The sequence below is a fragment of the Roseobacter sp. genome (genome assembly GCF_045106495.1).
Taxonomy (GTDB): Bacteria; Pseudomonadota; Alphaproteobacteria; order Rhodobacterales; family Rhodobacteraceae; genus Roseobacter.
The window spans coordinates 115344-172752 of record NZ_JBGCEQ010000020.1; the positions used below are offsets into that span (position 1 = coordinate 115344).

57 protein-coding genes and 1 pseudogene (2 of these 58 only partly in view) are annotated in these 57409 nt (G+C 56.6%); 30 read left to right on the forward strand and 28 right to left on the reverse strand.

Annotated elements, in window-relative coordinates:
• The 8 genes and pseudogenes from AB8B75_RS13815 to AB8B75_RS13850 form a co-directional block, all read right to left on the reverse strand.
• On the reverse strand, positions 1-64 hold the 5' portion of the coding sequence (locus tag AB8B75_RS13815) for an NAD(P)/FAD-dependent oxidoreductase (protein WP_405363074.1). 719 nt of this gene lie to the left of the window's left edge; 64 of the gene's 783 nt are visible here — the first part of the coding sequence; the start codon lies at positions 62-64; its stop codon lies beyond the left edge, outside the window.
• 168 nt (positions 65-232) lie between these two features.
• Positions 233-367 (reverse strand): FAD-dependent oxidoreductase, encoded by a 135-nt coding sequence (locus tag AB8B75_RS13820; RefSeq protein WP_405363075.1) that lies wholly within the window; start codon positions 365-367, stop codon positions 233-235.
• A 188-nt stretch (positions 368-555) separates the two neighbouring features.
• Positions 556-918 (reverse strand): hypothetical protein, encoded by a 363-nt coding sequence (locus tag AB8B75_RS13825; RefSeq protein ID WP_405363077.1) that lies wholly within the window; start codon positions 916-918, stop codon positions 556-558.
• A gap of 60 nt (positions 919-978) precedes the next feature.
• Positions 979-1113: a hypothetical protein gene (locus AB8B75_RS13830; protein WP_405363078.1), complete on the reverse strand. Its 135-nt coding sequence runs from the start codon at positions 1111-1113 to the stop codon at positions 979-981.
• Positions 1114-1116: 3 nt separating this feature from the next.
• A complete protein-coding gene (locus AB8B75_RS13835; protein ID WP_405363079.1) occupies positions 1117-1500 on the reverse strand; it encodes a hypothetical protein in 384 nt (127 codons plus the stop codon).
• A 24-nt stretch (positions 1501-1524) separates the two neighbouring features.
• On the reverse strand, positions 1525-1656 hold the full coding sequence (locus AB8B75_RS13840; RefSeq protein WP_405363080.1) for a hypothetical protein: 132 nt from the start codon (positions 1654-1656) through the stop codon (positions 1525-1527).
• Positions 1657-1708: 52 nt separating this feature from the next.
• Positions 1709-1852 carry a hypothetical protein gene (locus AB8B75_RS13845; RefSeq protein ID WP_405363081.1) on the reverse strand — a complete coding sequence of 48 codons (144 nt, stop codon included), beginning with the start codon at positions 1850-1852 and terminating at the stop codon, positions 1709-1711.
• A gap of 82 nt (positions 1853-1934) precedes the next feature.
• Positions 1935-2759 (reverse strand): annotated as a pseudogene (locus AB8B75_RS13850) (NAD(P)/FAD-dependent oxidoreductase).
• Between the two features lie 551 nt (positions 2760-3310).
• On the opposite strand from AB8B75_RS13850, the gene AB8B75_RS13855 reads away from it, so the two are divergent.
• Genes AB8B75_RS13855 through AB8B75_RS13880 form a run of 6 tightly spaced genes read left to right on the forward strand, consistent with a single transcriptional unit; the run spans position 3311 to position 11179 of the window.
• The gene (locus AB8B75_RS13855; RefSeq protein WP_405363082.1) at positions 3311-5410 is read left to right on the forward strand and encodes a hydantoinase/oxoprolinase family protein; all 2100 of its coding nucleotides are present in this window, start codon (positions 3311-3313) and stop codon (positions 5408-5410) included.
• Positions 5407-7056: a hydantoinase B/oxoprolinase family protein gene (locus tag AB8B75_RS13860; RefSeq protein WP_405363084.1), complete on the forward strand. Its 1650-nt coding sequence runs from the start codon at positions 5407-5409 to the stop codon at positions 7054-7056. The genes AB8B75_RS13855 and AB8B75_RS13860 overlap by 4 nt, the downstream gene beginning before the upstream one ends.
• A complete protein-coding gene (locus AB8B75_RS13865) occupies positions 7053-8135 on the forward strand; it encodes a pyridoxal phosphate-dependent aminotransferase (protein WP_405363085.1) in 1083 nt (360 codons plus the stop codon). Before AB8B75_RS13860 ends, AB8B75_RS13865 begins: the two co-directional genes overlap by 4 nt.
• A complete protein-coding gene (locus AB8B75_RS13870; protein ID WP_405363086.1) occupies positions 8132-8875 on the forward strand; it encodes an Asp/Glu racemase in 744 nt (247 codons plus the stop codon). The genes AB8B75_RS13865 and AB8B75_RS13870 overlap by 4 nt, the downstream gene beginning before the upstream one ends.
• Complete coding sequence (locus AB8B75_RS13875; protein WP_405363087.1) at positions 8872-10218, forward strand: MmgE/PrpD family protein; 1347 nt, start codon at positions 8872-8874, stop codon at positions 10216-10218. The genes AB8B75_RS13870 and AB8B75_RS13875 overlap by 4 nt, the downstream gene beginning before the upstream one ends.
• On the forward strand, positions 10211-11179 hold the full coding sequence (locus AB8B75_RS13880; RefSeq protein ID WP_405363088.1) for a D-2-hydroxyacid dehydrogenase: 969 nt from the start codon (positions 10211-10213) through the stop codon (positions 11177-11179). The genes AB8B75_RS13875 and AB8B75_RS13880 overlap by 8 nt, the downstream gene beginning before the upstream one ends.
• A gap of 324 nt (positions 11180-11503) precedes the next feature.
• Here AB8B75_RS13880 and AB8B75_RS13885 read toward each other — a convergent pair whose 3' ends face one another.
• From AB8B75_RS13885 to AB8B75_RS13895, 3 genes are all read right to left on the reverse strand, one after another.
• A complete protein-coding gene (locus tag AB8B75_RS13885; RefSeq protein ID WP_405363090.1) occupies positions 11504-12997 on the reverse strand; it encodes an amidohydrolase family protein in 1494 nt (497 codons plus the stop codon).
• 852 nt (positions 12998-13849) lie between these two features.
• Positions 13850-14845: a carbohydrate kinase family protein gene (locus AB8B75_RS13890; RefSeq protein WP_405363091.1), complete on the reverse strand. Its 996-nt coding sequence runs from the start codon at positions 14843-14845 to the stop codon at positions 13850-13852.
• A 1-nt stretch (position 14846) separates the two neighbouring features.
• Positions 14847-15959, reverse strand: coding sequence for an SIS domain-containing protein (locus tag AB8B75_RS13895; protein ID WP_405363093.1), 1113 nt, complete (start codon positions 15957-15959; stop codon positions 14847-14849).
• Between the two features lie 118 nt (positions 15960-16077).
• Here AB8B75_RS13895 and AB8B75_RS13900 point away from each other — a divergent pair, with 118 nt between their 5' ends.
• The 5 genes from AB8B75_RS13900 to AB8B75_RS13920 all read left to right on the forward strand — a co-directional run bounded on the left by AB8B75_RS13900 (position 16078) and on the right by AB8B75_RS13920 (position 20920).
• Positions 16078-16878: a DeoR/GlpR family DNA-binding transcription regulator gene (locus AB8B75_RS13900; protein WP_405363094.1), complete on the forward strand. Its 801-nt coding sequence runs from the start codon at positions 16078-16080 to the stop codon at positions 16876-16878.
• 175 nt (positions 16879-17053) lie between these two features.
• The gene (locus AB8B75_RS13905; protein WP_405363095.1) at positions 17054-18100 is read left to right on the forward strand and encodes a PotD/PotF family extracellular solute-binding protein; all 1047 of its coding nucleotides are present in this window, start codon (positions 17054-17056) and stop codon (positions 18098-18100) included.
• Positions 18097-19176, forward strand: a complete 1080-nt coding sequence (locus AB8B75_RS13910) for an ABC transporter ATP-binding protein (RefSeq protein WP_405363097.1) — start codon at positions 18097-18099, stop codon at positions 19174-19176. The genes AB8B75_RS13905 and AB8B75_RS13910 overlap by 4 nt, the downstream gene beginning before the upstream one ends.
• The gene (locus tag AB8B75_RS13915; protein ID WP_405363099.1) at positions 19176-20108 is read left to right on the forward strand and encodes an ABC transporter permease; all 933 of its coding nucleotides are present in this window, start codon (positions 19176-19178) and stop codon (positions 20106-20108) included. Before AB8B75_RS13910 ends, AB8B75_RS13915 begins: the two co-directional genes overlap by 1 nt.
• Positions 20105-20920: an ABC transporter permease gene (locus AB8B75_RS13920; protein ID WP_405363101.1), complete on the forward strand. Its 816-nt coding sequence runs from the start codon at positions 20105-20107 to the stop codon at positions 20918-20920. The genes AB8B75_RS13915 and AB8B75_RS13920 overlap by 4 nt, the downstream gene beginning before the upstream one ends.
• A gap of 74 nt (positions 20921-20994) precedes the next feature.
• Here AB8B75_RS13920 and AB8B75_RS13925 read toward each other — a convergent pair whose 3' ends face one another.
• The 8 genes from AB8B75_RS13925 to AB8B75_RS13960 all read right to left on the reverse strand — a co-directional run bounded on the left by AB8B75_RS13925 (position 20995) and on the right by AB8B75_RS13960 (position 28388).
• On the reverse strand, positions 20995-21861 hold the full coding sequence (locus AB8B75_RS13925) for a polysaccharide deacetylase family protein (protein WP_405363103.1): 867 nt from the start codon (positions 21859-21861) through the stop codon (positions 20995-20997).
• Positions 21858-23369, reverse strand: a complete 1512-nt coding sequence (locus AB8B75_RS13930) for an amidohydrolase family protein (RefSeq protein ID WP_405363105.1) — start codon at positions 23367-23369, stop codon at positions 21858-21860. The genes AB8B75_RS13925 and AB8B75_RS13930 overlap by 4 nt, the downstream gene beginning before the upstream one ends.
• Positions 23366-24088, reverse strand: coding sequence for an aspartate/glutamate racemase family protein (locus AB8B75_RS13935; protein ID WP_405363107.1), 723 nt, complete (start codon positions 24086-24088; stop codon positions 23366-23368). Before AB8B75_RS13935 ends, AB8B75_RS13930 begins: the two co-directional genes overlap by 4 nt.
• Complete coding sequence (locus AB8B75_RS13940) at positions 24085-25365, reverse strand: TRAP transporter large permease (protein ID WP_405363109.1); 1281 nt, start codon at positions 25363-25365, stop codon at positions 24085-24087. The genes AB8B75_RS13935 and AB8B75_RS13940 overlap by 4 nt, the downstream gene beginning before the upstream one ends.
• On the reverse strand, positions 25352-25882 hold the full coding sequence (locus AB8B75_RS13945) for a TRAP transporter small permease (RefSeq protein ID WP_405363111.1): 531 nt from the start codon (positions 25880-25882) through the stop codon (positions 25352-25354). Before AB8B75_RS13945 ends, AB8B75_RS13940 begins: the two co-directional genes overlap by 14 nt.
• A gap of 76 nt (positions 25883-25958) precedes the next feature.
• On the reverse strand, positions 25959-27002 hold the full coding sequence (dctP, locus tag AB8B75_RS13950; protein ID WP_405363113.1) for a TRAP transporter substrate-binding protein DctP: 1044 nt from the start codon (positions 27000-27002) through the stop codon (positions 25959-25961).
• A gap of 39 nt (positions 27003-27041) precedes the next feature.
• The gene (locus AB8B75_RS13955) at positions 27042-27902 is read right to left on the reverse strand and encodes a tripartite tricarboxylate transporter permease (RefSeq protein WP_405363114.1); all 861 of its coding nucleotides are present in this window, start codon (positions 27900-27902) and stop codon (positions 27042-27044) included.
• On the reverse strand, positions 27903-28388 hold the full coding sequence (locus AB8B75_RS13960; protein ID WP_405363116.1) for a tripartite tricarboxylate transporter TctB family protein: 486 nt from the start codon (positions 28386-28388) through the stop codon (positions 27903-27905).
• A 265-nt stretch (positions 28389-28653) separates the two neighbouring features.
• On the opposite strand from AB8B75_RS13960, the gene AB8B75_RS13965 reads away from it, so the two are divergent.
• Positions 28654-29379, forward strand: coding sequence for an aspartate/glutamate racemase family protein (locus AB8B75_RS13965; RefSeq protein WP_405363118.1), 726 nt, complete (start codon positions 28654-28656; stop codon positions 29377-29379).
• Positions 29360-30046: a GntR family transcriptional regulator gene (locus AB8B75_RS13970; protein WP_405363119.1), complete on the forward strand. Its 687-nt coding sequence runs from the start codon at positions 29360-29362 to the stop codon at positions 30044-30046. The genes AB8B75_RS13965 and AB8B75_RS13970 overlap by 20 nt, the downstream gene beginning before the upstream one ends.
• Positions 30047-30327: 281 nt before the next feature.
• On the opposite strand, the gene AB8B75_RS13975 is transcribed toward AB8B75_RS13970, so the two are convergent.
• From AB8B75_RS13975 to AB8B75_RS13990, 4 genes are all read right to left on the reverse strand, one after another.
• Positions 30328-31695 carry an amidohydrolase family protein gene (locus AB8B75_RS13975; protein ID WP_405363120.1) on the reverse strand — a complete coding sequence of 456 codons (1368 nt, stop codon included), beginning with the start codon at positions 31693-31695 and terminating at the stop codon, positions 30328-30330.
• A gap of 196 nt (positions 31696-31891) precedes the next feature.
• The gene (locus tag AB8B75_RS13980; RefSeq protein ID WP_405363232.1) at positions 31892-32662 is read right to left on the reverse strand and encodes an amino acid ABC transporter ATP-binding protein; all 771 of its coding nucleotides are present in this window, start codon (positions 32660-32662) and stop codon (positions 31892-31894) included.
• Positions 32662-33315: an amino acid ABC transporter permease gene (locus AB8B75_RS13985; protein WP_405363121.1), complete on the reverse strand. Its 654-nt coding sequence runs from the start codon at positions 33313-33315 to the stop codon at positions 32662-32664. The genes AB8B75_RS13980 and AB8B75_RS13985 overlap by 1 nt, the downstream gene beginning before the upstream one ends.
• 65 nt (positions 33316-33380) lie before the next feature.
• Positions 33381-34232: a transporter substrate-binding domain-containing protein gene (locus AB8B75_RS13990; RefSeq protein WP_405363123.1), complete on the reverse strand. Its 852-nt coding sequence runs from the start codon at positions 34230-34232 to the stop codon at positions 33381-33383.
• A 565-nt stretch (positions 34233-34797) separates the two neighbouring features.
• Here AB8B75_RS13990 and AB8B75_RS13995 point away from each other — a divergent pair.
• The 14 genes from AB8B75_RS13995 (at position 34798) to AB8B75_RS14060 (ending at position 49237) form a co-directional block, all read left to right on the forward strand.
• Positions 34798-35478, forward strand: a complete 681-nt coding sequence (locus tag AB8B75_RS13995) for a GntR family transcriptional regulator (RefSeq protein WP_405363124.1) — start codon at positions 34798-34800, stop codon at positions 35476-35478.
• Between the two features lie 146 nt (positions 35479-35624).
• On the forward strand, positions 35625-36677 hold the full coding sequence (locus AB8B75_RS14000) for an extracellular solute-binding protein (RefSeq protein WP_405363125.1): 1053 nt from the start codon (positions 35625-35627) through the stop codon (positions 36675-36677).
• A 33-nt stretch (positions 36678-36710) separates the two neighbouring features.
• The gene (locus tag AB8B75_RS14005; RefSeq protein ID WP_405363127.1) at positions 36711-37772 is read left to right on the forward strand and encodes an ABC transporter ATP-binding protein; all 1062 of its coding nucleotides are present in this window, start codon (positions 36711-36713) and stop codon (positions 37770-37772) included.
• A complete protein-coding gene (locus tag AB8B75_RS14010) occupies positions 37769-38599 on the forward strand; it encodes an ABC transporter permease (protein ID WP_405363129.1) in 831 nt (276 codons plus the stop codon). Before AB8B75_RS14005 ends, AB8B75_RS14010 begins: the two co-directional genes overlap by 4 nt.
• The gene (locus tag AB8B75_RS14015; RefSeq protein ID WP_405363130.1) at positions 38596-39396 is read left to right on the forward strand and encodes an ABC transporter permease; all 801 of its coding nucleotides are present in this window, start codon (positions 38596-38598) and stop codon (positions 39394-39396) included. Before AB8B75_RS14010 ends, AB8B75_RS14015 begins: the two co-directional genes overlap by 4 nt.
• Complete coding sequence (locus AB8B75_RS14020) at positions 39393-40274, forward strand: polysaccharide deacetylase family protein (protein ID WP_405363131.1); 882 nt, start codon at positions 39393-39395, stop codon at positions 40272-40274. Before AB8B75_RS14015 ends, AB8B75_RS14020 begins: the two co-directional genes overlap by 4 nt.
• Complete coding sequence (locus tag AB8B75_RS14025) at positions 40271-41608, forward strand: amidase (RefSeq protein WP_405363133.1); 1338 nt, start codon at positions 40271-40273, stop codon at positions 41606-41608. Before AB8B75_RS14020 ends, AB8B75_RS14025 begins: the two co-directional genes overlap by 4 nt.
• A gap of 1 nt (position 41609) precedes the next feature.
• Entirely contained in the window at positions 41610-42353 is a 744-nt protein-coding gene (locus tag AB8B75_RS14030; protein ID WP_405363135.1) for an aspartate/glutamate racemase family protein, read from the forward strand.
• A complete protein-coding gene (gene hydA, locus AB8B75_RS14035; RefSeq protein WP_405363233.1) occupies positions 42260-43750 on the forward strand; it encodes a dihydropyrimidinase in 1491 nt (496 codons plus the stop codon). Before AB8B75_RS14030 ends, hydA begins: the two co-directional genes overlap by 94 nt.
• 405 nt (positions 43751-44155) lie before the next feature.
• The gene (locus AB8B75_RS14040) at positions 44156-45079 is read left to right on the forward strand and encodes a polysaccharide deacetylase family protein (RefSeq protein WP_405363136.1); all 924 of its coding nucleotides are present in this window, start codon (positions 44156-44158) and stop codon (positions 45077-45079) included.
• The gene (locus AB8B75_RS14045; protein ID WP_405363137.1) at positions 45076-46113 is read left to right on the forward strand and encodes a TRAP transporter substrate-binding protein; all 1038 of its coding nucleotides are present in this window, start codon (positions 45076-45078) and stop codon (positions 46111-46113) included. Before AB8B75_RS14040 ends, AB8B75_RS14045 begins: the two co-directional genes overlap by 4 nt.
• Positions 46114-46161: 48 nt before the next feature.
• Complete coding sequence (locus AB8B75_RS14050) at positions 46162-46686, forward strand: TRAP transporter small permease subunit (RefSeq protein ID WP_405363139.1); 525 nt, start codon at positions 46162-46164, stop codon at positions 46684-46686.
• Positions 46683-47984, forward strand: a complete 1302-nt coding sequence (locus AB8B75_RS14055) for a TRAP transporter large permease (RefSeq protein ID WP_405363141.1) — start codon at positions 46683-46685, stop codon at positions 47982-47984. Before AB8B75_RS14050 ends, AB8B75_RS14055 begins: the two co-directional genes overlap by 4 nt.
• Complete coding sequence (locus tag AB8B75_RS14060) at positions 47981-49237, forward strand: Zn-dependent hydrolase (RefSeq protein WP_405363142.1); 1257 nt, start codon at positions 47981-47983, stop codon at positions 49235-49237. Before AB8B75_RS14055 ends, AB8B75_RS14060 begins: the two co-directional genes overlap by 4 nt.
• Before the next feature lie 82 nt (positions 49238-49319).
• On the opposite strand, the gene AB8B75_RS14065 is transcribed toward AB8B75_RS14060, so the two are convergent.
• From AB8B75_RS14065 to AB8B75_RS14085, 5 genes are all read right to left on the reverse strand, one after another.
• Positions 49320-49985 (reverse strand): aspartate/glutamate racemase family protein, encoded by a 666-nt coding sequence (locus AB8B75_RS14065; RefSeq protein ID WP_405363144.1) that lies wholly within the window; start codon positions 49983-49985, stop codon positions 49320-49322.
• On the reverse strand, positions 49985-51271 hold the full coding sequence (locus AB8B75_RS14070; RefSeq protein ID WP_405363146.1) for a TRAP transporter large permease: 1287 nt from the start codon (positions 51269-51271) through the stop codon (positions 49985-49987). Before AB8B75_RS14070 ends, AB8B75_RS14065 begins: the two co-directional genes overlap by 1 nt.
• On the reverse strand, positions 51271-51792 hold the full coding sequence (locus tag AB8B75_RS14075) for a TRAP transporter small permease (protein ID WP_405363148.1): 522 nt from the start codon (positions 51790-51792) through the stop codon (positions 51271-51273). Before AB8B75_RS14075 ends, AB8B75_RS14070 begins: the two co-directional genes overlap by 1 nt.
• Before the next feature lie 21 nt (positions 51793-51813).
• Positions 51814-52794, reverse strand: a complete 981-nt coding sequence (locus tag AB8B75_RS14080) for a TRAP transporter substrate-binding protein (RefSeq protein ID WP_405363150.1) — start codon at positions 52792-52794, stop codon at positions 51814-51816.
• A gap of 217 nt (positions 52795-53011) precedes the next feature.
• The gene (locus AB8B75_RS14085; RefSeq protein WP_405363151.1) at positions 53012-53905 is read right to left on the reverse strand and encodes a MurR/RpiR family transcriptional regulator; all 894 of its coding nucleotides are present in this window, start codon (positions 53903-53905) and stop codon (positions 53012-53014) included.
• 690 nt (positions 53906-54595) lie between these two features.
• Here AB8B75_RS14085 and AB8B75_RS14090 point away from each other — a divergent pair.
• The 3 genes from AB8B75_RS14090 to AB8B75_RS14100 form a co-directional block, all read left to right on the forward strand.
• On the forward strand, positions 54596-56179 hold the full coding sequence (locus AB8B75_RS14090) for an ABC transporter substrate-binding protein (RefSeq protein WP_405363153.1): 1584 nt from the start codon (positions 54596-54598) through the stop codon (positions 56177-56179).
• 81 nt (positions 56180-56260) lie between these two features.
• A complete protein-coding gene (locus tag AB8B75_RS14095; RefSeq protein WP_405363155.1) occupies positions 56261-57247 on the forward strand; it encodes an ABC transporter permease in 987 nt (328 codons plus the stop codon).
• Between the two features lie 3 nt (positions 57248-57250).
• Positions 57251-57409 carry the 5' portion of an ABC transporter permease gene (locus AB8B75_RS14100; protein WP_405363156.1) on the forward strand. Its footprint extends 672 nt past the window's final position, so the window shows 159 of its 831 coding nt (coding positions 1-159); the start codon lies at positions 57251-57253; its stop codon lies off the right edge, out of view.

A 57409-nucleotide genomic window follows, 5' to 3' on the forward strand; every position in this document is an offset into this window, starting at 1 on the left:
CTTCTGCTCCCGCCAGAACCATCGGCCGATCCAGTAAGCGGCCAACACCCATAATCGACTTCATCCAGTCGACTTAGTCATTATCATATGCGACGCGGAACCCGCCCATTTCGTGCCAGCCGATACTTTGCCCGGTTTCTTTTTCCACAGCCTTGTAGGTAGCAATTCAAGTTTTGTTGATCCAACCTGACAAACGGCTGCTCACCGCATGGGCAATCTGACCTGCCGCGTGCTAGGTGGACCCAGACGTCAGTTCAGCTTTCTCTAACAGAATGGTATCGGTCCAGCCATACTCAGCCAGTTGGTAAAGCGCCGCGACCCCCATCATCCCGCCACCAATCACGGCGCATTGAACGGTGCGAGTCATATCTTCCAGTCTTTCAGAGCGGCACGGGCGCCGAACCGTTTGCAAGCAATCTCAACCTCGAACCCCTCCACGACGTCGCCAGCGCGCAAACGATCATGTGAGGCGTTCAGCATCGCCAGCGCAGCCGTGCACCCCTAGGTATAATTCCAGGCCGCAGAGGTGATCTGCACTGTAACCTGACCGTCAAACTAGATCGGTTCGTAATGGATCAGGATCGCGTCTGGGGTTTCAAACAGCATTGTCGCGATCTGGCGTTGCGGCACATGAGCCTGCAACGCAGCCTTCCCAATGAAATCCGTGTCACAGGCGCAGAACCGATCCAATCCCGCCTCCTGCGGCGTGGTGCCTTGGGTCAACTCATGGCCCAAGGCGCGAAAGCCTGCCTCAATCCGCAGACTACCGGTGGCAAACAAGCCCGCATGGCTTGCCCCGGCGGCTTCCAGTGTCTCATAAGCGACCATGGCCATCTCGGCCGGGATATAAAGTGCATATCCAGTTTGGCCGGGAAAGCTAAGCCGCTCTGCAAAACCACGCCCCAACCCGATTTCCACCGGCGCACATCCAAAGGGAGTCAGCTCAGGAATTGGTGCGGTACTCGCCTTTTACAAAACCTAACAGGCCCGCTTGCCTGCCAACCCGAAAATCGCCCAACCGCTGGCCACATCCGTGAACTCGACCCGCATGCCGCCCCTTTTGTGGCGCATGTGCATCAGATCGCGCACCACTTCACTTGCGTCCGTTATCATCAGCTAGGTCTCGGGGTCGTGGCGCTGAACGGTCACGTCCGATTCAATGCCACCACGGGTGTTTATTATCTGAGAATAGACGATGCGCCCGGGAGCAACATCCATCTGATTGGCGCAAATACGGTTAAAAAAACTCGCGCCCGGCCCCTGCACCATGATCTTACCGAAAGCAGATTGGTCGATCAGGGCTGCCCCGTCGCGACACGCGGCCACATCGACCCCGACCTGATCGCGCCAGGCAGTTGCTGTAAACTTCAACGGGAGATGCGCGGCCTCTGCGCCGAAATGAACAGCGCGTTCCCAACCCGCCATACTGACAAAATGAGCACCACCGTCCCGCAGCGCCGCATAAACCGGCGAGCGCCGTGGCCCTCGCGCCATGTCCATCGTGAGGCCGGGATAGGAGATGTCCTAGTGCCGCCCTAACACTTCAGGAATACGCGCCTGCGGTAAGCACAGCACGTTCATCTCGGGGCCAAAACGGCGAATGTCGGCCTCGTTAAGTTCCATCGTTGGATAACCCGCAATGACCCATTCAGCCAACGCCCGTCCAGCCTCCTTGCCAACGCGATCCTACTGGAATTCATGCCTCCCATCACGTACATCCCGGCACATCCGGGCTTCCGCCCAGCAAGAACTGGCTGTCGAGCGTGCAGCTTTCCGGGCCATTGAGCAACATCCGAACTTCGGCAATTTCAAGTGCCGGACTGCGCTGCAACGCGTTCTCCATCATCGGCATGAAATGGTCCCAGTCCTTGTCCAGCAAATCGAAGCTGAAATCGGCGGGCAGACGATTGAGCGGAAGGCCCTTGGCGTTGAGTTCAAACGAGCCGACAAGCAGCCCTTCGACATCGTCGCGCGCATATAAAAAAGGTGTCCTGATAGTTCAGGGTAGGCAGATGAGCGCCACGCCCTAGCGCCTGCACTTGGGGCATTCGTTTGGTCAGAATGTAGTAAGGCTCACAGGCGTAGGGAGACATATGCGCACCTGCCATTTCCGCCACCTCTCGCGACCAGAGTCCACAGGCGACTACCAACCCATTAGCCTCAATCACATTATCGCCCACCGCGACCCCGCTGGTCCGCTCGGCTGTTTTGCGCAGGCCTGTCACTCGGGTGTCCTCGAAAAAGGAAACTCCGCGCGCCTTGGCGCCTTTCGAAAGGGCTAGCGCCACGTCAGACGGATTTACGCGCCCGTCGGCAGGTGACCAAAATGCCCCGATCACGTCGTCTGTGCGGATCAGGGGCCATAGGTCTCCTGGCTGCTAGCCATCTACTAAGTCTGCCTCCAATCCAAAGGCGCGACCTAGGCTGACCTGTCGTTTGAGCGTTGTCAGGCGGTCTTCATGGGTGGCGATGGACAGGCTACCAGTCTGAACGAACCCCTTTTGTTGCCCGGTTTCGGATTCCAGTTCCTGATAAAGGTCGATTGAGTAACTGATGAGTTTGGTCAGCGTTGCCGAAGGACGTAGGCGTCGCACCAGTCCGGCGGCTTGCCATGTCGTTCCGCTGGTCAGTTTCGAGCGTTCCAGAACGACGATGTCTTTGCGGCCCTCGCGCGCCAGATGATAGGCGACAGAGCATACGTCGAAAACACGACGGGGCGTGATGGGAAACCAGGTCTGAAGATTGATAAACAATTCCAATATTCTTCAGCGTCAGAAGCGCAAAACCGAGCGGAAAGGGAATCTCTTTCCGAAGATTGCGCAGGTGCAGACGCTTACACAATTATCGAAGACCCAAACAGTGGAGAAGTTGGAACCCCAAACTTCCTTGTGAGATTGGGCAACGTCCCGGACTCTGACGATCTTTAGTTCTCAATTCCTAGCAGTAGGTAGAAGACCTGACGGCGACAAGGGCTCAAAATGTTGGTGTTGGAAAACCTAGTAGCTTCTGTTCCGGTTTTGTTGTGGCGATAAGCTTCGCGAGAAATACCGACTCTGCAATGCTACGTTTCCGCTCGAACAACAAATACACATTTCAATTGACAGCGGATCATCTGCTCGGGCAGCGTGGCGCATAGGACCATTTTGATCGAAAGCGACGGACTGTTGGCACCACGCATCAGAATTGACTTGGGTCGTCGGGCCACCGGGTGCGACCTCGTTACGTAGCTTGATGGCGTTTATTTCGCTTTGATCTTGCCGCTCCGGATTTTCGGAAAACTTCTCACATATATAGCTAGTGGCTCCTCCGCATGCGTGACAAAAACGGACTTCGTCTGGCCATCGATATCGGCGGAACGTTCACCGACACCGTCCTGATGGGGGCTCAGGGGCAAATTCTTGCCACGACCAAGACGTCAACCACTCCCAATAACCCAACTGTCGGGGCGCTTGAAGGCGCGCGCCGCGTGCTTGTTGAAGCCGGCGCGACTTGGTCGCACATCAACGGCTTTATCCACGGCACCACATTGGCCACGAATGCGCTGATCGAGAGGCGCGGGGCGACGGTGGCGACCGTTACCAATGACGGATTTCGCGACATTCTCGAAATTGCCTACGAGCGCCGCTACAGCCAGTATGACATCAACTTGGTTAAACCGGATCTGATCGTCCCGCGCGAGCGCGCTTTTACCATACGTGGACGTATTGATGCGCACGGGCAGGAATTGGAGCCGTTTGACCAGACCTCTGTGGACCGATTGATCGCCGAACTGTCAGACTGTGGTGCCGCGGCAGTGGCGATATGCCTGTTGCATGCCTACGCGAATCCCGCACATGAGTTAAAGTTGAGAACCCTTGTGAAGGCAGCTCTTCCGGAGCTAGATATCTCGCTTTCACATGAAGTCAGCCCCGAAGCGCGGGAATTCGACCGGCTTTCGACCACCATTGCCAACGCCTATATCCAGCCGCTGATGGCCCGCTATCTAGCCGATTTTCAGGCACTCTTTGTCAGAGAAGGACTGACCTGCCCCATCCTGATGATGACCGCCGGCGGTGGGATGACCACCTTGGAAACTGCGGCGCTTCTCCCGATCCGGCTGGTGGAATCTGGTCCGGCCGGTGGTGCCATTCTGGCCGCACGCATCGCTGCTGAGACTGGTCAGACACACGTGCTTTCCTTCGATATGGGCGGCACCACAGCCAAGCTTTGCCTGATCGACCACTTCCGCCCACAAAAAGCCCGCAAGTTTGAAATTGCTCGGGCAGCGCGCTTTATCAAAGGCTCGGGCATGCCCGTTCGCATTCCGGTAATCGAGATGATCGAGATCGGTGCGGGTGGTGGCTCAATCGCTCATGTAGATCGATTGGAGCGTTTGCAGGTTGGTCCGGAAAGCGCAGGTTCTGAACCCGGGCCTGCAGCCTTTGCCAAAGGCGGGACAGAGCCCACCGTGACCGACGCCGATGTGGTACAAGGGCTGATCGAACCCGGGCGCTTTGCGGAAGGGCGGCTTCAAATCGATATGTTAGCCGCGAAAAAGGCGCTTACCTCCGGAGTTGGAAAGCCCTTGAACCTGGATGCAGCGGAAGCTGCATTTGGCATTAGTGAAATCGTCGACGAGAACATGGCCGGCGCGGGTCGGATGCATGCCGTGGAATCAGGCAAGGATCTGAGTACGCGGGTGATGATTGCTTTTGGCGGCAATGGCCCCCTGCATGCCACACGGGTCGCAAGACGTGCACAAATCGACCACATCCTGATCCCCCGTAATCCCGGCGTCGGCTCGGCCGTGGGTTTCCTTTATGCGCCGGTCTCCTTTGAGATCATCCGCTCGCGGTACGCGACCCTGGAATCCTTGGATGTGGCTGGGCTAAACAACTTCTTGGACGAGATGATCATTGAGGCCCAGAGTGTAGTACGCGCGGGTGCACCTGATGGGCGACTGATCCAACGGCGCAAGGCTTTCATGCGCTATCATGGACAAGGTCACGAGATCGAAGTGCCGCTACCTGATCGCGCTATACAGGAGGCGGATATTCTGGACCTGCGACATGCCTTCGAAGAAGAATACAGAAGCCAATTCAGTCGCGCAGTACCAGGGATGAAAATTGAAGTTCTGAATTGGGCACTGGAGGTGTCCACCGAACCGCAAGCACTGGAACACTATCCGGACGCCCGGAACACACGGCGCGCGCAGCACAATGCACAGCGGCGCATTCTGTGCGAAGTGACCGGAACATGGCGCGCCGCAAACATCTTTGATCGCGCGGCGCTCGTACCCGGCGACGTGCTCGACGGCCCTGCCCTGATCATTGAGCCGCAAACCACCACATTTGTCAGCGCCGATTTCTCGGCTCATGTGGACGTCGGCAATAACATCTGGCTGACTCGCAACGGGGAGAGACGCCCATGAGGACAACCGACACCCGCATTCAGGTCATGTGGAACCGGCTTTTGGCCGTGGTCGAAGAACAAGGTCAAGCGTTGATCCGTGCTGCGTTCAGCCCGATTGTACGGGAATGCGGCGATATTTCTGCTGGCATCTTTGATGTGCGGGGCCGCATGCTGGCCCAAGCGGTGACCGGCACGCCCGGCCATATCAACACGATGGCTGAGGCGGTCAAAACTCTTTGCGCACGCTTTGCTCTGGGAGACATGAAACCCGGCGACATTTACCTGACCAACGATCCATGGATCGCCTCGGGGCATCTGAATGACTTCCTCTTGATGATGCCGGTATTCTTCAAAGACCATGTGATTGGCTTTACATCCTGCACTTCGCATCTGGTTGATCTTGGTGGGCTTGGCATGGGTCCGGAAGGCGCGGATGTCTTTGACGAAGGGCTACTGATCCCGCCATGCAAATTGATGGATAGCGGCGCGCTCAACACGCTTTTGGTGGACATCATCAAAGCCAATTCTCGTGAACCGATTGCCAATGAGGGTGACATCTATGCGCTGCTCGCCTGTTGTGAAACGGGGGCTCGGCGGCTTGCTGACATGATGGCCGAATTTAATATCGACCATCTGGACGACCTGTCACACTATATCATCGACACTTCGTATCGCGGGACCGTTCAGGCAATTGCTGAACTGCCCAAGGGGACATGGCACAATGTGCTAAAGGTGGATGGGTATGAGAGAGAAATCGACCTGCACGCGGCTCTCACAATTGCCGAGGATCACGTCGCGATTGATTTCGAGGGCACGTCGGGCTTGTCCAACAAAGGCATTAATGTCCCGCTGAACTATGCCACTGCTTACACCGTCTTTGCGCTGCGCTGCATCATTGGGCCAGACATTCCCAACAATGCCGGATCACTCGCGCCCTTTCGCGTCACTGGGCCAAAGAACTGCATCCTGAATGCACAACGTCCTGCTCCGGTGGCCATGCGCCACACGCTTGGACAGATGACTCCTGATCTGGTCTATGGGTGCCTGTCTCAGGCGCTGCCGGATCTCGTGCCCGCGGAAGGCGCCTCGTGTATGTACGATCTACCACTGCGTCATGCACCCGAGGCAGTTGCAAATGGTCAAACACAATTCGCGTTGGAACTGGTTTTCAGCGGCGGCACGGGCGCGCGACCTGCTTTGGACGGGCTATCGGCCGTGGCATTTCCATCGGGTGTCTGGGGAAGTCAGGTCGAAACCACCGAAGCGGTCGCGCCAGTCTTGATCACGCGGCGCGAGCTCAAGCCCGACAGCGGAGGCCCCGGACGCATGCGTGGCGGGTTGGGCCAGCACATCGAAGTATGCTCTTCGGTAGACCAGGATTTCATAATGTTTCTCTCGGTTGAGAGGGTGCTGAACCCTGCGCACGGGCGGTTTGGCGGGAAGTCAGGTGCCGTCGGGCGCATTCGTATCGGACATGACGGCCTCGACCTGCCCGGCAAGGGCGAGGTTCGGGTTAAGGCAGGCGAAAAACTGGTTTTTGAGACCCCCGGCGGGGGCGGCTTTGGAGAACCGCGAGAGCGTGCCCGCGAGGATGTGCTGCGTGATCTGAAAGAAGGCCTGATCAGCCAAAAAGCCGCACGGGACCTTTATGGGTTTAAACCATGATCCGCTCCGTTTCGCACGTCGCCACCATGTCGCCCTATGCGCTGGCCCAATTGAACGCGCCTGAAGGCAAGCTCCTGATTTCGTTGGCTCAGAACGAAAGCTTGCGCCCGCCCAGCCCCTACGCGATCAAAGCCGCCGCCAAAGCGCTTGAGGAAGCGCATCTCTATCCCGATCCCGAATGGAAGAAATTGCGTGCGATCCTGTCAGATATCCACAAGGTTCCTGAGGAGAGCATACTGTGCGGTTCTGGGTCGATGCAGCTCATTCGTGTCCTAGCGCAAGCCTATAGCGATGAACAGAACGCGGTACTAGCACCCGCCCACGCTTACCCATTCTTCCAAACCGCTGCGCAAATGGCCCGGGCGCGTTTCGACATAGCCGCCGAAGAGAACGGGCAGGTTTCCATTGATGCCCTGGCTCGGGCGATCCGCCCTGACACGCGGATCGTTTTTGTCGCCAATCCAGGAAATCCTACCGGGACACGTATCCCGCGGGCGGAGCTTGTCCGCCTGCGAGAATGCCTGCCGCAGGATGTCCTGTTGGTGATCGATGAAGCATACGGCGAGTTCGCGGATCATCTAAGTGAGTCCATGTTCGACCTTGTTCAACGCGGCGACACCGTTGTTCTGCGCACCTTTTCCAAAGCCTATGGTCTGGCCGGGATGCGGGTGGGATGGGGCGTGTTCCCCTGTAAGATCGCGGCAGAAGTACGCAAGGTGATGACCCCCAACAATATCTCGCTCGCCGGTCAGGCTGCGGCAACGGCGGCGCTGACAGATCAGACTTACATGCGCCAGACGTGCGATCTCACTGTGGCCTCGCGAGATGGTTTTCGCGACAGGTTGCTCGAGGCCGGGTTCGATGTGCCCGAGAGTTACACTAATTTCGTATTGATCCGGATGCCAAACGCGGAGGCGGCGCGCCGCGTTGATCAAGCCCTGCGCGACAACGGCCTTTTCCTGCGCCCGCAAGGCGGTGCCGGCCTTGGCAATTGTCTACGTGCCACCATCGGAAACACGAATGACCTCGATACAGCAGCCAGGCTTTTAGAACGCTGGATCAGAAAGGAAAAACCATGACACCCTCGCGCGGACGCGCCCGCTTCGGCATTCTGGTGCCCTTTACCAATACCAACCTCGAACCTGACATGGCACTGTTGCAAGCCCAAGGCATCTCGATGCATTTTTCCCGGCTTGGTGGGTATGATCAGGACGAGATTCCCGATGCAGACCAAATGCATGGGTTGGGGGCCGCCGAACTGGATGAACCCTTGCGGCTTTTGCTGGGTGTCAGGCCGGATGTGATACTGTATGGTTGCACTTCGGCCACGCTCACCCATGGCCCGGCATTTGATCAGGATCTTGCGGCGCGGATCAAAGCGGAAAGTGGAGCCGAAACCGTGACGGCAGCTGGGGCTTTGGTCCATGCACTGCACATTTTGGGCATACACCGCATCGCCTTTGCATCCCCTTACGTGCCCGCGATCAACGATATGGCCGTTGGATTTCTGGAGCAATCCGGCGTTCAAACCGTAAGGCGATCTGAGGTATTAGAAACCTTGGACAATTACCAACAGGGAGAGCTGGACCCACAAGCTGTGTTTAACTTAGGAGTTGCCGCCGATCACCGGCAGGCGGATGCAATTGTTCTGTCCTGCACCGATATGCGCAGCGTTGAAACCATCGCCCGCCTTGAAGAAGCCGTCGGCAAGCCGGTGATCAGCTCAAACCAGGCGATGGCGTTTCAGGCTTTGCAACTTGCTGGCATCGGTGATCCTCTGCCGGGATATGGGCAACTTTTGGAAAGAGAACGGCTATGACTTTCGACCGGATCGCCGAATTTGTCTTAACCGCGCGGGACATTCCCGAAAGCGCGATGGAAATGGCCGCTTTGTTGTTGATGGATACAGTCGGCGTAGCCGCGGGGGCCGCGGGCATGGAAGCGGGACGAATCGCACGCGATCATGCCTTTAACTTCCACGCCGCCGGTGCCTCCGAACACGCAGCCCAGATGATATTTGACGGACGCCCGGCTTCAATCCCCGGTGCCGCCTTCGCTGCCGCTACAGGGATCGATAATCTCGATGCCCATGACGGCTACAACCCCACCAAGGGCCATATCGGTTGCGCCGTTGTCCCTGCCCTCTTCGCTTTCGCCGAAGCTCGCCCGGAGATGTCGGCGCGCGACGCAATATGTGCATTGGTCATGGCCTATGAAATTTCGGCGCGCGCAGGTATTGCCTTGCATGCTTCCGTAGCTGACTATCACACCTCAGGCGCTTGGAATGCGCTTGGCGTGGCGGCACTGGGCTGCCGTTTGCGCGCCGCAAGTCCCGACGCACTGCGTCAAGCGTTGGGCATTGCCGAGTATCACGGCCCGCGCAGCCAGATGATGCGCGAAATCGCCAACCCGACCATGCTGCATGACGGTTCGGGCATGGGGGCGTTGATCGGGTCCATGGCGGTGATGATGGCGCAAGCCGGGTTCACTGGCGCGCCGGCACTCACGGTTGAAGCAGACGATGCCGGCGCGCATTGGTCCGATCTGGACCACGTCTGGACGATTGAGCAGAACTACATCAAACCCTATCCAATATGCCGTTGGGCACATGCAGCACTAGATGCTTTGTCGGAACTCAAAGCCGCACACGGTTTTTCCCCTCAGGAAATTGCCACAATCGACGTACATGTATTCGCGCAGTCTGCAGCGCTTTTCTCAGGTATGCCCACAACCACGTCGCAGGCACAATATTCCCTGCATTTCGCGCTGGCCGCGCTGCTGGTGCATGGTCAGATTGGCCCCGTGCAAATCACCGGAGCTGGTCTGAGTGATCGCGAAGTCGCCGCTTTGCTACCGCGCATCGCGGTACAAGAAGAAGCCCGTCACAGCGAACGCTTTCCCGAGGGACGGTGGTCCGACGTCACCGTGACGCTGAAAGATGGCAGACAGCTTGCCTCAGGCGACGTGAATGCCCGCGGCGGGCCCGAAGCGCCGATGGGCAACGACGAGGTGGAGGCGAAGTTTCGCATGATGGCCGCCGCGCTTTCCGAGCAGCGCATCACGGCGCTGTGGCAAATGCACACTCGTCTCTTGTTGCCGGAAACGACGTTCGAAGACATTGCACAGCTCGTTCGTGCGCCAGTGGAAAACACCCATGGCTGACACCCCGCGCATCGTTTTGCATAACGATAATACTGCACCGCTGGCGCAATTCCTGCTTGCTGCTTTCCCAAAAGCGGATTTTCGCGAATGTAATAGCTATTCAGCACTTCCTGCCATCATCGAAAGCTACCAGCCTGAGATCGTCTATTCCGTTCGATTTGCAGGCACGCCAAGTTTTCCGCGTGCGGCACTGTTTGGCCACTCCGGTCCGCGTTGGATCGCCAATGGCGGCGCGGGAACCGACCATTTTGGAGATTGGGATACGGAAAAGGTCACTGTGACCAATGCAGCAGGTGTGGCTGCAGAAATGATGGCAGAATACGTCATGGGCGGTTTTTTACATTTTACTTTGGATGTACCGGGGCTCCAAATGGACAAGGCCGCGCGGGTTTGGAACGCGCGCACCGTTCGGCCGTTGTACGGTCAAACGCTTTTGATCATCGGGCTAGGACATACTGGCCAAGCGGTTGCGGCACGTGCCAAAGCTTTCGGGATGACTGTGCTGGGAACCCGCGCCCGCCCGCAAAGTATGGAACATGTCGATGAAGTACACGGCGCGAGCGATCTGCCCAATCTTCTTGCACGCGCGAATTTCATTGCCGTTTCGACACCGCTGACCCCGGCGACTCGCGGCTTGATCGGCACCGATGAGATCGCTGCAATGAAACCGGGCGTCATCATCGCAGATGTCTCACGCGGCGGTGTGGTGGATCAAACGGCCTTACATGCTGCGCTACAAACCAAGCATGTTGCTGCAGCGGCACTTGATGTATTCAAAATCGAGCCATTGCCTCCAACGGATCCGCTTTGGGATTTGGAAAACGTGATCATCTCGCCCCATTGTTCATCAGTTCATGAAGGCTGGGAAAAGGCGTCCTTCGATCTCTTCATCGAAAACCTTGGCCGCTGGATACGAGGTTCCGAACTGGTCAACGTTGTGGACCCGGTACGTGGATACTGATCCAATCGTTACGAAGTTTCGTTTGTAAGAGATCAAATTACTTTGTAGTCTTTGCGTCACGCGACAATCCAAAACCCACCTCAGTTTAGGCACTATGAACAACTGGATTGGCAGTGATCCAACTTTTTGTGGCGAGCCACAGCGAACCGGCAGTTGGAAAATGAATAGCTCCAACAAGATGATACGGCGGGTTGAAGGTGATCCAACGCGCCAACTCATTGTCTTTTGAGGGAGACTAAGATCGTCAACACTTTGCGCTTCGACTGTTGAGAACTTCTCCTGCTTGCGTTTGTCTTCACGCTAACGGTTTTTGCGAATCTCGCATTACAGCCAATCACGGTAGAAATCCCGCACCGGCTCAATGAGATTCTTTGCAAGACGTTTCAGAGATGCTTCAGCTTCGGTGTCGGGTCTATTGAGCGCACGCGAGATATCCTCAAAAACACTCTCCCGGTCGACACGCGGGAAATGGCCTTCGTGATAGACGGTTTCGCCTGCTACGATTACAGTCTCGACCGCTCCAGTTTTCGCACGCCGCAACAGAACATCCACCAATGGCATTGAAGGATCCTGCCAGGGCCGGGTAACGGCATCCCAGTCAAGCAGGACCACGTCGGCCGACAGACCTGGTGCGAGGCGTCCGATGCGACCGGCGAAAGGCGTCGTTGCGGCACCATGTTCGGTCGCCATACGGAGAATTTGAGAAGCCGATGGACTCGGTGCGCCATGTCCCGCAGCACGATGCAGGCTCAACGCAAGCCGCATCTCCTGCAACATGTCCCGATCATCATTGATTCCCGCTTCATCAATGCCAAGCGCCACCGGCACACCGCTGGCAATGAACGCATTGAGGTCAGCCACGCCGCTCTTCAACCTCAGATTCGACGAACAATTGTGGCACAGGCAGGCGCCGCGCTCGGCAAGAAGAGACAGATCTTCGTTGGTCATCCATACCCCATGCCCGATCGTTAATTGAGGTCCCACGAGCCCAAAGCGATCGACGTGCTCCAGCGCGGACCCTCCTGTTCTGCGAAAAGCGTACTCCTTCTGATAGGGAGTTTCGAGCAAGTGCATGTGAAGGGGCGCACCGGTTTCCGACGCCATTTGCGCCGCGCTTTCCAGCGCATAGTCTGACAACCAATGCAGGTTTGAAGGCGCGATTTGAATGCCGATCAGGTCATTGTCACACCAGTGTTCCTGCAGCCTATGAAAGACAGCAATCTGCTCGGCGAGCGGCAGGCCGAACCCAGCGAGATAGGCCGCAGTAGGCGCGCGTAAGGCCTGTGGTAACGCGGCGACAAAAACCTCGTCAGCATCGTAGATCATCCGGTTCTGATCGCGCAGCGCGAAGGAATAGGAGGCGCGCATGCCAACCTCGGCGTAAGCGTTTATGATGGCGTTGCTTCGCTGCAAGACGGCTTCGCTATCCCCGGGTGCCCTACTTTGAAGATGCTGAACTGTTGTGACCCCTGAAGCGATCATCTCGAAGGCCGAAAACAGGGTGTCAAGGCGCGGGTCGACATCTCGCATCGCGAGCCGTTCTGGAAACCAGAGTTCCAGAGGCTGATCCCGCGCACCAAGCTGAAAAGGTGTAAGGCCGACGTGGTGATGGCCGTTGATCAGCCCCGGAATGGCCACACGTCCATGACCGCCGACGATTTGCACATCGCGGTTTACTTGCGACAAATCGTTTCTGTCTCCAATTGCGACTATCCGTCCACAATCGACCAGAATTGCGGCATCGTTCGCGATCTCGGGCGATCCGTCCGCTGCGAAGCCACACACAATCTGATCGGCCACAATAAGCTTTTTATTCACATGTTGACCTCCTGATTACTCCGTCGAAAGACCCGTCTCAACTTATTAGTCCTTGCCAGGAAGATGCGGATTTGAGCCGACACATTAGGAACTGATGCTAACGCCTCAAACAGGGTGGAAGGTCACTAAGCGCCCTTCGGCACCTTCGCCATTGATCCTTCAAGTTGAAGCACACAATGCTGTCTTCACCCTCAAGAGTCCATCAATCAACGCGGCAAAAACACACGTCGCAACCTGGGTCGCTGTAACGGCTTCCGATAGGATGTGGCCGTCTACCAAAATAGCACCAAACGCGTCGTCCGTAGTCTATCGATTTTGGAAGCAATTCAAGTTCCAACGCCAACTGTCTTCACTAGACCTGCCGCAAAGTCTTGGGCTTTTTTAGTCAAAGTCCAAGAAGTTCGATGGTGAAAGTCTCAAGAAATTTTGCAGAGTTATTCTCGCTACGGGCCACACCGGACCACTCCTGCCCTGAACCCAATGCGCTCACTAAGTGCATTCCCTGCAGTGCAGGAATGCAACGCGCGCCGGTCGTAAACAGTAGGTTCAGAAAAAGTAACGTAGACTTCGGTAACAGTACTTTAGTGCAGACCAGATGGCCTACTCGTTTTAATCGACCCACCCACCCCTTCATTTTAGTCTTTTAAGGCTCCATTACTTCGGACCTGCTTGCTTGATCTGTCGGATTGAAGGCCAGCACGCCAGCGTCCGCAAAAGGAGGCCGTTAAAACGGCACATTCTCCACTCTGTACAGGCTTCTATCATACGACAAGGCGAAGTCCGACTGGTGTAACTTGCCAATGGCTGGAAGGTCGCCGCCTTAGGCCATCATAGGCATCACATTGCCTTCTACTAAAAATCAGATCGCATGGATGCCTTGTCCACAGGGAGAGGTCCGTCCGCGCCAAATGTGCGAACGATGCGCGAGGCCGAAATTGCGCCAAACCGTGCCGCCGCAACGGGATCGCCCATCTCTACCAATCCAGCAAGAAAACCACCGGAAAAACTATCTCCTGCACCGGTCGGGTCAACAGCATCGACGTTTTCGGCTGGAACCTCAACCGCTGTGCAGCCGCCGCGATCCCAAACGAGGACACCTTTCGGACCCAGCTTCACGGCAACGGCTCCTTGTGTCCACTGGGACAGTTCCGCAAGCGCGTGCGCGGGTGCGGCACCTGGTACAAGGGCCGCAAGCTCTACCTTACTTGGCAAAAACGCATCAAGCAGGTTTAGGATCGGGCTGATCTCGTCAAGGCTTCGGGCAGCAAGTTGCCAACCGGGATCGGCGGTGATTATCGGACCCGACCCGAAGTGTTCAAGCATTGCCAGCATGACATCGGGTTGGCTAGGAGCAAGATGAACACCGCGCACGCCGTTCCATGACTTCGGGATCTGCTCTGTCGTGAGAGGATGGCGGTCACGGAACTCAGAGTAGCCAATCTCCCCCTCGACATGTCGGCTTACGAGATGCCTACGCCACCGCGCGATCTCGTCCAAACTCAGCAGCTCTGTGGGAAATCCTGCCTCGCCAAGCGCTTCTGGCGGGCTGGTTAGCCCCTCGTCACGTTCTCCTGCCTCATCATAGATGAACCAACTACACGCCGCGAGCCGCTCAGGAAACCAGGCAACGCCGCTCAGATCCACGCCAGCGGCTTCGAGCCGCGAAAGCGTAGATCGCGGATAGCTCTCCACTGCCGCGCTCACGAGACCGACCTTGTCACACCACATTAAAGCGCCGACAGCAGAGTAAGCTCCATTGCCACCCGCCTGAGCCAGCGCCACCCTGCCTTCGGCGTTGACGACATTGTCGACTGTGAGCCCCCCGACCGTGACGAGCTCGGGGATCATTTCAGACGCCCAAACGCGGCGCACCAAGCCCGATGGCGTCGCGCTCGACAGCTAAATGGTAACCGTACAGGTGCAAAGGAATGCTGTAGATAATGGCCTTCACCTCTTCAGCAACATCCGGCAGATGCCAGGCGGTATCCGCAGCCTCTGCAATCTCAATCTCGCCCTCCGGGACAAGTGCCACACAAATACCGTCGCAAGCTTGGCTCATGATCGCGGTCTCGAGCGCGCGCGCATGACTTGCTCTATCAGCAGCAACAAGGAACAAGATGTCCCCCGCCTTTTGAGTACGGTAGTGATGGTATTCTTCCAGCGGGAATGCGTAGGCATGTATCGGCGCAAGCTCGCGCAGTTTGGCGGATCCAAATTCTGCAGACGCATGATAGGGTCCTGCGCCGGTCAAAAGCACGAGTTCCGCTCTGGCGAAAAGTTTTGCCGCCTCTTGTGCTGGTGTGTAGAACGCGTTTGAAACCTGATCCGCCTGATCCGGCAGCGCATCAAGTGCAGAGCGCAAGCCTGCGGCGTCCTTGCCACGCGCCTCCGCGATCGATGCGACAAGCGCGAGTTTGAGCGCCATCGCAGCCGTAGAAGACTGCGTAGGCCACCCGCCACGCGTTGCCTGAATATGAAGCGCACCGGGAAACTCTTCCATCAACGGTGATCCGAGCGTGTTCGACAGACCAATGGTGTAAGCACCGCGTTCAGCAGCGCCCTTCAACCCGTCAATAACAGGTTCGGTCTTGCCGGAAGAACTGAGTCCGATCACCACTGTGTCTGCGTCAATCACATCAAGCCCATAAGTCGCGAAGTCGAAAGCCTCGCAAGGTTCCGCGACGCAGCCAAGATGGTGCTCCATCGCGTGACGCACGCCGATACCTGAGATCCAGCTGTCGCCGCACCCCACCATTACAATCCGTCGGATGTCTCGCGTGGCCAGATCGGACGCAATCTGCACCAATGGCGCAACATTAGCGGCAAGTGTCGCGCGGATGGCCGCGCCCTGCGACATCATCTCTTTTTCTGTCAAAACCACCCGTCGAAACCGCTCTGGATCTCCTGGAGCATCGGAAGAAGACTCTCTGCGGATCTCTCTGATGCGCTGTTCTTTGTCCACGACAGTTCCATCCTTCCGGTTTTGGCGAAAAAATTTACGCCATTTAGCTGAGCCCTCGCCTGCCCTTTCGATATCTGTTATTCATAATCAAAACGCAAGTCGAATGAAAAGGGAAGTCGTGACCGAAACCTCAAACAGCCAGCATATTATTCCGCGTCATGAGGAAATTCTTGAAATTCTGACCAAAAACCGTGTCGTCGAAGTCGCGCAACTCTCCGACCAGCTCGGCGTCTCTGCGGTCACAATCCGCTCCGATCTAGATACGTTGGACCGCCGCCTTCTCTTGCGACGCATTCGCGGTGGCGCTACTTCTGTGCAACCAGCCCGCTTCGTTCGACCGCTAGACCTTCCAAGTCAGAGCTTTGGTGCCGAAAAGGGGCGCATCGGCGCAATGGCTGCACGCATGGTCCGCGATGGGGAAACGATCATTCTCGATGCCGGCACGACGACCAAGGCGATGGCCATCGCAATGCCGAAGGAGTTACGCGATGTTGTCGTGATCACCAGCAGCTTGGAAGTCGCCATTTCCCTCGAAGAACATCCCGGCGTCACAGTAATGCTGACCGGCGGCACCGTGAAGAAAACTGGTCGCAATCCTCTATCACGCTCTTTGATCCCGCCCTTTGCCGGGCTGTTGCTGGCACAGATCAATGCCGATTGCGCCTATTTGTGCTGCGCTGGCGTCGACGCGAACCACGGTTTTACCAACGCCCACTTCGAAGAAGTGGAAGTCAAACGCGCTATGCTGACTGCTTCGCGACGCGCCGTGATGCTCGGTGATCACGGGAAGATCGGCCATGTCGCCGTGGCCAAGATCGCTTCCATCGATGAAGTTGCAACACTGGTAACGGACAAAGGTGCCACGCTTTCCGACATCCAAAAACTGAAGGCCGAAGGAGTTGATGTAATATCGGCCTGATTTTCGAAGAGCCGCATTTTTCAGCGCCCACGCTTTCTCATTGAGCATTTCAGATCGCACCATGAGCTTTCGGAAAATTTTCTTTCACTATTTTTCGAAAGTCACGATATGTGTTAAGATCAAAATGAAATATCGCAATTTGCCCGACTGGGACGGGTTTTTTAGGGGAAAACTGATGAAGATTGACAGACGAACAGTGCTCGGTGGCCTTGCGGCAACGACAATGCTTTCGACTCCGGCCGTCTTGCGCGCGCAGAGCCGCGAGTTGGTCATGGTTGGCTACGGGAACGAATCTGACGCACCGCTCATTGCGGCGGGCGAGGAACTTGGCAAGCGCAATCCGGGCATCACGTTACGCGTGATCGGCGGGCTGTCCGCCGAGGCGCTGGCGCAGATCAAGGCCGCGCGCGGCAATTCGCCTTATGATCTCGCGGTCATGGGATCACCCGCCATTATCAATGCATTAGCCGAAGACGTTTTGGTCCCGCTTGATTTTTCGAAAATCCCGAATTCCGGCAACGTTGATCCGCGCTTTATGCCTTATGGCTATGAGACTGGTCAGCCGATCTGGTTCGAAGGCATCGGCATTGCTTATGATACGTCTAAGATTGAAACGCCGCCAACAACTTGGGAAGAGTTGTGGTCGGGAGACTTCAACGGGCGCATTGGGATGTGCCGCCCGCAATCGAACCTCGGTCTTGGCGTCCTCGCCGCGACGTGCGAAGCTTTTGGAATGCCCCAGGACGATATGTCATTCGCCCTCAAGAAGTGGGAAGAGCTCGATCCTCTGGTTGGCCGCAGCCCGCCGCTGCTACAGCAGATGATCGAACGTGGCGAAGTGGATCTCGCACCTCTTTGGCACGTCAATTCGGCACTGGCGGCGAACTCGGGATTGCCGATCGGCTATGCCAAGATCAAGGGCCCGGGGCCGCTGATGCTTCCTACCAACATTGTGCAATTCGTGAACACGGCAGAGGGAACCTCGGATCTGGTGCACGAGTTCGCCGACATCCTGCTGACCGAAAGCATTCAGACGATGGCAGGCAGTGCGCCGATCTATTTCGGCACCGTGGTCGAAGGCATTCCGGTGGCAGAGGAAGCGGCGCCCTACGTGCCGTCGACAACAGAAGAACTGTACAGCACCACATCGCTCGACTGGCCATCTTTTGCGCCTCTTCGGGGCGAAACCGTCGAGACGTTCGATCGTATGTTCGCAACATGATGCAAGGGCCGACTGGTCCTTCGACGCATGTTGTCTCTGCGGCCCCGGTGCTCAGCATTGGGGCCGTTAGCAAACGGTTCGGTACGACAACCGTGCTGGAAAATTGCTCGCTCGACGTTGCTGAAGGCGAGATCGTTACACTGCTCGGGCCGTCAGGCTGTGGCAAAACCACCCTGTTGCGTTGCATTGCCGGATTCTGGGACGCTGATGACGGCAAGATCGGTATCGACGGACAGGACATGGCGCCCGTTCCGGTCAATCGTCGGCCCGTGGGTGTCGTTTTCCAGAGCTACGCCCTTTTCCCACATATGACGGTCGCTCAGAACGTTGGCTATGCGCTTCGCATGCGCGGCACATCCAACCGCGAAGCTGACACGAAGGTCAATGAAGCACTCACCACCGTTTCCCTGACAGGATTCGAGAAACGCTATCCGGCGCAACTGTCCGGCGGTCAACAGCAACGGGTGGCTATTGCCCGCGTGCTGGTGATGGAGCCACGCGTGCTGCTGCTCGACGAACCATTTAACGCGCTGGACGCCAAGCTCCGCGGCGCAATGCAAGTGGAACTGCGCCAGCTTATCAAGGAGCTTGGACTAACTTCGATCTTCGTCACTCACGACCAGGAAGAAGCGCTGACGATGAGCGACCGAATTGCCGTGATGCGCGCGGGCAAGATCGAGCAGGTCGCCAGCCCTGACGAGATATTCGATCGCCCCGCCACAGCCTATGTTGCCGACTTTATTGGCACTTCGAACTTCTGGGATGCGCAGACTGGGAAAGGCCAGGTTCTTTTGCCTGATGGTCAGACCGTCGCCACTGATCTGAACGGACCGGTCTGCGTCATGGCCCGTCCCCACAACCTACGACTTGCGCGTGCTGAAGATGGTGATTGGACGGGCCGTGTCATGTTCCACCGCAACATCGGCCCTCTAATCGAGTACCATGTTGACATGGACAACGGCGAACAGATCCGAGTCGTCGCCATGCGTCAAGAACGGACGCGCCCTGTCTCAAATAATGCTGTGGTCAGCGTTTCCATCATTGATCCTGAGAACTGCGCGATTTACCCGGATTAATGTCTGAATTATCCCAATCTATGCCGATCTCGGCACCTGGTTTTGCTGAACGGATCGCAGACGCGCTTTTGTCGGGTCGCGGCATCTGGCCTGCGGTTCCGGCCATCCTGGTGCTGATGGTGGTTGCCGTGGTGCCTTTCGTCATACTGTTGTCTCTTGGCTTTTCCGATGTCGAGGTCGCAAGAGGTGACATTGTCAGCCAGACTTTTTCGCTCACGCATTTGACGAATGCGCTGTCCGATCCGCTTTACTGGATCACGTTTCAGCGTTCCCTAAACCTTGCGGTGACAACAACAGCGCTTTGTGTTCTCTTAGGGTATCCGGTTGCCTATCTTTTTCTGATCGGCGGCAAATGGACGAAACGTTTAATCCTTATTTTGACCATCGCGCCCCTTCTGACCAGTGGGATCGTTCGCACCTATGCATGGCTGGTGATCCTCGGCGGGCGCGGGGTGGTTAACCAGACGCTGATCGGCATGGGGTTGATCGATCAGCCCCTTCGGATCATGAACACGCACTGGGCGGTACTGATCGGCATGGTCCAGATCCATTTGCCGGTGATGATCCTGCCATTAATCGCCGTGATGAGCCGCCATGATGGTCGGATAATTGAAGCAGCCGAAAACTTAGGTGCCACTCGGCTTGGTACACTCAGAACGGTCATCTTACCCCTGAGTGTCCCGGGTATCGGGACCGGAGCAGCTCTGGTGTTTACGCTGAGTTACACGACATTTGTCGTGCCACAGCTTCTGGGCGGAGGCAATTATCTCAACGCGGCAACGATGATTTATGAACAGGTTGTGTTCTCGTTGGAATGGAGCAAAGGCTCGGTTAGTTCCCTTCTGCTGATGTCTTCCTGCCTTATTGTGCTGGTTTCGATCGCTCTGGTGACCAACCACTTCGCCCGCTGGACAAAAAGGGGCGACACATGAGGTCCCTTCGTCAAATGTCGATTTGGGACGTGCTTGGCATCGGGCTGATCCTGGCTGTTGCTGTATTCTCGCTTATTCTACTCGTCGCTCCTTCAATAATTGTGGTGATCATCTCATTCGACACGCGCGCCTATGTCAGCTTCCCGCCCGAAGGGTTTACTTTGCGCTGGTACGCGGAAGTCTTCAAACAAGACAAACTGGTCGAGGCGATGTTAAACAGTCTGCAGGTCGGCGTAACAGTTACTATTCTTTGCATCGCACTGGGTGTGCCGACGGCGCTCGCCTGTGTCCGAGGGCGTTTCCGCGGGAAGACCGCTCTTTCAGTCTTCGTTATCGTGCCGCATATGGTGCCGGGCATTGTTCTCGGCGTGGCGGTGCTATTTGCAGGTGCGCTGATCGGTGTCTCCCCGTCGATCTGGCTCCAGTCGATCTCAATCACCGTTTTTATTCTCGCCGTCATGGTCAGAACTGTTCAAAGCCGACTGATGCGCCTTGATCCAGCACTGGAAGAGGCCGCCGCGAACCTGCGCGCGACCGCCTTTCAAAGCCTTCGAACCGTGACGTTCCCGCTTCTAATGCCAGCTATCCTGGCCGGTGCCGTTTTCACTTTTGTCGAGGGTTTTGACAATCTATCCGTTGCAATTTTTACCCATGGTTTCCGCGACCGGCCTCTCCCCGTGGAACTTCTTTCGCTGGTGCAATTCACCTCTTCCCCGCTTGTCGCCGCTGTCTCAGGGGTACAGATCGTACTGGCTATTGTGGCACTTGTACTGGTTTCGATCTCAATCGGACTGGATAACGTAAATGAATAGAACGAGCGTGACACCAGATGCAAAATCGCGGCAAGCTTAGAAGTCCACATTTTGGTAGAGGTAAAGCTGTCTTCTCAGCGCAAGCCCAAACGCGGCTCGGTAAGAACAGCGGCGTGTATTTCCGACGGTGTTGTTACCCAAACGCCCTGCATGCTCGCAATTTTTGCCAAAGCAGCGATCACAGGACGTTTTCGCCATGGCTGACCTGAAATGAAACTGTGCAGCACAACGCTCATGACTACCGGCGTCTTGCTCTCCGCCAATTCCCGGGTCTCATCCAGCAAGGCCTTGGCAAACGCTCGGGGATCCATATGGCGCCCGACCATCGTTGTACTATCATTCAACTCGGCTGCGTAAGGAATGGCGAGCAACCGCCCTGCACCGGTCTCCAACCATACGGGTTGATCATCCAATCGCAGATCCAGAAGGTAGCTATATCCAGCAGATGCGAGGCTATGCAGGGAAGTGGGCGTATGCGCCAGCCATGGGCTCGACCATCCTTGTGGGGCCTTTCCCTCCATAGCGGCAATGCGGCCCCGGACGTCAGCCACATACCTGGCTTCAGTCTGTTCCGGCAAATTGGCAAGACTGTCAGAGTTGGATTTGCCATGTGCCACGATCTCGGCACCGGCGGCACGGGCGGCAGCGATGACGGCAGGAGCCTCATCGTAAAGGTCTGAATTCAACAAGACGGTCGGACGGATGCCAATGCCCGCTAAGCCATCAAAAAGACGGAAGGCCCCAACTCGGTTGCCATAGTCGCGCCAGGCAGTGTTCACCAGATCCGGAGCGGCGCCGCGCGGCAGTATGTCTTCTGTCATCCCTGCGTCGTGTCGATAGCTCTCGACACCCACAGCGACCCACAGCGCCACTCTGGCTCCGTTTGGCCACAGGCCGTTCAATCGATCCGGTTTTGCGGAGTAAGTCCAGGGTAATGTCATCCCAGCCCTTCCTGCATTTTGCGCGTCAACCCTACATCGACCGTGCTGGCGCGATCATGCATCGCCCGGTAGATAGGCAGCAAGGAATAGACTTCATCGGCGGCGCGGCGCAGCGCCGGAGCCATCTCGGAAAATACCTCGCGCGCCTCTTCCAACAAGGCTGCCTCATCAAGGCTCACGACCTGCCCGTCAAGCGCCACGACACGCCCTGCAACCATGGTGAGGTGGACGGATGTTCCCTGCTCCACATGGACCAGTTGACGTAGCAGATCATTCATCGGCAAAAAGGCCAATGACGACAAATCAACAAGGATCAGGTCTGCGGGCGCTCCAACGGCCAATGTGCCCAATTGGGGTCGGCGCATCGCGCGACCGCCGCCTTCGGTTGCAGCACGCAAGACCTCTCGCGCAGAAGGCCAGATGTCGGAATCATCGCCTGACAAAGTATGGATCATGCCAGCTGTCTTCATCACCGACCAAAGGTTCACGGCGTCATCAGCAATGGCCTCGTCGACACCCAGCGACACGCTGATACCGCGATCCAGCATTTCTCGTAGCGGCATGACGCCAGACCCAAGCCGCAGATTGCTGATCGGGTTATGCGCGACATTGGCACCAGTCTTGGCGATCAGGTCCAGATCGTCCGCATCGACCCAGATCGCGTGGATCACCTGCATGCGCTCGGATAGCAGACCAAGGTCGTGGGTGTAACGCACCAGCGACCGGCCTCCGAATTTTTCGTGACCCAGCACGCGCTGGAGCTTCGTCTCCAACATATGTGCAAGTATAGGGAGGTCATGCGTGCGGCTAAGATCGTCCAACGCGGCAAAGTATTCGGGGCTGACGCGCTGCGGCGCGGAGCAGCTGACGGCGGCACCAATGCGACCCGATTCTGCGCCATGCCATCGACTGATGAGATGATCATAGAGCGCCAGAAGATCCCCTGACTGAAGCCTTGGTCGCCCTGCGAGCTCTGCGTGAAATCGCTCAGGTGCCAGTTCTTTAAGAAACGGTAACTTCTCGAATTCCGACAGTTCCGGTTGGTCCAGCGACAGTGTCGCCCGGATGCCGCTGTCTACATAGGCTTGCGCGACCGCATCGATGATTTCAACCGTGGGCTCGGGTATGAAGAAACAATCGTCCATGACCGAGGTGGTCCCCGCTCGTAACATCTCAATACAACCGAGCATGGTCCGCAGGTAGGCTTGCCGCGGCGTCGGGCGCAAGGTCTCCAATGCAGGGCTTTCAAACAGCATGAAAAGCTCAAGTGGCAGGCAAGGCAGTCGCCCTTTCATGTGGTTCACTGAAGAATGGAAATGTGCGTTGACCAGACCGGGCATCAGCAGCCCGCCCTTGCCGCCGATCACACGGACACCCGGTGCCACGTCGAGGTCGCGACCGATGCTGGCAATACGACCGTCCTCTACCAGAAGGTCGCAGGTTGTTGTCATCCCATCCGGATGATCGAAGTCCAGAAGGTGGACATTGCGGAACAGGGCCGCGCTCATTGGCTCTTTCCGGCAATCAGGGCGGCAAGAGACGGTGGCAGACCCACGGTTTCCGCAACAGGCTTCTTGCGCGGTGGCGGTTCGTCGAAGGTCTCAATCCGTTCCAGACAAAGCCGCACCGCAGCTGCTCCGTCGCTGACTGGAATGGCGGCTTGAGGAAACAAGCGCCCGGCCATCCCAACGACGGCTGTTCCGAGGAGTAACGCTCTCTCGGCGCCCGCCTCGGCCAAGCGGGCAATGGCATCTAGCACCGACGTGTCCCTCGCCTTGGCGTCAAGATAATCCGCGCGCGACGCAAACTCCACGACCTCCCAGGCGACCGGCGTACGTCCATAGCCATACAGCAGACGGCTATAAAGCGGCTGGCTTGTTGCGCCGAAACAGATCGCACCCAAGGGTGCATCACCCGCGTGCAAGAGCGCCGCTTCGGTCACACCGACCACAGGCACAGGCAGCAGTTCCGATAGAGCACGTAGGCCAGTGTCGAACGAAATCGCAAGGATCACCCCATCTACTCCGCCCGCATGCTCCGCCGCCAGCTGAAGTGCTGCGTGGGCAGCGATGATGTTTTCCGCTTCACTAGTGACGATACGGGCCCCAAAAGTCCCGGTGACACCGTCAACAGTTACGCTGGTAGGAACGATCCGACGCGCCTCGGACACAAAGGTCGCCGTGACCTCGGGCGAGGTATTGGGATTGATCGCAAGAAGGCGTGTCATATGAGGATGCCGGGGAAGATCGTGATCAGCGCCACAACGCCAAGGATGCATAGGCAGAACGGCAATACACCGACTATGACGGTGCTCACGTCACCACGACCGCGCACCGATTGGGTTACATAGAGGTTCATGCCAACAGGCGGGGTAATCAATGCCAACTCGCACATCAACACGAGGAAGATGCCAAACCATATGCTATCGTACCCGATCAGGGTGACGATGGGTAGGATTATAGGAATCGTCGCGATCATCATCGCCAGCGCGTCCAGAAAGCAACCCAGCACCATGTAGAGCACGACAAGTAACAGGATCATGGTGACCGGTTGTACGTCAAAGGACGACACAAACTGCGACACCTGCGCGGGTACGCCGAGCACGCCCAAAATGAAATTGAGGTAAAAGGCGGCGACAAGGATCAGCAAGGTCATGCCCGTGGTTGTCACAGATGACAGCATCGCCTCGCGCAGCATCGGCCAATTGAGCGTGCGGTAAAAGGCTGTCAGCGCAAAGGCTGCCATGACACCAACACCCGCGGCTTCGGTCGGCGTGGCAAAGCCCAAGTAAATAGACCCCATAATCAGAACAAAAATCAATACTGGCGGTACCAGATCCACAAGTCTCTGTCGACGCTCGGACCAGGCCGCCATTGGCTGCGACCGACCGGCGATAGTCGGATCGATCAGGCATGCAACAATGATCATCCCCATAAATGCACAGGCCAGCAATATCCCGGGTAGGATGCCCGCCGTGAAAAGCGCGCCAATGGACGTGTTCGTAATCGCCCCATAGATGATGAGGTTGATCGATGGTGGAATGAGAATGCCCAGCGTTGCGCCGGAGGCTACACTTCCGGCCACCCAAGCTTCGGCGTAGTTCTGGCGGCGAAAAGTGGGGAAGGCCACAGTTCCGATGGTCGCCGCTGTGGCAACAGAAGACCCCGAAATCGAGGCAAAGATCGTCGAGGCCGCGATATTGGTATGTAAAAGCCCGCCCGGAAGCGGTCGCGTCCAATCCGCGAGCGCGCGGTACATGCGCTCGGTGACGCCCCCGCGCACAAGGATCTCGCCCATGAAAACGAAAAGAGGGATCGCCACCAGAAGAAAATTATTCAGCGTGCCCCACATCATGGTGCCGAACGGCCGGATCATCGTATCGCCGAAGAAAACCCAAGCTCCCAAGACGGCCACCATGAATAGCGCTGTCGCAATGTGAAGCCCTATGAAGAGTAAAAAAAGCAAAAGCCCGAAGCCTAGTGCGGCGCCTTCAATCCCCAGCATTGCGCCGCTCCCTTTCGGGTTCGTCGACGTATTGCCCTACTTCCTCAGCGACCGAAGGGGAACCGTATGCGGCACTGACAGCGCCCCGGTCGAAAAGGTATAGCCAAATCGCATGTGCGGAGGTCAGGCAGCACGTCAGCGCAAAGAAAATCACCCCCGCCAACCATATCGACTGTGGCACCCAAAGCGGTGTCTGAAGTGGCGTGTTGGTGATCGCGCCAAAGCGCAGGGTTTTTTCCAACTCACCCCAGGCCTGCCAAGCCATGAAAACGGCAAAAGCTGCTATGCTGATCTGTGCCAGCACGTTCAGCATGTCACGCAGCATCTGGGGAAAGAACCGAAAGAACAGATCAATCCGGGGATGACCTCGGCGCATCAGGGTCAGCGCCATTCCCAAGGAGCCGACGAAGGCAAGGACGTACCCACCGATTTCGTCTGTGCCCTGAACGGAAACGCCAAAACCATCGCGACCGATTATATCGATGGTGATTAGAACCGCGAGCAACGCGATTGTCATGCCGGCGCCGAGGGCGAGCATCTCACTTGCACACTCGACCGCGCGCAGTACGCGCGGCCGTTCGGAGTGCATGGTGCTATTCAATTGTCAGACCGCGCGCGGCGCCGACGGTCTCATTCCAGATGTCCTTGCAACCGGGATAGGATGCCTCGCAGGTCGCGGCCCATTCTGGAAGAATGGCAGACGCGGAGATATCAGCAACTTTTTCCTTGTCCACTGCGCTGACCGGGATAAGAGACATGTCATAAGAGGTATAGATACCACCTTCAGGACAATCTCCTCCAGTCGAACATGCTTGCGCCGTACCGTTAGTGTTGAGCGCCACATCCCAAAGAGCCGCCTCCATCTCGCCCATGATGCCCTCAAAGCTTGAGCGTTCTTCGGCTCCAAGCCCGTCGAGCCATTCCAGATTGACCATATGCGCCTGAACGGAACCGGAGACAGACAGCGGGTACAGGTTTGTCGTCACTTCAGGCCATTTCCCAGTATTGGAGGAAGTGGGAGAAGTCACGCCGCATGTCGCAACACCACGTTGAAGCGCGGGGTAGACTTCTGGAAAAGACAGGGTCACCGGCGTAGCACCGAGGTTTTCCAGAAGCGTCGACATCGAAGCCGTGAAAGACCGAACCTTCAGCCCGTCAAGATCCGCCAGCGAAGTGATATCGGCGTTGCACAGAAAAACCTGTGGGCCAAAGGGCCAGATCGCCACGGCCTTGACTCCGAATTTCTCGGCGAGCCGGGCATTGAACACCTCGCGGTAAGCCTCAACAGCCACTTTGAGGTCATCCATATTGGTCGAAACGCCGATCAGGTCTATGCCTTCAAGGAAGGGGTCGTCCTTTGCTACGCTGCCGACTTGAATTGTGGCCATGGAAAAAGCAGCGTCGCTCACAAGTCTGAGCCCGTCTGAAAGATCAATGCCGAGGGCCTGAAACTCACTGCGATTGACGTCAAACCCCGCGTCGGCCAGCGCATTCATAGCATCCATCTCAGGTGGGTGCTGAGCCCGCTGATCTTGGTTTTGCGAGATAAATTGCATGGCCTGTGCAGACACATCTGTTGCGCTGGCAAGCGCGAGTGCCGCCGCAACTGCAGGGATCAGGAACAAGTTGGCTTTCATTTTGGTTTCCTCTTTGTTGTTGGTGGTGGTTCGGCGCGGTCACGCCGGGGTTGGGCTTGTCCGCATCCGCGCGGGCAATTTATTGGAAGTTGGCGCTTGCACTGGTTCGAAAACCGAAAGTATCGATCCGCGCGCCAAAGTCGGCGCGTCCATGCAGGCCAAACGTAAGCAAGGCTTTCCATTCCAGTGGACGCGCGTGTTGAGCAGTCGACGCAACTTCCCTTCCTGAACCGGCAGAAGACGAAGCCTGCAACCGGTCTCCGCAAGGGTCGGTTGCTGGAGCGACGCGTTTAGCGATGTAAGTGCTTTTGACCGCGTTTTGTAAAACCGGCTTTCCGCCTCGGCACCCTCGACATTCGGCTCGATTTCGTTAGGTCCAAAAACGTAGGCACCGGCTTTGTTCCGCAAAAGAATCTCGCTCAAAACGAACATGCCCTTCAGCATTTCTGTTACATAGACAGCTGCCACTATCGTCAGTGCGATGGTATAAAATAGCGTGAATTCTGGAGGTGCGACTTTGAACGTCAACGGTGCCGCTATTGCGATCAGTGTGAGTGTGGCCAGCACTTCAGAGCAAACTGACGCATAAGGGCTGATTTCAAGCGCCTGCCGCCCATCGCTAGAACCCACTGTCGCATGCCCTTCTGCAGCAGCAACCTTACCCAGAGTTTGGATCAGGATCGCAGGGATCGAGCCTGCGTGGACCGCCCCTGTGTAAACGCGGAGCATAAATGGCAGACAGGTCAGCGTATACATTGCGGATATACCGGCAACTGCAATTGCGGCAGTCAGGTCAGGCATTCCGACGAAGATGGCCCCGGCCAGCAACCCGACCAACGCGGTCAAAACAACCAAGTACTCCGTCAAGAACTCAAAGCCCGATGCCAGATCCAACAACATCTAGAATGGCTCAACTGGCAAAATGACGCTGAGTTTGCCGAGAAACACTACATAAACAACTAGCGACACAAGGCCTGAGAGCAAGACGGTACAAAGCGCGCGCTTTTCTCCAAAAATCACAGCCAGGGCGGCGATCAATAGCGTCACGGTGGCAAGGAAACCGACCCAAAACAATGCAATGCGCGAAACCCCGAGCGTCGTGGAAGTAAGAATGACATGGAAAACGGCGCTGTGCCGCGGTCGGCGCACATCATCGCCGTGGCGAAACGATCTGACAACCATCCCGACTGAAAGCACCAGAAGAAGTGTGCCCGCCCAGAGTGGAGAAATAGCGGTAGGCAGGACATTAGCGAATTGCGTCCACCCGTCCGTCGCCTCTTTCACGGGAATCAACAGCAAGGCAGTAAAAGCAAAAGCTCCGCACGGAAGTCCGACGCAAAGATCGGTCCTGTGCTGACATGCTGGATCTGCGCACGGTTTCGTCATTTTGCCACCTTATTGTATTCATTCTTGGGTTAAGGCGCAGAGCATCTCTAAGGAAAACTGCGATATGAGGGTCAGTTTTTGTTGACTGCCCGTCTTTTTGCTCAAAATTCGGACATCGCAGATCAACAATGCACGTTGAGTTAAAATTTTTTGCATGCAATTCTCGGCCGTGAAAATTGATCTCCGGGGAAGTCGAATGCTACAGGGCTGGACCACACACGAATCGCAAGTCTCAGTCCACAAGGTGCCAGACTTGAGGATAGGTATGCTCGTGCCGTCCTCAAACACTGCTCTCGAGCCCGCCACGACGGCATTGGCCTTCCCCCTCTGCGATCAGGTCGGCGTGCACTTTTCCAGATTCGAAGTCACCCGGATCGCCCTCGACCAGCAAGCAGATTCACAGTTTTCAATGGACCCCATTCTAAATGCGGCGAAGCTGCTGGCGGATGCCAAGGTGTCCATCATTGCCTGGAACGGCACCTCGGCCAGTTGGCGCGGCTTTGACACCGATGACGCCCTCTGCGCAGCCGTCAAATCGTCGACAGGATGCCCTGCGACTTCTGCAATAGTAAGTCTAAATGCAGCTCTGCGCGCTTTCGGCGCACGCCGACTAGGGCTGGTTACACCTTACACCGAAGACGTCGAAACAGCGATCATCGCAAACTACGCGGCGATTGGCATCGACATCGTGGCCGCCCGGAGGGCAAATCTGCAGGACAACTACAGTTTTGCCGAGATCCCACCCCAGCGCGTGGCCGACATGTGTCGCGACGTCGCTGCACAAGGCGTCGATGCGGTAGCCATTGTGTGCACCAATATGCGTGGTCCCTTGATTGCACATGAAATCGAAACGGAATTCGACATTCCGGTGATCGATTCCATCGCCGTCACTCTTTGGGGAACAATGGCCATGCTGGGCCTTGATTACAGCACCCTTGCACCCTTTGGAAGACTGTTCACTGTGACCCCCGATGACATTGAAAGTCGTTGATAAATCCGGCCATGCCACCGACCCACGTGACCTGCATAGTCGGTTGATTGCGGAAATCCGCGAGTTGATTGTACGGGGCGCGCTTCAATCAGGCGAGCGCGTGCCAGAAACACAACTTTGCAACAAACTTAACGTCTCGCGAACACCTCTCCGTGAAGCACTCAAAGCGCTTTCGGTTGAAGGGCTCGTTACATTGCGACCCAATCGGGGGGCTGTGGTGACACCGCTGGATATCGACGATCTGAGCGCGGTATTCGACGCCAAAGGCGTGATCGAGCATTTCATTGGACTGAACGCGACCGAGAAAGCAACCGACGACAGTATCGCGAGCCTGCAAAATATTCACGATCAACTTGTTGCCGCCGAAGCCGTGCAATCTCGCGCGGCCTACACCGAACTCAACGAGAGCTTTCACCGACGCATGGCGGAACTGGCCGGCATTCCCGAAATTGTCGCCATATACGAACGGCTACAGACGAAAGTACTGCGCGCAAGATACCAGATCAACGACGACCCAGCCCGTGTGAGGGCTTCGCTTGAAGAGCACGAGGGGATCATGGCAGCCATGCACATCCGTGCACGCCTGGACGTGGCCGACCGTCTGTTGAAACACAATGCCGCGACGGCTGAAGCGGTGATCTCCTCTGTCAAAGATTTCCGACGCTGAGTTGGATCAAACGTTGTCTCAATTCGCGTTTGAGCCGCAGGCGAAAGACAGTGATCGGCGCATCAGACAGATTCGAAGTGATTTCAGGCTTCCCCTCGGCGTCGATTCCCACTTGGCAAAAGTATCATCATACAAATGGGTTAGGTCACTTTAAGTCAGATGCTCGGTTCGTTTAGTATTTTCTGAACACATCTGTAGTCCAACGCTGGAAATGCCCAAAAATCCGTTCCAAAACCACTCTCAAAACCACCCAAGGCTTCTGTCGGTCCTTCGGTTTTCCGCTATCTGTATTTCGACGCTTCGGCATGCGCCCGTGACCAAAGTGATGCCGCAGCGGTCTCGGCTGCTTCGAGAACGGCCATCTTGTCTACGCGGACAGGCTCGCCGCCGGATACAACGACTTCGCCCTCAACGATAACAGTTTCAACGTCGCGCCCCTGCCCTGTGTGCACAAGTGTCCCCAGGACATTAGTCAGCGGTCGCAGATGCGGGCGGCGAAAGTCGAACAACACAAGATCGGCCCGCTTGCCAACTTCGATGGAGCCGATCTCTGCGTCCAGACCCAAAGCGCGCGCACCACCGATTGTTGCTGCTTCGAAGACCGTTTCGGGTTGCCAAGACTCGGTGATCCCGCCCTGCTGAAGTCGGCCCGTAGCAAGCGCCCACCGCATCAGCTCGACCATGTCGGCGTGCATGTTGTCGGTCGAGAGAGAGAGGTTCATGCCCGCAGTCCGGAGCGCTTGCGTCGGCGCCGTGGTACCGTGGGTTTGGTTTCCTTTGGCTATATGAGCGAGATGAGCGCCCGCTCGCCCCAGACGGGTGATATCGGTGTCCGAAAGGTGGATACAATGAGCCCCGATCAGGTGCTCGTCGAGCAAACCGACATCCTCAAGCAGTTCCGGTGGGCTCATGCCGTCGCGCTCCCGGATGAAATCCACCTCGACCCGGCTTTGCGACACATGGGTATTGATCCGCAACCCCGTGGCGTCGCGCATGTCGCGAACTTGCCGCAGCAAGTCGGGTGAACAAGTGTCCGGCGCATGAGGCGCAAGAACGACACCGGTACGCAGGCCAATTGGATCGTGGAAACGGGAGATCAGATCTGATGCGCGACCAAGCGTCTGTTCCCCGATCTTCGTATCGTAGTCCCACTCCCCAAGATGAACGCGTGAAAAGTCCACGTCATGGATCCGGCCACAACCCCAGGCTCGGATACCCGTTTCGGCCATGGCTGCAAGAGAAACGTCCTGATGCGTGAAACTGTCGTTTATGATGGTCGATCCGAAGCAAAGCGCCTCCAGCCCGCCAAGCTGCGCCATGGCATGCGCTTCTTCTGGCAGTACGTCATGGCCGTGCGGCACACCCATCGTGTAGGCGGGCGCAAACCCCATGTCCTCAGCCACGCCGCGCACCATGCTGAGGATGGCATGAGTGTGAACATTGACGAAGCCAGGCGTCACGACGCGACCGGCACCTTCTACGATCAAAGTGCGCGGGTCTGTCTGTTCCGGTGCCGTTTCCCTGATCGCAGAAATACGACCGCCACTGACTTCAACCCAGCCCTTTTTAACATAGGGGCGCTTCGCGTCCGAGGTCAGCAATGTCGCGCCTGCAATGATCAGGTCAGGATGATCTAGGGATTTAGTCATTTTATGCTCTTCTCGAAAACCAACGCGATGCGCTTGGATGTTTCATGTTCCAATCGAGCGCGATTGCGCGAGGACCCAACAGGCGTGTCATCAACTTCCGCTTCCCGAGCGAAACCAATTGGCAGTGTTGAAGGGGTACGGCGGTCTGCAGCCACACCGCATTCCGCCAGAAAAAAAACCTATGCCGCATTGATGTTCAGACATGCGTTATATGACGCAGGAATTGCCGCGCCCCCTCTGTTTGCGGGGCACCAAAGACCTGGGCCGGTGGGCCTTCCTCAGCGATTACGCCGTCCTCCATGAAGATGACGCGGTCCGCCACGTCTCGTGCAAAACTCATCTCGTGCGTGACGACAATCATTGTCATGCCCGTGCGCGCAAGTTCTTTCATAACATCGAGCACTTCGTGCACCAGCTCCGGATCTAGCGCGGAGGTCGGCTCATCAAACAGCATTACCCGTGGCGTCATGGCAAGTGCCCGCGCAATCGCGACTCGCTGCTGTTGGCCGCCAGAAAGTTGTGCCGGTCGCTTGTCGGCATGTTCGGACAGATGTACCCGCGCCAATTCCGTCTCCGCCAGGCTGCGCGCTTCGGGACGGGACATGCCACGGACCTTTTCAGGGCCAATGGCTACATTGTCGCACGCCGTGAGATGCGGGAAAAGGTTGAAGCGTTGAAAGACAAATCCGAACTGGCTTCGCTGTTCAGCGGCGCGTTTTTCTGAGGCAGGCCGCCATGTACCAAAAGCGTTTGCATGCGTGCCGCCAACCGACTGTCCGTCAAGCCATACCGTGCCTCCCGACGGTTCCTCCAGCCGGTTGATACAACGCAAAAATGTGGTTTTGCCCGAACCCGACGCACCGATGATTACAACGGTTTCGCCCGCAGAAACATCCAGAGAGACCTCTCGCAAAACAACGTTGTTCCCGAAGCTCTTCTGCAGGCTTTCGACGCGGATCATGGGCATCACCATGCCGGCAACCTGCGTTCGCATTGCAGCGAAAACCAGCTCAAGGCCTTGATCAACACATAGTAATACAGTGCAAGCAACGTATAGATTTCGAAAGGTACGAAGTGTACCGAGATGATCGCCTGTCCGGCACGTGTTAACTCGTAAACCGAAATCACAGACAGGAGTGACGAATTCTTCACAAGACTTATCAACTCATTCGTCAGCGGCGGGATCATTTGCCGGTACGCCTGCGGTAGGAGGATAGACACGAGGATTTGCCGATGGCGCATGCCGATCGCCATTGCCGCTTCGGTTTGACCGCGTTCGATGGACCCGACGCCTCCGCGCACAACTTCGGCCAGAAAAGCGGCGGCATTCAGTGACAGCGCGATCACGCCTGCCCAAAATTCGTCAAATCGGATGCCGATCATGGGAAGAGCAAAAAAGACCAGAAATATCTGAATGAGCAGAGGCGTGCCGCGTATAAAGTCGACATAGGCCGCGACCAGCCACCGCAGGACGCGGCTGCGAGACAACGACGCAAGCCCGAACAAAACGCCAAGCAAAACGCCAAGAACGGCTGATAACGCCGAAACGTGAAGGGTAACAATCAAGCCTTCCGCAAGAAGAGGCACGCTCTCGCGAATGATCTCCCAGTCAATATCCATTGTTGTTTCCAATAGTGAGCCCGCCCGCCGACCCGGCGAGCGCGCTAAATTTCCTTAGCGACAAGTCAGGTAAATGATGGAATCTCGTCGGCGAGCTGCATCTCGAAGCCGAACCACTTTTCCTGCAAGGCATAGATTTCGCCTTTATCCTTGAGGCGCGTTAGCTCACCATCGAGCCATTCGACGATTTCGGGATCTTCCTTGCGCGCGGCGATCCCGGCCCAATTGAGCTGTCCCACGGGGCGGACAAGCGCATACGCGCCCGGCCGGTCTTTCATCACTTGGCCTAAGGTCGGCAGCGTGTTCAGTACACCGTCGACAGAGCCCTGGCTAAGCGCGAGATAGGCCGCCGGGTGATCGTCGTAGATTTTGACCTCGGCAAAGCCGACGCCTGCCGCCAACGAAATTTCCTCATCCAGAGCCGGTTTCATCATTTCACCGGGTGAGCCTAATTTCACGCCAAGCACTTTGCCAGAGAGGTCAGAAACCGAAGTAATTGCCCCAGCGTCTTCCGCCCGAATAAGTAACGCTTGACTGGCTTCCGCATAGGGAATGGAAAATGCCACTTTCTCCAGCCGTTCCTTTCGGTAGCTCATCGACGACATGATGACGTCGAAACGACCCGCATAAAGGGCCGGGATTACGCCCGACCATTGCGTGTCGATGAACTCTGGTTCAACGCCGAGAGACGCGCAGAGCACCGCCGCGAGATCAACATCGTACCCAACAATTTCGCCCGCGTCCCGGAACGTGAAGGGAGGGTAAGTCGCCTCGCATCCAATGCGCAGAACACCGGACGACTTGATATCCGCAAGCGTGGTTTCCGCAAGCGCCCAGCGTGGAAAGGCTATCGGTACAGCAAGACCAGCGGCTGCTCCAATCAGAACATTTCGGCGCGTTGTCGTTAGTTTTGTCATTTCGTCCCCCTTGATTTTGCCAACCTCTGCGTTGGAATACTTCGACCGAATTCCTGAGGTGGCGGACGCAGTCACGTTTGTGAGCGTTGGCAATCCACACAAGATCATCGCCAGAATGGCTTTGCGTAATGCTCAAAACGCCGCCTCTATGGGCAAGATTAAAGCGCTTCCGATTAATTCTTGAGCGCCTCAGAAAACGTCCAAGAACGCTTCTTCTGCTCTAGATGGCAGATATCAGGTATTTTTCTCGTTAAGCGTGTTTGTCCAAGGCGTTCCGTGCTGACCCAGCATATCTATGTGTGTTTGAACGGACCAAACCATAGGTGATCAAACCAGAATTGAAAATACAAGTAACCGGACAGCTACGCGCGCACTCTACGCATTCGGGTCATGTCCCAAAAACAGCTTTGAATGAACTAGGTAATCGGTCACGAAACGCTTATCCAAACCACCTCATGACGGATGCGTTATAGTTTCCACTGTTCCCTCACCGGTTTGACGAAAGGGATTGACGCGGACCGACCTTACCTGCATTTGCCAGTTTCATTCTGGATAGACTGAGCTGATGTCCGAAAAACGCTCGCCCCCGCCTTACGATTCCAAAGCCGCCGCCGAAGAGGTCGCCGGTGTCTTGCGCGACCGTATCGTAAAAGGAGAGCTGGTTTCGCGTGATCGGATCGTTGAGCGACACTTGTCTGCAGAACTCAATGTCTCTCGCACCCCGGTACGCGAAGCACTCAAGTTGCTCGAAGCAGACGGGCTCATCGAGATTTCGCTTCACCGCGGCGCGATCGTTTCGGACTACCGACCAGAAGATGCGTTTGATCTTTTCGACGTGATCTCCGTTCTCGAAAGTCGCGCCGCCAAACGGGTTTGCGAAACCATGACGCCGGCGACACTGCAGTATTTGGAAGACTTACACGGCACCATGTTGAATCATCACGGTGCCGGACGCAGGAACGATTATTTCGACTCGAATACGATCATTCACGATTTTATTGTCGAGTCCTCAGCCAATCCGGTTTTGATCAAGACGCACCAACGGCTAATGATCCGCGCGCGCCGCGGACGCTACCTTGCCATCATGAATCCTGAGCGTCTGGCCCAGGCAGTTGCAGAACATGAAGGCCTGATGCAGGCTTTTCGAACCGGGCAAGCGCATATTGCTTCACAGGCTTGGGAAACCCATCTGCGCAACACGGGTGAAACGGTGGCAGATGTCTTGAGAGCCGAGAAAAACGTCTGACAACCTCACGTCCGGCACCGGTTACTGCCCAATAATGCATCATCACAAAGAATTTGGGCCAGTATGATCACCTATTATCAAGACGGGTGCCAAAATGGCATGCCATTTTACCAGCATCACCTAAAGCCACAGGGGGGCTAGAACTGATGCAGACTAAAACCAAGAGAATAACGCGTCGATCCATGTTGAAAGGATCGGCCTGCGCGGCGCTCGGTACCATTGCGACGCCCGCCATATTGCGCGCTCAAAGTAACGAACTTGTCATAGGATGTGCGGGCTCGCATACGGCCTGGATGGAACAAATCGTCACGCCGCACATGAAGGAAGCCATTGGAGTGGATATCCTCTTCGAAGGCACCAAATCTTCTGTCAACTTGGAAAAAATGTCCTCAAACAAGGATGCGCCCTATCTTTCGGTCGTACAAATGGACGATCCAGTTATGATCCAGGCGGTGGAGGCAGAGCTGCTGGCACCCATCACGTCCGACCCCGTTCCAAATATGACGGACCTCCGCCCCGATGCGGTTCATATGGAGGGCATGTGGTGCAACTATGTCCAGCCTTGGGCTGGGGTTGCTTACAATACGGACTACCTCGGCGACGGTGTGGGCTCCTGGACCGAACTCTGGTCAGAGGCCGCGAAGGGTCAATTGATTATTCCGTCTTTGCAAAACACCGAAGGTATGTGGACACTCTTTATGTCCGCCATGTTGGGTTCGGGCAAACCCTTCTCCGAAGCGCAATATGAAATCGACATAGCATTCGAAAAGCTGGAAGAGCTCAAGCCGAACCTGCTGTCAGTCTATACAACCATGAGCCAAGCTTTCAATCTTCTGGAACAAGGCGAAATCACCATGCTGGCGGGCAATTTCTCGTCCTACACCTTACCGCGCAAGGCAACCGGTGTGCCTGTAGACCTGGCCGCGCCGTCAGAAGGCATTTTCGCCATGCCCTCCGGCATATGTCTTGTCAAAGGCGGGCCTAACCCGGACCTCGCCGCGGCCTATGTCAACGAAATGTTGGGGCCCGATATGCAAGCCGCAATTGCCGATTTTGCCTCGTCCGTTCCGGCCAACACCACAGTAACGGCTGGGGCGATCATCCCGGACGGTGTGCCCATCTATGCGCCAGACTGGTCATTTGTCGCGGCCAATCGCCGGGAATGGATCGAACGATTCGACAAGCTGATGGCGGTCTGATCCATGCCTGGCTCCGAGGCTATGGAGCCGGGAATGCAGCGCTATCTCGACGTCGTCGATGTCGGAAAGGCGTTCAAAGGGACAACCGTGATGTCCAATATGGACTTTCACGTCGCCAAGGGCGAGCTCGTCTCGCTTCTTGGTCCCTCCGGCTGCGGCAAGACGACACTGTTAAGGATCATCGCTGGCCTGACCTCAGCCGATGAAGGGGATGTGCTTTTAGGGGGACGCGCCATCACGGGGGTACCCGCGCACAAACGCAACATCTCCGTCGTGTTTCAAAGCTATGCGCTGTTCCCACATCTGACAGTTGCAGATAATGTTGCATTTGGTCTGCGCGCGCGCGGGATGGCCAAAGGGGACACCGGTGACAAAGTAATTGAAGCGCTGGAATTGGTGCGCATGCAGGATTATGCGGATCGGCGCGTTGGAGCATTGTCCGGCGGGCAACAGCAACGTGTGGCAGTGGCGCGCGCGTTGATCGTGAATCCCGCGCTTTTGTTGCTGGACGAACCCTTCTCTGCCCTCGACCGCAAGCTGCGCGAGACGATGCAAGTCGAATTGAAAACGCTGCTGCGCGCGCGGAAAATGACGGCAATTTTTGTTACGCACGATCAAGACGAAGCCATGGGCGTGTCAGATCGTATTGCAGTTATGAATGCCGGAAAAATCGAACAGTTTGCATCACCTTCAGAACTTTATGCCCGGCCGGCCAGTGCCTCTGTGATGGATTTCGTGGGTTTATCCACCCGTCTCTTCGGTACGGTGACAGCCAAAGCCAATAGGCAATTGACCATTGAAACGGCTCACGGCGCAGTCACTGCGCCCGGAGTGCTGGCCGTGGGCACGAAGGTGACACTTGGCGTACGCCCGGAATTGATCCGGACCAAAACAAGCGAGAACGGCAACAAGCTGTCTGTCACGCTTGCAGATGCCATGGTCCTGGGATCAAAAACACAACTACACGGACGCGCCGAAGCACCCGATCGCCTGCTGTGCGAGCTGCCTGGAATGGGCAGCGGTTTTCGCCCTGGCGATCGAGTGACCTTTGGATGGAATGTTGCCGATACGCTGGTCTATGAGGCAGTTGCATGAGGGGGCGGGCGGAACGCATTGGTCTCTTGGCCCTGCCGGGTCTGAGTTTTCTGGCTGTGATCTATGCCTTGCCGCTATTCATGTTATTGCTCAAGTCCCTTCAGATCGACGGACAGTTCTCTGTGGCGGAGTATGTCGCCTTCTTCTCAGATGACTACAACCTAAGTGTTCTGTGGCGCACCTTGCGCGTCGCCCTGCTAACCACTTTACTGGCTCTCATCATTGCTTATCCGACAGCAACCGTTATGGCACGGGTCAAGGGCTTTTGGCTTTCCGTCTTTCTTGTGGCAATGGTACTGCCGATGTCGGTCGGGGTCGTGGTCAAGGCCTTTGCATGGACGATCCTGTTTCGTACCCGCGGCGTATTGAACGACACTCTGATGTCTTTGGGGCTCATCGAAGCACCGATCCGGATGCTATTCACCGAAACCGCCCTGATCATTGGCGCGGCGAACGTCTTCCTGCCTTTCATGGTGCTGCCGATCTACGCGGTGCTGCGTCAGTTGGATGGCCGTTTGCCGGAGGCTGCCGCCTCGCTCGGCGCGACGCCTGTATTCAGGTTCATGAACGTGACGTTGCCACTGAGCCTGCCCGGTGTCGTAGCTGGATGTGCGTTCACCTTCTCGCTTGCCATCTCCATGTATGTCATCCCGTCTCTCATCGTAGGTGAACGCCAGCAGACTCTGTCGATGCTCACAGCGCGGTCATTTCTCTACCTGCGCAACGAAGCCTTAGGCGCCACCATATCATCAATATTGCTGATGATCGCAATCTCGGTCGTGTTGGGTTCAAGCTGGCTGGCGGGCCGCCTTGGAGCACGGTCATGACAGGGACGGATCGGCTCTTTCTGGCGCTGAGTTGGGCTGTAGCACTGGCTTGCGTGACTTTTCTGATGTTGCCGATCGTCATCACCCTTGCGGCCTCCTTCACGTCGTCACCGGTTTATACATTGCCGCCACCGGAATGGTCGCTGCGCTGGTACATCTCGCTCCAGCGGCGCTCCGGTCTGTGGGAAGCGGTAACGCTGTCGCTCAATCTTGCTTTGATTTCAACGGTGATATCGCTGATCCTCGGCACACTTGCCGCCGTCGCCGTGACGCGCGGATCTTTCCAGGGCCGAGAATCGATCGCGACATTCACTGTTTCACCTTTGATGATGCCCGGACTTGTAGTCGGCGTGGCTCTTTTGCAGTTTTTCCGCGAGATCGGACTGCGCGACGCCTATTGGTCACTGTTGCTAGGGCATATCGTCATAACACTGCCCTTCGTAATGCGCACATTATTAGCGTCGATGGCGGCGTTCGACTTCAGTCTTGTGGACGCAGCCCGCACCCTCGGCTACAGTTACCCACGCGCCATCTTGCAAGTCTTGGTGCCCAACCTCGCACCCGCCTATCTGACCGGGGGCCTTTTCGCGTTCTTGGCCTCAATGGATAACTACCCAATCTCGATTTTCCTGTCGGACGCGCGCAACAAGACGCTGCCGATCAAAATGCTCCAGTATCTTGAAGAGCAACCTGACCCGTCGCTTGCTGCTATGTCTTCCGGGCTGATCCTACTGGCCTGCATCGTGCTGATCATCGGCGCGCGTACGGTCGGGTTAAACCGGATGATTCAAGGATGAGCCGGGACCTGCGCGGATACTGGGGTGCAGAGCCCTCCCCGTGTTGGCCGAATGGCGCACGGCTGGCAGTGTCCTTCGTCGTCAATATTGAGGAAGGCGCAGAGCTTTCGATTGCCGCCGGCGACGAACGCAATGAATCTCGCTATGAGGCCGTCGAAGAGGTCAAGGGGGCCCCGGACCCCTGCATGGAAAGCCATTTCGGATATGGACCAAGGCAGGGCTATAAACGGATTGTGGACGCATTTGCTATCCATGGCGCGAAAGCAACATTTTCAGTCTGCGGTCGTGCTGCGGAAGCAACGCCGTGGTTGATCCAGGATGCGGTTGCGCGGGGGCATGAAATCGCCTGCCATGGTTGGCGATGGGAAACACATGCGGGCATGGATCCAGAAACCGAGCGCGCCGTCATCGCTCGCACCCATGCCACGCTGGGTCGGATCGCGGGCATACCACCGGTGGGGTGGCACACACGCTCAGCGACTTCGCCACGAACCCGGGACCTGCTGAAAGACCACGGGGGTTTCATATATGACAGCAATGCCTATGACGACGACATCCCATACATGGATGGCGATCTGGTCGTATTGCCCTATGCTTTTGACACCAACGACATGCGATTTTCGCCCGGTGGCGGTTTTGTGCAGGCGCAGGACTTTTCCGACTACGTGATCGCCGGGTTCGACCGGCTCTATGCGGAAGGTGCGCATGCGGCGCGGATGATGTCGATCGGTTTGCACACCCGCATTATTGGGCGTCCGTCGCGGATTGGCGGACTGGAATCCGTTCTGTCGCACATTGCCGCGCATGACGACGTCTGGATCGCGCCACGGGGCGAGATTGCAGCTTGTTGGGCCAAACAACATGGCGCTTCGCCATGAGCCTGCTGGATGCGCCTCTTGCAGCGATCGCAGCGGCGGTGCAGAGCGGCATGGCCACGCCGGAAGACCTTACGTTCGAAGCGCTCGGTCGGGCCGAGGCACGCAACTCTGGGATAAATGCGATTTGCGCCCTTAATGCAGACGCGAAGCAAGAAGCAAGCGGTGTCGCGGATCGGTTACGCTCGGGCGAGACACTCCCGCTGGCAGGCGTGCCGGTACTGATCAAGGACAACATTTGGGTGAAAGGACTGCGCATCGCACAGGGTTCACGGCTCTATGCCGATCATTTTGCGCCTGAAGATGCTGTGGCAGTGAAAAGGCTAAGGCAAGCGGGCGCAGTCGTGATCGGTATTACCACCTGTTCGGAGTTCGGATGCAAGGGCGCCACTGTCTCGCCATTGCACGGCGTTACACGCAACCCGGTGAACCCCGATCTGACACCCGGAGGATCGTCCGGAGGATCGGTTGCCGCCGTTGCGGCCGGAATCGTTCCCCTGGCGCTCGGCACCGATGCCGGCGGTTCATCACGCCGCCCGCCTGCACACACCGGTTTATGCGGCATGAAACCGACTCAAGACCTGATACCCTACGGCCCCAGTTTTGACGAACCGGTCTGGGGCATCTCGGTCATCTGTCCGATCACCCGAAGCATGGAAAACATCGGGCTTGCGATGCAGGTGCTGGCCGGACTCGAACCGGTGGTGGCACCCGAACTTGCGATCGCATTTTCGAAGGACTTCGGGACAGGGCAATTGCGCGACCCCGACGTTGATGCGAATTGCAACAAGGTCATCACGGCGCTCAAAATGGCAGGCGTCCGCGTTGATAATGCGTACTTGGATTGGCCTAACAACATCAAGGGCCACGACATCCTGCCGCTTCAATTCGCCGGTCTTGCTCAGATGTACGGTGATATCTGGCGCAAAACGCCGGACCTATTTGATCCAGCTATCGCGGCACAAATCGAAACTGGACTGTCGCTGCGTGGCACAGATGTGGCAGCCGCGCATCAAGTTTCGAACCGGATGCGCGATACGCTGCGCGCTGCATTGAACCGATACGGCGTGATCGCAACACCCACCACACCTTGCGCGGCGTGGCCCGCTGAATTGAATGCCCCAACAGAGATCGGCGGCCAACCGGCGGCTCCCCGCGATCACGCGGCTTTTACACCGCAGATCAATCACGCAGGCGTTCCCGCTGTGTCCCTCCCGTGTGGGACAGACAGCATAGGCCGGCCACTGGGATTGCAGTTGATCGCGCAAGCTGGCCAGGACGCAGAGCTGATAGCCTTGGCGCTGCAGCTGGAACCGATCCTCAAGGAGATCTCCTGACATGCGCCTTTTGCTTATCAATCCCAACATGACACAGACCATGACCGACTCGTTGGCTCAGGTTGCCCGGTCGGTCGCTGGACCTGAAGTCGCTATCACCGCGCTGACGGCGTCAAAAGGCTTTCCCTATATTGCATCACGCGCTGAGGCCCAGATCGCTGGTGGCATCGTGCTGGAGATGATCGCCGCGCACCAACAGGAAGCCGACGCCGTCATCATCGCCGCCTTTGGCGACCCGGGGCTGATCGCTGCACGCGAACTGTTCGATCTTCCGGTGATCGGGATGGCGGAGGCAGCGGTCATGTCTGCCGCAATGCTCGGCGAGCGGTTCGCAATCGTGACGTTCTCGCCGCATATGGCGCGCTGGTACGCCGACAGTGTACGGCTCACGGGGTTGAATTCGCGGTTCACAGGAGTCCGGTGCCCAGATACACCGCCGAATTCTGTCGCCAATGTCGCGACTGAGTTACGCAATGAATTGATCGCTCTTGCGGCCAAAGCGACCGACACCGATGGCGCTGATGTCGTGATTCTGGGTGGCGCACCGCTTGCCGGGCTAGCGCCGCAGATCGCAGACAGCACCTCTGGCATACTGGTCGACCCTATCGCGGCAGCGACGGCGCAGGCCATCGCACTCGCCAGCCTGAAACCCTGTTTTCGCAACCGCAATGCACCGCCGGCAGCAAAAACCTCCACCGGTCTGGAACCGGAACTGACCGCTCACATCGCAGGAGAAAACCGATGACCCACGACACCGTTATCCAGGGCGCCCGCGTCGTGACCGCAAGTGGCACCAGCCACTGCGACATAGGGATTGCGGATGGAAAAATCGCCACGCTGGGTACTGGATTGGCTGGATCCGAAGTGATCGACGCGGCAGGCCTGATCGCGCTGCCTGGCGGGATCGACAGTCACGTGCATATCTCGCAACCCTCTGGACCGGGAATCGAAATGGCGGACGATTTCGCCTCCGGCACCCGCAGCGCGGCTTGTGGCGGTAACACCACCGTCCTGCCATTCTGCCTTCCAGAAGAAGGCCAGACGTTGCGTGAAGCTGTGACAGCTTACCGTGCAAAAGCTCAAGGCAATTGTCTGACCGATGTGTCCTTTCATCTGATCGTCAAGGAAACCGACCCGGTGACTCTTGGTCAGGACCTGCCCGCCTTGATTCAGGCAGGCTACACCAGCTTCAAGGTCTTCATGACTTACGAGGGACTTGCCTTGAGCGATCGGCAAATCCTTAATGTCATGGCCGTGGCGAAAGAACAAAATGCCATGGTCATGGTCCATGCCGAAAATGAGGATGCCTTAGAGTTTCTCCGCGACCAGGCCGAACGCGCAGGGGAGATCGGCCCCTACCACCACGCCACCACCCGCCCTATTCCGGTCGAACGGGAGGCCACGCACCGCGCCATATCGCTTGCGGAAATCGCGGGCGTACCGCTGACCATCGTTCATGTTTCCAACGGCGAGGCAACCGAAGAGATCGTACGTGCGCGCCAGCGCGGCCTTACCGTCTTCGCTGAAACCTGCCCGCAGTATGTCACGCTGACCGCAAAGGACCTGGACCGCGACGGGTTCGACGGAGCGAAATATGTGTGTTCCCCGCCACCCCGTACATCCGACGAATGGCCAAAGATCTGGGCCGGGATAGAGCAAGGCGTGTTCGACCTGTTCTCGTCAGACCATTGCCCGTTTCGCTTCAACGATCCAGCAGGCAAGGACGCACCGGGTGCAAGGAAATCTTTCCGCAACATCCCCAACGGTATACCGGGCGTTCAAACCCGCCTGCCGATCCTTTTTTCAGAAGGGGTCGTCAAAAAGAGGATCAGTCTTGAGCGGTTTGCTGCGATCACCGCCACCAATCACGCCCGACTTTACGGGCTTTATCCGCGCAAGGGCGCGATCATGGTCGGCGCAGATGCCGATATCGCGCTATGGGACCCAGGTCTCACCAAGCCGATCCGGCAGGTCAATTTACACCATGGTTCGGATTACACACCCTGGGAAGGGTTTGAGGTCACCGGTTGGCCAGTGCGCACCATATTGCGCGGGATGACTGTGATGAAAGACGGAAACCCTGTCAGCAAGCCCCCGATGGGTCAATTTGTGGAACGCGGAGCGCCAGATGTTCTATTGTAGCCGCGATATCGGCATCGGTCTCCTCCAAAGGCAGCAACAATTGAACAGCGACGGTTGGGGCGATGCGGTGCGCTGCTTTGACCAATGGCCCAGCACAGATGCAAACACATTTCGAGCCGGTCTTTGCGTTGACCGTGCAGGCTCGACGCAGCGTGGCTTTAAGCCTCACCGCGTCCTCTGCCAGCGCTTCCAGATGAGCGCAAATAAAAATACTTCGCCTAAAGCTCTCTACCGTTTTGGCCCGCGCAAAAAGATTAGTGGCCTGACCAGTTTCAGACGAGGTTGTGGCCTAAGCGGGAGGTCACATCACCCTGCCCCGCAGCGCGTTTTTCGGCAGAACCTATACCAACCATCAGATAGCCGCAGCTGGTCCAAAACGTATTCAAGTGTGGGGGCGGACTTCTGATGCCTGAGCGCGATCTTGTAGGTTACGGAGGCAAACCGCCGGATATCGTTTGGCCCAACGGCGCGCGTTTGGCGGTATCTGTTGTTGTGAACTTTGAAGAAGGCGCAGAAAATCAGATCGGTGACGGCGACCCAATGTCTGAACGTATGGGCGAGGTTTTGAGCGTCGTGCCGCAAGGTCGCCGTGATCAAGGTCAGGAACAGATATTTGCCTATGGCAGTCGGGTCGGGCTCTGGCGTTTCTTGGATGCGCTCGAAGCAACGAAAACACCAGCGACCTTCTACATGTGCGGACGTGCTGTTGAACGCAGCCCCCAACTTGCGCGCGCCATCGCAGACGCGGGCTTTGAAGCGGCTTGCCACGGTTGGACTTGGCGGGCCCACGCCGATTTTGCTGACGCCGAGGCCGAACGCGCCGATCTGGACCGCGCAACGAGAGCCATCGAAACCGCAACGGGTCAAAAACCCCAGGGCTTCTTTTGTCGCGGCTCAGAAAGCCCCTGGACCCGGACCCTTCTGGCCGAGACGGGGTATTTCTACACCTCAAACGCATTCGACGACGATCTGCCGTATCACGATGAGTCCGGCCTGATTGTCGTACCCTACAACCTCGACACCAACGACATGAAGTTCTTTCATCCCAATGGCTTCACGCGATCCGCAGAAATGGTGGAATATGTGCGCGACGCCGTTGAGCAACTGTTAGTTGAGGCGCGGAAGGGTCAATCGTCAACCCTATCGATCGGTTTTCATCTGCGCATAACCGGACGACCTGCTCGGTTCCGCGCTGTTGCCGAAATCCTCGAATATCTGGCCAGTCTTGATGGTCAGATCTGGCGGGCACGTCGCATCGACATTGCCCGACACTTTGCTGCGGCACCTCTGCGCAGCCAAATCACATCCCAACACGGAGAAAAAACATGAAACCGAAATACACATGGTTGGCCGCAGCCTTCGCGGTGGCCGCGACCCCCGCACTGGCCGAGACTTCAATCCGAGCAACCGGCCTTGTTTCGACCCATAAATTCCATACTGCGCTCGAACAGGAATTCTATGCCGGTCTGGCAGAGAAGACTGGCATCGATCTTGCGATCAACTTTAACCCGCTCGACGTCGTTGGAGTCGATATGCAGGACACTCTGCGCATGGTGCGTACGGGTACTTTTGACATCGTACAAAGCACCGTGGGAGCAGCCGCGAGAGACGATGCCTTTCTTGAAGGGATCGACTTGATCGGTGTGTCAACCTCGATGGAGCAACTCGAAGAAGCCGTCGATGCGTTCATGCCGGAGTTAGAAAAACGCGTGGCCGAGAAATTCAACGCCAAGCCGCTGGCTGTGTGGCCCTATGGACCACAGGTGTTTTACTGCAATGCCGAGATCGCAAGTTTGGACGATTTCGAAGGGTTGAAAATTCGCTCTTACACTTCTTCGATGTCGACCCTTATCGAAGCTCTGGGCGCCGCGCCTGTTACCATGAGCTTCAAGGAAGTTTACCCTGCTTTGCAGCGCGGCGTGGTGGATTGCGCGATTACCTCGCCCACGTCGGGCAACACCGGCAACTGGCCGGAAGTGACCACGCATTTCCTGCCTCTGGGGATATCATGGTCGGTGAACGCGCATTTTATCAATCTGGACACCTGGAACAGCTTCTCTGATGAGGAAAAAGCCAAACTCGAAGCCGAATTTGCCGGTTTTGAAGATGCCTTTTGGGCGCTTGCCAAGGAAAACAACGGCTGGGCGATCGCCTGTAACACCGGTGGTGAAGGTTGCGAGAACTACACAGCCTTCGACATGACACTGGTTGAACCTTCTCCCGAAGATCAGGCAAAAGTTACTGCGGCCACGATGGAGCAGGTCCTGCCCGGATGGGCGGCAAGTTGCAACGAAGGTTTCGCGGATTGCTCCAAAATCTGGAACGCTACCGTCGGCACCGCGCGCGGCATAGAGCTTGAATAAAAGATTGGGCGCGCTTTACCGGCGCGCCTAACTCAAAAAGGACCCGACATGCGCGTCATCGGAATTCTGGGTGGATATGGCTGTCTCGGTCTGTCTTTCCTCATCGTCTTTGAGATTTTCGCCAGAAAGCTGTTCAATTATTCGCTTCAAGGAGTGGATGAAATCGGTGGCTATGTTGTTGCAATTACCGGCACTTTCGGCATGGCGCTCGCCGCTGTTGAACGGGCACATACGCGCATTGACGTTCTCTTGTTGCGCTTGCCCAGGCGGATGCAGACGGTGTTGAATCTCGTGTCCTATGTGGCCTTGGGAATGGGCGCCGCATTCATGGGGTACATGGGGTGGCGCACACTTGACGAAAGCCTGACATTCGGATCGGTTTCGTCCAGTCCACTTCAGGTGCCGCTGTGGATACCGCAATCGCTGTGGATGGCAGGCCTCGTGGTTTTCGGTCTGTCGGCCGTGTGGACCGCCCTACGCGGTGTGATGGCCTTGCGCCACGGACTTGATGCAGCGGACCGAGTGCTGGCCCCGCCAACTGTCGCAGAAGAGATCGAAGAGGCCCGGCGATGATTGACCTCACGGGCGCTCTGATCGGGTTTGTGATCATGCTGGGCCTAATGTTCATCGGCCTGCACGTTGGCATAGCTATGCTGGCCACAGGTATTCTTGGTGCTTTGGTCTACTTCGGCCCGCCTGTTTTATTGTCATTCGGAACCAATCTCTGGTCGGTGATGAATGACTTTCTTCTGACGACGATCCCGCTCTTTGTCTTGCTGGGAGAACTCTTGCTCCGCGCCGGCATCACGCGCAATATGTATGCAAGCCTAACGGACTGGCTCAGCCGATTGCCCGGCGGGCTTTTGCATACGAACATTGGTGCCTGCGCATTGTTCTCAGCCGTATCCGGGTCCTCCGTGGCGACAGCTGCCACGATCGGTACGGTTGCCCTGGATGAATTCAAGCGCCGAGCCTATCACGAACCTCTTGTCCTTGGCACCATCGCCGCCGGAGCCACCCTTGGCATTCTCATTCCCCCTTCGGTCAACCTGATCATCTATGGCGCGCTCACCAACACGTCCATCGGGCAATTGTTTGCGGCAGGGATCTTGCCCGGTATTCTGCTGACCTTGCTGTTCATGGCTATAATCGCCGCCGCCGTGTTGTGGAAACCATCACTGGCAGAGCAAGTCACGGAAGTTGCCCCGCGTGCCGAGCGCCTGCGTCGCTTGCGGTTTTTGCTGCCCCCTCTTGGAATCTTCGTGGTGGTCATGGGCGCAATCTATGGCGGTTGGGCCACGCCGACCGAAGCAGCCGCTCTCGGTGTGGTGCTGGCCTTCGGTCTCGCCGCCGCCAATGGCGCGCTCGGATTTGCCATGCTGCATGCCGCATTTGTCGCTACGATTAAGACTTCGGCAATGTTGCTTTTTATCATTACAGCGGCCTTTTTCCTCAATTTCATTGTGGGTCTTCTCGGCGTACCCCAAGCCATGAGCCGCACCGTTACCGAGCTTGGCTTGAACGCCACCGAGATGATCCTGATCCTTGTGCTTTTCTATCTGGTGATGGGTTGTTTTCTTGAAACCTTGTCGATGATGGTGGGTACCATTCCCGTGGTCATGCCAGTCATTCTTCATCTGGATATTGACCCGGTATGGTTTGGCATCTTCCTTGTAATCATGATGGAACTGGCACTGATTACGCCGCCCGTCGGGATGAATCTTTATGTGGTTCAAGGCGTGCGTGGGCGCGGTGAACTGGCAGATGTGTATCGCGGTATTCTGCCATTCGTCGCCGCAATGTTGATAATGGTGGGTCTGATCGTGATCTGGCCGCAGATTGTAATGGTGATTCCCGAGGCTCTGTTTTGAAAGCGCTCGATCGGGCCAGACGCCTGTTCAAGGAACTGGTTGACATCAGCGCCGACCCGCCCGGCGTCACCCGCGCCAGCTTTGGTCCGATCGAAGACGCAGCACACTCAATGATCCGACGCGAGGCCACGGCCATTGGTCTGGAGCAAAGGGTCGACGCGATCGGAAACCTTTATGTGACCCTTCCAGGTCGCGACCGGAGTGCACCAGTTCTGATGACAGGATCACATCTCGACAGCGTCCCCCATGGCGGTAACTTCGACGGCGCAGCGGGTGTACTGGCAGGTCTGGTCATGCTGGAAAGGCTGCGTGCCGGACCGCGGCCGATCTGCGATGTTACCCTGATGGCGATCCGAGCCGAGGAAATGATCTGGTTTCCGGAGCATTACCTTGGCAGCCGCGCGGCATTTGGCCTATTGCCGCCGGACACGCCAGACAGGCTGCGCAGGTCAGACACCGAACGGACCTTAGCGGATCACATGGAAGAAACCGGGTTTGAACCACAGTCAATCCGAGAAGGCAAACCTCAACTTGACCCCGCCCGGATCATGGCCTTTGTCGAAGTGCATATCGAACAGGGTCCCGTTTTGGTTGAAGCCAATCTTCCCGTCGGTGTCGTTACTGGCATTCGTGGTAACATCCGACACCGCTTTGCTCGGATCGAGGGCGAGACGACCCATGCAGGCGGTGTTCCTCGTCGGAACCGGCGCGATGCCGTTATGGCAGGGGCCGAACTGGTCAGAACGTTGGAAGAGTGGTGGCTGGAAGCTGAAGCTGCAGGCAAAGACATGGTGCTGACCATAGGTGAATTTTCCACGGATTCTCGGCGACACGGGATAACGAAAGTCCCCGGACTTGTGAATTTCACCTTGGATGTCCGCAGTCAGGATGATGCCTTGCTCAATCGGTTCGAGGCCTTTCTGAACATCGAAGCTGCAAGCATCTCGGCACGGCGCGGTGTGCAAATCGATCTCGGGCCTCATACTCGGGCCGCAGCAGCCCCAATGTCGAAAGATGTCCAAAGCGGACTTACCGCAGCAGCACAGGACTGTGGCATTCATTTCATGCAGCTACCATCTGGTGGTGGCCATGATTGCGCAACGTTTGCAGGATTGGGGATCCCGTCGGGAATGCTTTTCATCCGGAACCGCAACGGCAGCCATAACCCAAACGAACATATGGAATTCGATGATTTCGCACTCGCCTGCGAAGTCTTAACTTCATGGGTCGCCACATCCGCGCGAGCGCAATGACTGATTGAAATCGGCCAGAATCATGAACCGGTAATCCTTCGAGGTCATACGCACCCGTCTTGTTTTCCAGAGCAACGAAGTACTACGTTGCTCTTTCTCGACGGAAAGTAACGCTCCGCATCAAGTTGACGGCTGCTTGCGTGCCGTCGATCACTGGCACGGGGCAATCTTCCGACAATACCGATGCAAGCCCCGCCAGTGGCCCGCCGCCCATCACGATGCTAGTGGAGCCCCGCCGGACCATCGTGTCGCACAATTCCGCCAGTTCATCCCGGTAACGCTCTGAAACAGTACCTGGATCGCCAAAATCGTCGCCGGGCAGATACGCAATGCCCAACAGCCTATCGTCCAAACCCAATTCTTCAACCTTGGCACGTAACCCCGGCACAAGCGCCTTGCCAAAGGTCACGATGCCAAACGGGCCGCCCAGAACAAGCGCTGCACTAAAAGCCGCGCTGGCAATCCCGATCACGGGAACGTCTTTGCGCAACGCGCGGACCTCTTCGGCGCCGGTATTGCCGAAGGACGCAAGCACAATTCCGTCGCAAGGCTCCGCATGTTGTCTTATTGTAGCGACCACCGCGTGCCTGGCTTCTTGGGCATCCGCGTCGGTCACGATGAGTTCGGGACCGCAATCCGGGCAAAGCGTGGTAAAAACATCCCCGGGCTGCGCCATGGCCGCGGCTGCTGCGCGAATGCGCTGCGTCACACTGGATGAGGTGTTCGGATTGACGATCAATAACCGCATCACAGGATCACCGAAGGCAGCCAGAGCGAAAGCGCTGGGAACAGGTTTATCAGGATCAGCGCCACTAGCATTGCGGCGATAAACATCAACATTGATGGCACGATCTTCGCTATGGATATCTTGGCGATTGCACAGGTGATCAGAACCACGGATGCGACGGGTGGCGTTTGCTGCCCGATACCCAGATTGATTGTCAGGATCAATCCAAAATGCACCCGGTCGATGCCCAGTTGGTCCGCCAGTGGCAGAAAGATGGGAACCAGCATCAAGATCGCCGGCGTGCCGTGGATGATCGTTCCGGCCAAAAGGAAGAAAACATTGATGGCCAGCAAAACGATCCAGTAGTTGTCAGAAATCCCAAGAATGCCCTGAGCAATGTCCTGCGGTATGCGTTGATTTGTCAGGTACCACCCCAGCAATGTTGATGTCGCGACGATAAACATGAGCATGGCGGAGCGCTTGCCCGCGATGCGCAGCGTGTCAATCAGTGTACCCAGCCGCACCGTCCGGTAGACCAGCATCGCCAGGACGATCGACCAGAAAGCCGCTATTGCTCCAGCCTCGGTTGCGGTGAAAATGCCGCCTAAGATGCCCGCCAAAACCAAAATTGGCAGGGTGAGCGGAATAGCAGCGTCCTTGCCCGTTTCAGCGACCCGCGCCAGGGAAAAGGCTCCTTCGGTCGGATAGCCGCGTTTGACGGCGATGGCATAGGCCGTGCCCATAAGCAGACCACACACCAGAAATCCTGGCACGATACCCGCTGCAAAAAGCTGCGCGATTGAGGCATTGGCGACATAGGCATAAAGGATCAGATTGAGCGACGGCGGAACAATGATCGCCATTGTCGCCGAGGTAGACGTGACGGCAGCGGCGAATGCGGCCGGGTAGCCGCGTTTTCGCATTTGAGGGATCATCACCGACCCGATGGCAGCTGCGTCCGAAGTTGCTGTACCGGAAATTTCGGAAAAGAAGAGCGATGTCAGGATGTTGACATGCGCCAATCCGCCTCGGATGTGACCCACCAGAGACGAAGCGAAAGCAATCAGCTTTTCTGCAATCTTACCCTGGTTCATGATCTCACCTGCGATCATGAACAGCAGTGCAGCAACCAAAAGGTAGTTGTTCGCGCCTCCAAATGGGATCAGCCCCATGATCTGGGGCACAACCGCCGGGTCAAGCAAAATCATCACTGCCGCCGTCACTCCTAGCACAAAGGCAATCGGCAGGCCTGCGATGAGCAAGAGGACGAGTAAGATCAGGATGATCCATCCCGGATCCAAAAACATCAGGTGTCACTTTCCGGCAAAAGGTCCATCGGATCGATCCGGTCTGTCAGGATACCGACCAGCCGCACCGCACAGAAAACGGCAATCAGCGCACCACCCAGGGGCATGGCCCCCCGAAACAACATCATGGGTGCGTCTATCGAGATCAGAGACCGACCCGCGAAGCTGGCTGCCGCAATGCCGCCATACCAGGCCAGAAGCGCACCGAAAACTCCCATCAGGACAAGGTTGAGGGCAGTCACCACCCGTTGCCCACGCTTGGACATCACACGCAATACCGCATCAAAACCCAGATGTTCGTTGGTGCGTGTCAGATAAGCCGCTCCGATGAAGGTCAGCATGGCCAACAGGTGCGCTGGAAGCTCCTCGCCCCAGGACACGCTGTCATTCAGTATGAACCGGGCGAAAACCGCCCAATTCAGAAGTATCAGCAGGAGACCGGCAAGTGCGATGACCATCGCATCCAATAGCGCGCTCAGCCAGCGATCCAGCCGTTCGATGACCGCTTCCAACACGTGCATTGCGTCTCCCTGATCAGGTTCTTATTCGATACCAAGCGCGGTTTTCGTTGCTGCGATCATATCCGCACCAATCACGTCTACAAAAGTCGGGCTTTCATACAACGGCGCGGCGGCGGACTGGAAAGCGGGGAAATCGATCTCGTTGATCTCCAACTTGTCGGCCAGAGCGGCGATCGTCTCGGTATCTGTCGTCTCGCCCCATTCGAAGGTCCAGGGTGCCACGTCTTTTGCAACCGAGATCACGGTCGCGCGCAGGTCTTCGTCCAGCGACGCGAGAAACGGTTCGCCAATCACCAGAAAGGTGGGGAGGTAGACGTGGTTTGACAAGGACATGTAACCCTGCACCTCGAACAGCTTAGCGGTATCGACGACGTTCGCTGGATTTTCCTGCCCGTCGATGGTGCCCTGATCGAGCGCGGAATAGACCTCACCAAAGGACAGCGGTGTGGCGTTGGCACCGAGGGTGTTGAACATTTCAACGCGCTGGCGATTTGTGGGGGTGCGGATTTTTAGGCCGTCAAGATCCGCGGGCGTTACGATGGGACGCTGATTGTTGGTGATCTGGCGGAAACCATTGTCCCACATGGCGGCAAGCACCATTCCCGTGCCTTCAAATCCATCCGCCAGCATCTCGCCAGCCGGGCTGTCGATGAAGCTCAGCACCGCGGTCCGGTCTTCGAACAGGTACGGCAAGTCAAAGATCGATGTGCGCGCATTAATTTGGGACACAGCTGAAGCCGAAAGCGAAGCCTGGTGCGTGCCGAAGCCAAGCCCCTGAAGTACGTCCTCTTCTTTGCCCAATGTGTTAGACATAAAGATCTGAACATCAATTTCACCAGGTGCAGCGGCTTCAAGACGGGTTTCGTATTCCTGCAGAAAAACATGAGCAAACGAACCTTCGGGAAGCGACGAATTGATCTGCATCACCGCTTGCGCGGAGACAACAGCGGGAAAGAGAACGGCGCTGACGGAGGCGATCAGGCTTAGGCGGGGGGTGATCATTTCAAGATCCTTTCAATGGAATTTGGCGCTGCGTATGGAAAAGCGGTATGAAAAAAACTTTTATCCACATTCATCTCAAGAAAAACATTTTTCTCTCAATCTGAATCCACAATCAGGAGTATGCCTTTAAAAGCGGCAGATTGAGCGCCTGTATTCCTTGAAAGTACGCACGATTCGAATTGTCCGGACCATCGTCGCCGAGCTGCGCGCCAGACGCTCACATTTCGCCAAAGCGCCTGTGCGCTTGTTCGATCGCCGCCATGCGACCGCGGCCCTTCGCTCCGGAAAGCTCGATCGTGCGTGCACACAAGAGGTTGCAGACCGCCATACAGCCGACATGGTTCATCAATGGCCCACTGGTGGAGGTTGCACAGTTCAGATGCCAGTTTGCGTCGGCAAGATCCGGCGAGGGTCGGTCCTCCAGTACCGCAAGACCGGCTCTTACAGACCGCGCCGCCGAAGCCACTGCGGACACGATCTTGGGTTTTCGACGCAACGCAATCAGAATGACCACGTCTCGTTCGCCCAGTGACACCAGGCTTTCCGCGAGCGTCTCTCCTGCAAGGGGCAAAACCGTAACACTCTGCAAAACCTGCGATGTCTGCCAGCCAAGATACTGGGCAAATGAATGACCAGCTCGAAATCCGACGAACCAAACCCGCGGCGCTGCAATCATAGCGTTGCCCAAACTGTCAATAACAGCGTCGTCCAGTGTCGCGTATGTCTGTTTCAAGTTTTGGATTGACGTATCAAAATGCCGGTTGACCGCCCCGGTCCCTGCCGCCGAATTCGATGACAAACGCAGCAGCGCCGTGCCTGCTTTCTGCTCGTCCCGCACGGCGCGTCGTGCTTCTTCAAAAGAGGCATAACCGATCCGTCGCACAAAACGCGATACAGTGGCATTAGACACATCGGCCAGTTCCGCTAGCTCACTGGCGGTGTAGCTTGCCATCTCGCCAGGAAAATCCAGCACGAGCTCCGCCAACATGCGTTCACTGGGATACAGATTTGGGAGAGCATCGCTCACACGCGCCAAGAACGGTTTCGTCGGGTCAATAGACATACCGTCAAAATGCGCATCAAAGCGTGGCGCGTAAACCGCTTTCTGCAAAGACCTTTCAATCGCAGCGCAAGGCGTCCTATTGTTGCAGAATTCGGTGCGGGCCTCACGTGCTTCCAGATGCAAGTTACAGCATTGTTGACACCATCGCATCAGACACGAGAACAGGGTCATAAAATCGAAAAGAAAATGCCGCGACCTGTTCCATACTTGATAGGAGTTGTCGACAGAACGAACCTTAGATGTCGTCAATTCATCATTTAAGTTCATATATTTGGGGTGAGATATCGAACCAAAATTTAAGCGGTGTATTCCCTGAGTTGCCCCTTTTGAAAAGCCTATCGCGCGCACCGTGATACTTAAGGACATGCTACTCTTTGCGGAAAAAAGGGTCGGCATTTGGTGCATTGTTTGCATCGCATTCAACCGGTTCGAATGCATGGTTGAGGGTCACGAGTGCGCGACACATTAAAACCAATTTATCAGTCCGAACCCCCTATTGATCTGGCTCAGACAGAGGCGGATTGCCTTTGATTGAGCCGGTCCCGAAGCCAGATTTCGCAAATCCGATTAAAAAAGTAGCAATTCTCGGTTGCTTGGTGCCATAGTCTTGCAACTGTCGGCTTTTCGTTGACGATTGCGTCTGGGGAAAGACCAATGCTGATCTCGTGACAACGAAGACAAAAAAACGACGGTAATTCGAACCCGAAATGGACGAATGCTAAACAAGGAGTGTACTGAATGAACTTAAAGACCCTATTTATGGGGGCATCATGTGCCGTGGGGCTCGCGCTCTCGCCCATTGCTGCCATGGCACAAAACCTCGTGTATCTGGTGCAACCCGAACCCCCATCTCTTGCCTCTTTTCTTTCGACATCAGGGCCCATTGGCCTGGTTGGCCCCAAAATTTACGATGGCCTGTTTGACTATGACAACGATCTCAACATTGTTCCCTCTCTTGCCGAAAGCTATGTGGTCAGCGAAGATGGCAAGACGGTGACATTCAAGCTTCGCCAGGGCGTGACGTGGCATGATGGCGAACCTTTCACCTCTGCAGATGTTGCCTTTACCGTGATGGATGTCCTTAAGCAGGTTCACCCGCGCGGTCCCAATTCGTTTCGCGAAGTAACATCGATCGACACACCTGACGATTACACCGCTGTTTTCAACCTTGAAAACCCAGCACCCTACATGCTTCGGGCACTGTCCGCCTATGAAAGTCCGATTGTGCCAAAGCACCTTCTCGAAGGCACGGACTTGCGCAGCTCTGAGCTGGCCACAAACCCCGTGGGAACCGGTGCGTTCACCTTCACGGAGTGGAAAAAAGGTCAGTACATCCGTCTCGACAAGAACGAAAACTATTGGAAAGAAGGCTATCCTCTCATTGAACGCATTGTCGGGCGTTTCGTTCCGGATGCCTCCACGCGAACTGCCGCGATGGAAAACGGAGAAGTGATGTATGGCGCCTATGGCGCGATCCCCAATATCGACGCTGTTCGGTTGCGTGAGAAGGACGGTTTTTCGGTCACAACCGATGGCTATTCGATGATCAACCCCATGGCTTTGATTGAATTCAACACAACCAAACCACCCTTTGACAATCCGGCCATGCGCCGTGCGGTGTCGCTGGTCATGGATCGTCAGTTCCTGATCGACAACATCTGGTTTGGCTACGGAAAACCAGCTACTTCGGCGCTGTCGTCGAACTTCGATAAGGTTGGTCTCTACAAGGATGGCTTGCCAAACTATCCAGCTTCCGGTGACCTTGAAGCTGCAATCAAAGAACTCGACGATGCCGGGATCATGCCGGACGACAATGGCGTGCGGGCGAGCATTACGCTTGATTTGATCCCTTACGGAGAAGACTGGCGCCGGGCGGGCGAGTACATGAAGCAGGCCATGAAACCTCTGGGGATTGAAGTAGAGTTACGCTACGAAGACGTGCCCACATGGCTGAACCGCATCTATGCCGACTATGACTTCGAGATGAACGTGAACTACTTTTACCAGCTGCCCGACCCGGTGCTGGGTGTTCATCGCCACTACGGCACTGATCAAATCCGTCAAGGCACGCATTTTGTGAACTCGTCGCGCTATTCCAACCCGGAACTCGATGCACTCTTGGATGCAGGCGCACAGGAACCCGATGCGGAAAAACGATCTGAAATCTACGGTAAGATCCAGACAATTCTGGCAACAGACATGCCCGTCGCGAACCTCTTTGAGATGGAATTCCTGACCGTCTACAACGACAAGCTGGCGGATCACGCCACCTCCGCGCTGGGGGCCTACGGACCTTTCGACAAGGCATCGGTTGCTGAGTAACTTGCACCGTCGAAGTGGTTAAACAAACGGCACCGGTCAAGACTATTGATCGGTGCCGATCTCCAAAAAGGTAACGACAGTATGGATGGTTCAAAGCGGCGCACGCGATATGTGCTGAAGCGTTTGGTGCAGGCTATTCCCATCGTGCTTGCCATTGTGGTTCTCAATTTCTTCCTGTTGCAATTGGCCGAAGGTGACGCAGTTGATGTGCTCGCCGGAGAGGCCGGCTCCGCGACCCCCGAATACATGGCCGAGTTGCGCGAAAAGTTCGGTCTCGACAAACCACTGATCGTACAGTTGGGCGTGTACCTCAAAAACGTCCTTACCCTAGATCTGGGATACTCGTTTCGCCATGACATGCCGGTAAGCCAATTGGTCATGGACCGGTTCATGCCGACCTTGCTGCTCATGACCTCAACCATTTGCCTTGCCGTCGGCTTTGGTATCATTCTTGGCCTGGTCGCGGCCTCGGGTCTTAACACATGGCGCGACACGGCGATCTCGATCTTCGCGCTCATTACCTATGCCACGCCGCTCTTCTGGGTGGGGCTCATGCTCATCGTTGTCTTTTCTCTCAATCTGGGTTGGTTTCCAACCTCGGGGATGGAGAATTTTTCCATGTTCTATGAAGGCTGGGACAGAGTCTTGGACATCGCGCATCACTTGGTGTTGCCCACCATTACCCTATCGCTCTTTTACCTTGCGCTCTACACGCGGCTAATGCGTGCCTCGATGCTGGAACAGGCCGGGCAGGATTATGTAACCACCGCCCGGGCCAAAGGGTTGACAGAACGGCGCATCGTTTTCGTGCACGTCTTGCGCAATGCATTGCTGCCCGTTGTCACCATGGCAGGCGTGCAGGTTGGCGCCTTGATCGGCGGCTCGGTCATTGTGGAATCAGTCTTCGCCTGGCCAGGATTGGGCATGCTCGCGTTTGAGGCGCTTTTTGCCCGCGACTTGAACCTTCTACTTGGGATTTTCCTGCTTTCTGCAGTTTTGGTCGTGGTGGTGAACCTCATCGTGGACATAATTTATTCCACGCTTGACCCGCGCATAGAAATGGCCTGACCCATGAATTTCTGGAAACTCTTCGCCCGTAACCGGTCTGCTGTCATGGGCGTCATGATCTTGGTCATGATCTTCCTGATGGCCGTTTCGGCGCCACTGTTTTTCCCGGCCGACCCTTTCAGTTTGGCGGGTCAATCCATGTCGCCTCCCGGACAAAACGGG

Coding starts and splice junctions, on each gene's coding strand:
- AB8B75_RS13890 (WP_405363091.1), bottom strand. CDS start 14,845: ATGATCCCCGAGCTCGTCACGGTCGGGGGGCTCACAGTCGACAATGTC.
- AB8B75_RS13875 (WP_405363087.1), top strand. CDS start 8,872: ATGACTTTCGACCGGATCGCCGAATTTGTCTTAACCGCGCGGGACATT.
- AB8B75_RS14020 (WP_405363131.1), top strand. CDS start 39,393: ATGAGCCGGGACCTGCGCGGATACTGGGGTGCAGAGCCCTCCCCGTGT.
- AB8B75_RS13925 (WP_405363103.1), bottom strand. CDS start 21,861: ATGACATTACCCTGGACTTACTCCGCAAAACCGGATCGATTGAACGGC.
- AB8B75_RS13835 (WP_405363079.1), bottom strand. CDS start 1,500: ATGGACATGGCGCGAGGGCCACGGCGCTCGCCGGTTTATGCGGCGCTG.
- AB8B75_RS13880 (WP_405363088.1), top strand. CDS start 10,211: ATGGCTGACACCCCGCGCATCGTTTTGCATAACGATAATACTGCACCG.
- AB8B75_RS14095 (WP_405363155.1), top strand. CDS start 56,261: ATGGATGGTTCAAAGCGGCGCACGCGATATGTGCTGAAGCGTTTGGTG.
- AB8B75_RS14000 (WP_405363125.1), top strand. CDS start 35,625: ATGCAGACTAAAACCAAGAGAATAACGCGTCGATCCATGTTGAAAGGA.
- AB8B75_RS13845 (WP_405363081.1), bottom strand. CDS start 1,852: ATGCCGATGATGGAGAACGCGTTGCAGCGCAGTCCGGCACTTGAAATT.
- AB8B75_RS14075 (WP_405363148.1), bottom strand. CDS start 51,792: ATGCACGTGTTGGAAGCGGTCATCGAACGGCTGGATCGCTGGCTGAGC.
- AB8B75_RS14065 (WP_405363144.1), bottom strand. CDS start 49,985: ATGCGGTTATTGATCGTCAATCCGAACACCTCATCCAGTGTGACGCAG.
- AB8B75_RS13865 (WP_405363085.1), top strand. CDS start 7,053: ATGATCCGCTCCGTTTCGCACGTCGCCACCATGTCGCCCTATGCGCTG.
- AB8B75_RS14015 (WP_405363130.1), top strand. CDS start 38,596: ATGACAGGGACGGATCGGCTCTTTCTGGCGCTGAGTTGGGCTGTAGCA.
- AB8B75_RS13905 (WP_405363095.1), top strand. CDS start 17,054: ATGAAGATTGACAGACGAACAGTGCTCGGTGGCCTTGCGGCAACGACA.
- AB8B75_RS13960 (WP_405363116.1), bottom strand. CDS start 28,388: ATGACGAAACCGTGCGCAGATCCAGCATGTCAGCACAGGACCGATCTT.
- AB8B75_RS14090 (WP_405363153.1), top strand. CDS start 54,596: ATGAACTTAAAGACCCTATTTATGGGGGCATCATGTGCCGTGGGGCTC.
- AB8B75_RS13860 (WP_405363084.1), top strand. CDS start 5,407: ATGAGGACAACCGACACCCGCATTCAGGTCATGTGGAACCGGCTTTTG.
- AB8B75_RS14080 (WP_405363150.1), bottom strand. CDS start 52,794: ATGATCACCCCCCGCCTAAGCCTGATCGCCTCCGTCAGCGCCGTTCTC.
- AB8B75_RS13915 (WP_405363099.1), top strand. CDS start 19,176: ATGTCTGAATTATCCCAATCTATGCCGATCTCGGCACCTGGTTTTGCT.
- AB8B75_RS13855 (WP_405363082.1), top strand. CDS start 3,311: ATGCGTGACAAAAACGGACTTCGTCTGGCCATCGATATCGGCGGAACG.
- AB8B75_RS14040 (WP_405363136.1), top strand. CDS start 44,156: ATGCCTGAGCGCGATCTTGTAGGTTACGGAGGCAAACCGCCGGATATC.
- AB8B75_RS13995 (WP_405363124.1), top strand. CDS start 34,798: ATGTCCGAAAAACGCTCGCCCCCGCCTTACGATTCCAAAGCCGCCGCC.
- AB8B75_RS13985 (WP_405363121.1), bottom strand. CDS start 33,315: ATGGATATTGACTGGGAGATCATTCGCGAGAGCGTGCCTCTTCTTGCG.
- AB8B75_RS13980 (WP_405363232.1), bottom strand. CDS start 32,662: ATGCCCATGATCCGCGTCGAAAGCCTGCAGAAGAGCTTCGGGAACAAC.
- AB8B75_RS13830 (WP_405363078.1), bottom strand. CDS start 1,113: ATGATAACGGACGCAAGTGAAGTGGTGCGCGATCTGATGCACATGCGC.
- AB8B75_RS14045 (WP_405363137.1), top strand. CDS start 45,076: ATGAAACCGAAATACACATGGTTGGCCGCAGCCTTCGCGGTGGCCGCG.
- AB8B75_RS13940 (WP_405363109.1), bottom strand. CDS start 25,365: ATGCTGGGGATTGAAGGCGCCGCACTAGGCTTCGGGCTTTTGCTTTTT.
- AB8B75_RS13910 (WP_405363097.1), top strand. CDS start 18,097: ATGATGCAAGGGCCGACTGGTCCTTCGACGCATGTTGTCTCTGCGGCC.
- AB8B75_RS13955 (WP_405363114.1), bottom strand. CDS start 27,902: ATGTTGTTGGATCTGGCATCGGGCTTTGAGTTCTTGACGGAGTACTTG.
- AB8B75_RS13930 (WP_405363105.1), bottom strand. CDS start 23,369: ATGAGCGCGGCCCTGTTCCGCAATGTCCACCTTCTGGACTTCGATCAT.
- AB8B75_RS13965 (WP_405363118.1), top strand. CDS start 28,654: ATGCTCGTGCCGTCCTCAAACACTGCTCTCGAGCCCGCCACGACGGCA.
- AB8B75_RS13970 (WP_405363119.1), top strand. CDS start 29,360: ATGACATTGAAAGTCGTTGATAAATCCGGCCATGCCACCGACCCACGT.
- AB8B75_RS13990 (WP_405363123.1), bottom strand. CDS start 34,232: ATGACAAAACTAACGACAACGCGCCGAAATGTTCTGATTGGAGCAGCC.
- AB8B75_RS14005 (WP_405363127.1), top strand. CDS start 36,711: ATGCAGCGCTATCTCGACGTCGTCGATGTCGGAAAGGCGTTCAAAGGG.
- AB8B75_RS13945 (WP_405363111.1), bottom strand. CDS start 25,882: ATGACAATCGCGTTGCTCGCGGTTCTAATCACCATCGATATAATCGGT.
- AB8B75_RS14055 (WP_405363141.1), top strand. CDS start 46,683: ATGATTGACCTCACGGGCGCTCTGATCGGGTTTGTGATCATGCTGGGC.
- AB8B75_RS14050 (WP_405363139.1), top strand. CDS start 46,162: ATGCGCGTCATCGGAATTCTGGGTGGATATGGCTGTCTCGGTCTGTCT.
- AB8B75_RS13920 (WP_405363101.1), top strand. CDS start 20,105: ATGAGGTCCCTTCGTCAAATGTCGATTTGGGACGTGCTTGGCATCGGG.
- AB8B75_RS14030 (WP_405363135.1), top strand. CDS start 41,610: ATGCGCCTTTTGCTTATCAATCCCAACATGACACAGACCATGACCGAC.
- dctP (WP_405363113.1), bottom strand. CDS start 27,002: ATGAAAGCCAACTTGTTCCTGATCCCTGCAGTTGCGGCGGCACTCGCG.
- AB8B75_RS13975 (WP_405363120.1), bottom strand. CDS start 31,695: ATGACTAAATCCCTAGATCATCCTGACCTGATCATTGCAGGCGCGACA.
- AB8B75_RS13820 (WP_405363075.1), bottom strand. CDS start 367: ATGACTCGCACCGTTCAATGCGCCGTGATTGGTGGCGGGATGATGGGG.
- AB8B75_RS13870 (WP_405363086.1), top strand. CDS start 8,132: ATGACACCCTCGCGCGGACGCGCCCGCTTCGGCATTCTGGTGCCCTTT.
- AB8B75_RS14070 (WP_405363146.1), bottom strand. CDS start 51,271: ATGTTTTTGGATCCGGGATGGATCATCCTGATCTTACTCGTCCTCTTG.
- AB8B75_RS14010 (WP_405363129.1), top strand. CDS start 37,769: ATGAGGGGGCGGGCGGAACGCATTGGTCTCTTGGCCCTGCCGGGTCTG.
- AB8B75_RS14025 (WP_405363133.1), top strand. CDS start 40,271: ATGAGCCTGCTGGATGCGCCTCTTGCAGCGATCGCAGCGGCGGTGCAG.
- AB8B75_RS13935 (WP_405363107.1), bottom strand. CDS start 24,088: ATGACACGCCTTCTTGCGATCAATCCCAATACCTCGCCCGAGGTCACG.